This window comes from Rhizobium sp. T1470 (assembly GCF_042140505.1).
GTDB lineage: Bacteria > Pseudomonadota > Alphaproteobacteria > Rhizobiales > Rhizobiaceae > Rhizobium > Rhizobium favelukesii.
Map to the genome: position 1 here is coordinate 229,584 of NZ_CP148091.1, position 47,917 is coordinate 277,500.

General features: G+C 60.3%; 45 protein-coding genes and 1 pseudogene (2 of these 46 only partly in view). 22 read left to right on the forward strand and 24 right to left on the reverse strand.

The window, feature by feature from the left end; genetic code table 11:
* Positions 1 to 100, reverse strand: the beginning of a protein-coding gene (gene istA, locus WGT02_RS01090) for an IS21 family transposase (RefSeq protein WP_208245170.1). Its footprint begins 1,373 nt before the window's first position; the window shows 100 of its 1,473 coding nt (coding positions 1-100); it begins with the start codon at positions 98 to 100; its stop codon lies off the left edge, out of view.
* Positions 101 to 328: 228 nt separating this feature from the next.
* Between istA and WGT02_RS01095 the strand changes: the two are divergent.
* The 12 genes and pseudogenes from WGT02_RS01095 to WGT02_RS01150 all read left to right on the forward strand — a co-directional run.
* Positions 329 to 442: pseudogene (locus WGT02_RS01095) on the forward strand (glutathione S-transferase family protein); the annotation flags it as partial.
* Between the two features lie 95 nt (positions 443 to 537).
* Positions 538 to 1,380: a fumarylacetoacetate hydrolase family protein gene (locus WGT02_RS01100; RefSeq protein ID WP_208249399.1), complete on the forward strand. Its 843-nt coding sequence runs from the start codon at positions 538 to 540 to the stop codon at positions 1,378 to 1,380.
* Between the two features lie 204 nt (positions 1,381 to 1,584).
* A complete protein-coding gene (locus WGT02_RS01105) occupies positions 1,585 to 2,862 on the forward strand; it encodes a polyhydroxyalkanoate depolymerase (protein WP_024313196.1) in 1,278 nt (425 codons plus the stop codon).
* Between the two features lie 145 nt (positions 2,863 to 3,007).
* The gene (locus WGT02_RS01110) at positions 3,008 to 3,442 is read left to right on the forward strand and encodes a DUF2852 domain-containing protein (RefSeq protein ID WP_024313195.1); all 435 of its coding nucleotides are present in this window, start codon (positions 3,008 to 3,010) and stop codon (positions 3,440 to 3,442) included.
* A gap of 94 nt (positions 3,443 to 3,536) precedes the next feature.
* Positions 3,537 to 4,298: a M48 family metallopeptidase gene (locus WGT02_RS01115; protein ID WP_024313194.1), complete on the forward strand. Its 762-nt coding sequence runs from the start codon at positions 3,537 to 3,539 to the stop codon at positions 4,296 to 4,298.
* Between the two features lie 74 nt (positions 4,299 to 4,372).
* Positions 4,373 to 5,041 (forward strand): phosphoribosylanthranilate isomerase, encoded by a 669-nt coding sequence (locus tag WGT02_RS01120; RefSeq protein WP_024313193.1) that lies wholly within the window; start codon positions 4,373 to 4,375, stop codon positions 5,039 to 5,041.
* Between the two features lie 2 nt (positions 5,042 to 5,043).
* Positions 5,044 to 6,264 carry a tryptophan synthase subunit beta gene (gene trpB, locus WGT02_RS01125; protein ID WP_024313192.1) on the forward strand — a complete coding sequence of 407 codons (1,221 nt, stop codon included), beginning with the start codon at positions 5,044 to 5,046 and terminating at the stop codon, positions 6,262 to 6,264.
* A gap of 3 nt (positions 6,265 to 6,267) precedes the next feature.
* Positions 6,268 to 7,107, forward strand: a complete 840-nt coding sequence (gene trpA, locus WGT02_RS01130; protein WP_208249397.1) for a tryptophan synthase subunit alpha — start codon at positions 6,268 to 6,270, stop codon at positions 7,105 to 7,107.
* 39 nt (positions 7,108 to 7,146) lie between these two features.
* Positions 7,147 to 8,052 (forward strand): acetyl-CoA carboxylase, carboxyltransferase subunit beta, encoded by a 906-nt coding sequence (gene accD, locus WGT02_RS01135; protein WP_024313190.1) that lies wholly within the window; start codon positions 7,147 to 7,149, stop codon positions 8,050 to 8,052.
* A gap of 27 nt (positions 8,053 to 8,079) precedes the next feature.
* Positions 8,080 to 9,432 carry a folylpolyglutamate synthase/dihydrofolate synthase family protein gene (locus tag WGT02_RS01140; RefSeq protein ID WP_024313189.1) on the forward strand — a complete coding sequence of 451 codons (1,353 nt, stop codon included), beginning with the start codon at positions 8,080 to 8,082 and terminating at the stop codon, positions 9,430 to 9,432.
* Between the two features lie 66 nt (positions 9,433 to 9,498).
* Positions 9,499 to 10,386, forward strand: a complete 888-nt coding sequence (locus tag WGT02_RS01145) for an IS4 family transposase (RefSeq protein ID WP_208249394.1) — start codon at positions 9,499 to 9,501, stop codon at positions 10,384 to 10,386.
* 8 nt (positions 10,387 to 10,394) lie between these two features.
* Positions 10,395 to 10,838, forward strand: coding sequence for a transposase (locus tag WGT02_RS01150; RefSeq protein WP_208249392.1), 444 nt, complete (start codon positions 10,395 to 10,397; stop codon positions 10,836 to 10,838).
* A 49-nt stretch (positions 10,839 to 10,887) separates the two neighbouring features.
* On the opposite strand, the gene trxA is transcribed toward WGT02_RS01150, so the two are convergent.
* From trxA to WGT02_RS01210, 12 genes are all read right to left on the reverse strand, one after another.
* A complete protein-coding gene (trxA, locus tag WGT02_RS01155; protein WP_024313188.1) occupies positions 10,888 to 11,208 on the reverse strand; it encodes a thioredoxin in 321 nt (106 codons plus the stop codon).
* Between the two features lie 72 nt (positions 11,209 to 11,280).
* Complete coding sequence (gene addA, locus WGT02_RS01160; RefSeq protein WP_208249391.1) at positions 11,281 to 14,832, reverse strand: double-strand break repair helicase AddA; 3,552 nt, start codon at positions 14,830 to 14,832, stop codon at positions 11,281 to 11,283.
* Positions 14,825 to 18,019: a double-strand break repair protein AddB gene (gene addB, locus WGT02_RS01165; protein ID WP_024313186.1), complete on the reverse strand. Its 3,195-nt coding sequence runs from the start codon at positions 18,017 to 18,019 to the stop codon at positions 14,825 to 14,827. Before addB ends, addA begins: the two co-directional genes overlap by 8 nt.
* A gap of 3 nt (positions 18,020 to 18,022) precedes the next feature.
* Complete coding sequence (locus WGT02_RS01170) at positions 18,023 to 18,754, reverse strand: nucleotidyltransferase family protein (RefSeq protein ID WP_208249390.1); 732 nt, start codon at positions 18,752 to 18,754, stop codon at positions 18,023 to 18,025.
* 13 nt (positions 18,755 to 18,767) lie between these two features.
* Positions 18,768 to 20,282 (reverse strand): tRNA (adenosine(37)-N6)-threonylcarbamoyltransferase complex ATPase subunit type 1 TsaE, encoded by a 1,515-nt coding sequence (tsaE, locus tag WGT02_RS01175; RefSeq protein ID WP_208249389.1) that lies wholly within the window; start codon positions 20,280 to 20,282, stop codon positions 18,768 to 18,770.
* Positions 20,282 to 22,861: a PAS domain-containing sensor histidine kinase gene (locus tag WGT02_RS01180; RefSeq protein WP_208249385.1), complete on the reverse strand. Its 2,580-nt coding sequence runs from the start codon at positions 22,859 to 22,861 to the stop codon at positions 20,282 to 20,284. Before WGT02_RS01180 ends, tsaE begins: the two co-directional genes overlap by 1 nt.
* A 203-nt stretch (positions 22,862 to 23,064) precedes the next feature.
* Positions 23,065 to 24,465, reverse strand: coding sequence for an adenosylhomocysteinase (gene ahcY, locus WGT02_RS01185; RefSeq protein ID WP_208249384.1), 1,401 nt, complete (start codon positions 24,463 to 24,465; stop codon positions 23,065 to 23,067).
* Between the two features lie 167 nt (positions 24,466 to 24,632).
* A complete protein-coding gene (locus WGT02_RS01190) occupies positions 24,633 to 24,908 on the reverse strand; it encodes an HPr family phosphocarrier protein (RefSeq protein ID WP_007798031.1) in 276 nt (91 codons plus the stop codon).
* A 16-nt stretch (positions 24,909 to 24,924) separates the two neighbouring features.
* Entirely contained in the window at positions 24,925 to 25,326 is a 402-nt protein-coding gene (locus WGT02_RS01195) for a PTS sugar transporter subunit IIA (RefSeq protein ID WP_007528763.1), read from the reverse strand.
* A gap of 152 nt (positions 25,327 to 25,478) precedes the next feature.
* Positions 25,479 to 25,931 carry an HPr kinase/phosphorylase gene (locus tag WGT02_RS01200; protein ID WP_208249382.1) on the reverse strand — a complete coding sequence of 151 codons (453 nt, stop codon included), beginning with the start codon at positions 25,929 to 25,931 and terminating at the stop codon, positions 25,479 to 25,481.
* Complete coding sequence (locus WGT02_RS01205; protein ID WP_208249381.1) at positions 25,928 to 27,718, reverse strand: HAMP domain-containing sensor histidine kinase; 1,791 nt, start codon at positions 27,716 to 27,718, stop codon at positions 25,928 to 25,930. Before WGT02_RS01205 ends, WGT02_RS01200 begins: the two co-directional genes overlap by 4 nt.
* Positions 27,719 to 27,797: 79 nt before the next feature.
* Positions 27,798 to 28,529: a response regulator transcription factor gene (locus WGT02_RS01210; protein WP_197901953.1), complete on the reverse strand. Its 732-nt coding sequence runs from the start codon at positions 28,527 to 28,529 to the stop codon at positions 27,798 to 27,800.
* 340 nt (positions 28,530 to 28,869) lie between these two features.
* On the opposite strand from WGT02_RS01210, the gene WGT02_RS01215 reads away from it, so the two are divergent.
* The 3 genes from WGT02_RS01215 (at position 28,870) to WGT02_RS01225 (ending at position 31,624) form a co-directional block, all read left to right on the forward strand.
* Positions 28,870 to 30,480 (forward strand): phosphoenolpyruvate carboxykinase, encoded by a 1,611-nt coding sequence (locus tag WGT02_RS01215; protein WP_024313178.1) that lies wholly within the window; start codon positions 28,870 to 28,872, stop codon positions 30,478 to 30,480.
* Positions 30,481 to 30,576: 96 nt separating this feature from the next.
* Entirely contained in the window at positions 30,577 to 31,011 is a 435-nt protein-coding gene (gene arfB, locus WGT02_RS01220; protein WP_024313177.1) for an alternative ribosome rescue aminoacyl-tRNA hydrolase ArfB, read from the forward strand.
* A 1-nt stretch (position 31,012) separates the two neighbouring features.
* Positions 31,013 to 31,624, forward strand: coding sequence for an alpha-ketoglutarate-dependent dioxygenase AlkB (locus WGT02_RS01225; RefSeq protein WP_024313176.1), 612 nt, complete (start codon positions 31,013 to 31,015; stop codon positions 31,622 to 31,624).
* On the opposite strand, the gene coaA is transcribed toward WGT02_RS01225, so the two are convergent.
* Genes coaA through hisB form a run of 7 tightly spaced genes read right to left on the reverse strand, consistent with a single transcriptional unit; the run spans position 31,621 to position 36,280 of the window.
* Positions 31,621 to 32,616 carry a type I pantothenate kinase gene (coaA, locus tag WGT02_RS01230; protein ID WP_375678914.1) on the reverse strand — a complete coding sequence of 332 codons (996 nt, stop codon included), beginning with the start codon at positions 32,614 to 32,616 and terminating at the stop codon, positions 31,621 to 31,623. The genes WGT02_RS01225 and coaA overlap by 4 nt on opposite strands.
* Complete coding sequence (locus tag WGT02_RS01235; protein WP_024313174.1) at positions 32,613 to 32,936, reverse strand: phosphoribosyl-ATP diphosphatase; 324 nt, start codon at positions 32,934 to 32,936, stop codon at positions 32,613 to 32,615. Before WGT02_RS01235 ends, coaA begins: the two co-directional genes overlap by 4 nt.
* A 15-nt stretch (positions 32,937 to 32,951) precedes the next feature.
* On the reverse strand, positions 32,952 to 33,740 hold the full coding sequence (gene hisF / locus WGT02_RS01240) for an imidazole glycerol phosphate synthase subunit HisF (protein WP_024313173.1): 789 nt from the start codon (positions 33,738 to 33,740) through the stop codon (positions 32,952 to 32,954).
* The gene (gene hisA, locus WGT02_RS01245; RefSeq protein WP_024313172.1) at positions 33,737 to 34,486 is read right to left on the reverse strand and encodes a 1-(5-phosphoribosyl)-5-[(5-phosphoribosylamino)methylideneamino]imidazole-4-carboxamide isomerase; all 750 of its coding nucleotides are present in this window, start codon (positions 34,484 to 34,486) and stop codon (positions 33,737 to 33,739) included. Before hisA ends, hisF begins: the two co-directional genes overlap by 4 nt.
* A gap of 26 nt (positions 34,487 to 34,512) precedes the next feature.
* Positions 34,513 to 35,163, reverse strand: coding sequence for an imidazole glycerol phosphate synthase subunit HisH (gene hisH, locus WGT02_RS01250; RefSeq protein ID WP_024313171.1), 651 nt, complete (start codon positions 35,161 to 35,163; stop codon positions 34,513 to 34,515).
* Complete coding sequence (locus WGT02_RS01255) at positions 35,163 to 35,648, reverse strand: DUF2628 domain-containing protein (protein WP_024313170.1); 486 nt, start codon at positions 35,646 to 35,648, stop codon at positions 35,163 to 35,165. Before WGT02_RS01255 ends, hisH begins: the two co-directional genes overlap by 1 nt.
* Positions 35,649 to 35,671: 23 nt before the next feature.
* Positions 35,672 to 36,280 (reverse strand): imidazoleglycerol-phosphate dehydratase HisB, encoded by a 609-nt coding sequence (hisB, locus tag WGT02_RS01260; protein WP_024313169.1) that lies wholly within the window; start codon positions 36,278 to 36,280, stop codon positions 35,672 to 35,674.
* Between the two features lie 178 nt (positions 36,281 to 36,458).
* On the opposite strand from hisB, the gene hslV reads away from it, so the two are divergent.
* From hslV to WGT02_RS01290, 6 genes are all read left to right on the forward strand, one after another.
* The gene (gene hslV / locus WGT02_RS01265; protein ID WP_208249380.1) at positions 36,459 to 36,986 is read left to right on the forward strand and encodes an ATP-dependent protease subunit HslV; all 528 of its coding nucleotides are present in this window, start codon (positions 36,459 to 36,461) and stop codon (positions 36,984 to 36,986) included.
* Positions 36,973 to 37,494, forward strand: coding sequence for a GNAT family N-acetyltransferase (locus WGT02_RS01270; protein WP_024313167.1), 522 nt, complete (start codon positions 36,973 to 36,975; stop codon positions 37,492 to 37,494). Before hslV ends, WGT02_RS01270 begins: the two co-directional genes overlap by 14 nt.
* Complete coding sequence (gene hslU, locus WGT02_RS01275) at positions 37,491 to 38,798, forward strand: ATP-dependent protease ATPase subunit HslU (protein ID WP_024313166.1); 1,308 nt, start codon at positions 37,491 to 37,493, stop codon at positions 38,796 to 38,798. Before WGT02_RS01270 ends, hslU begins: the two co-directional genes overlap by 4 nt.
* A gap of 189 nt (positions 38,799 to 38,987) precedes the next feature.
* On the forward strand, positions 38,988 to 39,938 hold the full coding sequence (locus WGT02_RS01280; protein ID WP_024313165.1) for a DUF1402 family protein: 951 nt from the start codon (positions 38,988 to 38,990) through the stop codon (positions 39,936 to 39,938).
* Between the two features lie 52 nt (positions 39,939 to 39,990).
* Positions 39,991 to 41,403 (forward strand): cytochrome P450, encoded by a 1,413-nt coding sequence (locus tag WGT02_RS01285; protein ID WP_208249379.1) that lies wholly within the window; start codon positions 39,991 to 39,993, stop codon positions 41,401 to 41,403.
* 90 nt (positions 41,404 to 41,493) lie between these two features.
* On the forward strand, positions 41,494 to 43,665 hold the full coding sequence (locus WGT02_RS01290) for a malate synthase G (protein ID WP_208249378.1): 2,172 nt from the start codon (positions 41,494 to 41,496) through the stop codon (positions 43,663 to 43,665).
* Between the two features lie 75 nt (positions 43,666 to 43,740).
* Here WGT02_RS01290 and WGT02_RS01295 read toward each other — a convergent pair whose 3' ends face one another.
* Positions 43,741 to 44,427 (reverse strand): L,D-transpeptidase, encoded by a 687-nt coding sequence (locus WGT02_RS01295; RefSeq protein WP_208249377.1) that lies wholly within the window; start codon positions 44,425 to 44,427, stop codon positions 43,741 to 43,743.
* 180 nt (positions 44,428 to 44,607) lie between these two features.
* On the opposite strand from WGT02_RS01295, the gene WGT02_RS01300 reads away from it, so the two are divergent.
* Positions 44,608 to 45,102, forward strand: coding sequence for an MmcB family DNA repair protein (locus WGT02_RS01300; RefSeq protein ID WP_024313161.1), 495 nt, complete (start codon positions 44,608 to 44,610; stop codon positions 45,100 to 45,102).
* Between the two features lie 2 nt (positions 45,103 to 45,104).
* Here WGT02_RS01300 and WGT02_RS01305 read toward each other — a convergent pair whose 3' ends face one another.
* The 3 genes from WGT02_RS01305 to hrpB form a co-directional block, all read right to left on the reverse strand.
* Positions 45,105 to 45,680, reverse strand: a complete 576-nt coding sequence (locus WGT02_RS01305) for an ActR/PrrA/RegA family redox response regulator transcription factor (RefSeq protein ID WP_007797961.1) — start codon at positions 45,678 to 45,680, stop codon at positions 45,105 to 45,107.
* A gap of 69 nt (positions 45,681 to 45,749) precedes the next feature.
* On the reverse strand, positions 45,750 to 47,060 hold the full coding sequence (locus tag WGT02_RS01310; RefSeq protein ID WP_208249375.1) for an ActS/PrrB/RegB family redox-sensitive histidine kinase: 1,311 nt from the start codon (positions 47,058 to 47,060) through the stop codon (positions 45,750 to 45,752).
* Between the two features lie 27 nt (positions 47,061 to 47,087).
* A protein-coding gene (hrpB, locus tag WGT02_RS01315; RefSeq protein WP_208249373.1) for an ATP-dependent helicase HrpB crosses the window boundary here: on the reverse strand, positions 47,088 to 47,917 show its end. Its footprint extends 1,636 nt past the window's final position; only the last 830 of its 2,466 coding nucleotides appear in the window; the start codon falls outside the window, past its right edge — the gene reads right to left on this strand; the stop codon is at positions 47,088 to 47,090.

Sequence of the window (47,917 nt, forward strand, 5' to 3'; positions counted from 1 at the left end):
ATGGAAGACGCGCATCCTTCTCGATGCGGTAAGCCGTCGCCCGGCTGATCGACGCCTTGGCGGCAGCGACCTCAATGGGGTTGTTTTGTCGGTACTTCATAAAAAGCCTCGTCTGATGATCGGTTACATGGCGACCCGGCACAAAGGTGATTCTCCATTCTCAGAAAATCACCGACGCTACCGGGCCAACCGCGATCATGAGACGCCGAAAAATTGCGCCGCGGCGGGGGTGTAACTCCAGTCGGGCTACGCCCTCCCTTCGTCACACCCCCGCCGCCGAGTCTCATCCTGATTGACGCTGAGTCTCACCTTGTTTGTCGCCGCGCAGGGTGTCGCTGAAACGGTCAATTTCGATCATATCAAGCGCGGTTATTACTCGATCGAACGCCTGAACCCGTCGAGGATCGTGCCCGCGGGGCCTAATCTGGCGGAAATTTTCTGAAGCAGCGTACCGCTTCGGCAAAAAGCCATAATGACACCGGTGAATATCTCGTTCATAGGTGATCAAAACGTCGAACTTGCTGAGGAGGAAATGTTATGAAGCTTATGCGTGTTGGAGAGCTTGGTCACGAGAAGCCAGCCTTGCTCGATTCCGATGGCAAGATCCGCGATCTTTCGGCGCACGCCTCGGACATTGGCGGTGACGCGATTTCGCCCGAAGGCCTGTCGAAACTCAAGGCTCTCGATCCGAGGAGCCTCCCGGAAGTCGCGTCCGGCCGGATTGGCGCCTGCGTTGCAGGCACCGGAAAGTTTATCTGCATCGGCCTCAATTTCTCCGATCACGCTGCTGAAACCGGCGCGACCGTCCCGCCGGAGCCTGTCATTTTCATGAAGGCGACCTCCGCAATTGCTGGGCCGAACGACAATGTCCTGATCCCGCGCGGTTCCGAAAAGACTGATTGGGAAGTGGAACTCGGCGTCGTCATCGGCAAGACGGCGAAGTATGTCAGCGAAGCCGATGCGCTTGATTATGTTGCCGGCTATTGTGTTTCCCACGACGTCTCGGAGCGCGCCTTCCAGACCGAGCGCGCGGGCCAGTGGACGAAGGGCAAGTCTTGCGACACGTTCGGTCCGATTGGCCCCTGGCTGGTCACCAAAGACGAAATAGCCGACCCGCAAAACCTCGGCATGTGGTTGAAGGTGAACGGCGAAACCATGCAGAATGGCTCGTCGAAGACGATGGTCTATGGCGTCGCCTTTATCGTGTCCTATCTCAGCCAGTTCATGTCGCTGCATCCGGGCGACGTGATTTCGACCGGTACGCCTCCGGGGGTTGGAATGGGCATGAAGCCACCGCGGTTCCTCAAGGCTGGCGACGTGGTGGAGCTCGGTATCGAAGGTTTGGGGACGCAGAAGCAGACCTTCCTGGCGGATCGTTGACATCCATTCTGCGATCTTTAAGGATTCGAGGGCACCATCATGCCGGGGATAAAACCTCGGCATTTCTTTTTGCGGTGCGGATGGCAATGATGCTGCGCAACAAAAACCTGTTAATCTGCGCTGAGGTGCCAGCACGTCGTTGGAAAGAATCCGATGCCTTTCAATCGGCGTCGTCTTCCAGATTAGAGAAAGGTGGCGCATCTCATGTTTTACCAGCTTTATGAATTGAACCATGCCGCATTGGCGCCTTATCGTGCTTTCGCCGATATCATGCGCATGGTCTATGCCAATCCGCTCAATCCGATTTCCCAGACGCCCTGGGGGCGCACGATGGCGGCAAGTCTCGAAATGTTCGAGCGCACGACCCGCCGTTACGGCAAGCCGTCGTTTGATCTGAACGACACCGTCATCGGCGACCGAAAGGTTGCCGTGCGGGAAGAGATCGTGTGGTCACGCGCCTTCTGCAATCTACTCCATTTCGCGCGCAATGTTCCAAGCGGCCATGCGACCGACCCGCGCATTCTCATCGTTGCGCCGATGTCCGGTCACTATGCGACGCTGCTGCGCGGTACAGTCGAAGCGCTGTTGCCTAGCGCCGACATCTACATCACGGACTGGATAGATGCGCGCATGGTGCCGATGACGGAAGGCACCTTCGATTTCGACGATTACGTCGACTATGTCATCGAGATGCTCCGCTTCCTCGGTCCGGATACACATGTCATTGCCGTCTGTCAGCCCTCCGTGCCGGTCCTGGCCGCCGCTGCCGTCATGGAGGCGGAAAACGACCCGTTCTCGCCCTCGTCGATGACGCTGATGGGTGGGCCGATCGACACGCGCATCAACCCGACGGCCGTAAACCAGCTCGCCAAGGAACGGTCGCTGGAGTGGTTTGCCGATAATGTGATCATGAATGTGCCGTGGCCGCAGCCGGGCTTCATGCGTCCGGTCTATCCCGGGTTCCTGCAGTTATCCGGCTTCATGTCGATGAACCTCGATCGGCACGTGATCGCCCACAAGGAATTCTTCATGCATCTGGTGAAGAACGACGGCGAGCCGGCCGAGAAACACCGCGACTTCTACGACGAATATCTCGCGGTCATGGATCTGACCGCCGAATTCTATTTGCAGACGGTCGATCAAGTCTTCATCAAGCACGCGCTGCCGAAGGGTGAGCTGTTCCACCGTGGTAAGCTTGTCGACCCCGCTGCGATCCGCAATGTGGCACTTCTCACTGTGGAAGGGGAGAACGACGATATCTCCGGCGTCGGCCAGACAAAGGCCGCTCAGACGATCTGCGTCAACATTCCCGAGAACATGCGCATGCATTACCTGCAGCCCGATGTCGGCCACTATGGCGTCTTCAACGGATCGCGCTTCCGTCGCGAAATCGCGCCGCGCATCGTCAACTTCGTGAGGGAACATGCGCGGACGGGAAAGCCTGTGGTAAAGAGGGTTATCAAGGGCGGAAAGTCCGGCTGATTTAGGCGCGTCTGAATTAGCGATTTCATTTCAAGGTGTTGTCCGATTTGGGCGCAGACTGCCTTGAAGCAGGCTGGGGGTGTAACCACATCGATTCCAGCGTTCGGCATCTCGCCGGGCGCGGAAAATGCGAGGACACCGCACGATGAACCAGTCAGCATTGCTTCGGCCGGATTGGACTCCGGCTACCATTGCCCTGATGATCCTCGGCTTCGTGGTTTTCTGGCCTCTGGGTCTCGCCATGCTCGCCTACATCATCTTTGGGGAGCGTTTGCGCGGTTTCAAGCGTGACGCAAACAGCACCGCCGATGGATTCTTTGCCGGCTGCCGACGTTCGCATGGCCGTTATCGCCCTCATTTCCCGACGGGCAATGTCGCCTTCGACGATTGGCGGAAGGCCGAGCTCGACCGGCTGGAAGAAGAGCGTCGCAAGCTTGATGAGATGCGCGAGGAATTCGATTCCTACGTACGCGAACTGCGCCGCGCTAAGGATCAGGAAGAGTTCGACCGCTTCATGCGCGATCGCAAGAACGCCAAGCGCGACGACAACGGTCCGGTAGCAGAATACCAGACTCCGTGATCCCCAGGACTGTTCAGCACTGGAACTTGAACCGGCATCCTCGATGCCGGCTTTTCTTTGCAAAGAATTCCGGCGAATCATATAGAAAATACCCATGTTCCCGCTCCTCGCAAATTCACGCCGTAGCGTTCGAAAACCGGCTCCGCCCGAGACGCGAACGCTTGATGTGGCGGGGCGCCTGATGCCGCTTACGATTAAGCAGCACGAGCGAGCGACCCGCATCACCCTGCGGATTGAACCAGGCGGCCGGGGCCTGAAAATGACGATCCCGAGTGGGTTGGCGCAACGTGAAGTGAACGCCTTCCTCGACCGCCATCAGGGCTGGCTGCTCACCAAACTTGCCAAATTCTCGAGCGACAGTGGCCTGCGGGACGGTGGCACCATACTATTTCGTGGCGCATCTCATCGCATTCACCACACCGGCAGCCTTCGCGGGCTGACGGAAGCGATCGTTGTTGATGGCAAGCCGGTGTTGAAGGTCAGCGGCATGCCTGAGCATCTCGGACGCCGGATTGCCACGTTCCTGAAGAAGGAAGCGCGAGCCGATCTCGAGAAAGTGGCAACACTGCATGCTCGCTCGATCAGTGCACCGATCAGGTCGATCGCCATGAAGGATACCCGCAGTCGATGGGGTTCCTGCTCGTCTGAGGGAAACCTGAGCTTTTCTTGGCGCATCGTGATGGCGCCACCGTCCGTCGTCGACTATCTTGCGGCACATGAAGTCGCGCATCTCAAGGAGATGAACCACGGACCACGCTTCTGGGCGCTCTGCAAGAAGCTCTGCCCTCACATGGAAGAGGCGAAGGCCTGGTTGAAGCGCCACGGCAGCCAGCTGCACGCCATCGATTTCGAGTGATCGAAGCCGCGCAAAATTCGGCTTTTGTCGCGATTTGCCTCGACTCCAAGCGCATTTCGTGTCACTTCGCTGCCATGAAACCGGATATCAAAATCTGCGGGCTGAAGACGGCTGAAACAATCGATCGCGCCCTGGCGCGGGGTGCCACGCATATCGGCTTCATCTTCTTTGAGAAGAGCCCTCGCTACGTCGAGCCCGACATTGCCGGCAAGCTTGCGGAGCCGGCCCGCGGCAAGGCAAAGATCGTTGCCGTCGTCGTCAACCCGACCAACGACGATCTCGATGAGATCGTGGCGCTGTTGAAGCCCGATATCTTGCAGTTGCATGGCGACGAAAGCCCGGAGCGCGTTTTGACCATAAAGGCGGTCTACGGGCTACCTGTGATGAAGGCGTTTTCTGTGCGGACGGCCGATGATCTGAAGCCGGTCGAGGCCTATATCGGCGTCGCCGATCGCTTCCTCTTCGATGCGAGGCCGCCGAAAGGATCGGATTTGCCCGGTGGCAACGGCGTTTCCTTCGATTGGAGCCTGCTCACTTGGCTTGACGACAATGTGGATTACATGCTTTCCGGTGGCTTGAACAAAGGTAACATTGCCGAGGCGCTTGCCATTACGAAGGCGCCGGGGATCGATGCGTCCTCCGGTGTCGAAAGCGCACCCGGCGTCAAGAACGTCGCAATGATCGATGAGTTTTTCGATGCGGTCGAGAGGGCCAATCAACCCGAAACGGCCTCAGGGAGTTGAGAGTGAACCAGACGCCAAAACCGAATTCCTTCCGCTCCGGCCCTGATGAAGACGGCCGTTTCGGTATCTACGGCGGCCGTTTCGTCGCCGAGACGCTGATGCCTTTGATCCTCGACCTACAGGACGAGTGGAACAAGGCGAAGAATGATCCGGAATTTCAGGCTGAACTGAAGCATCTCGGCGCTCACTATATCGGCCGCCCGAGCCCGCTCTATTTCGCCGAGCGCCTGACGGCTGAGCTCGGTGGCGCGAAGATCTACTTCAAGCGCGAGGAGCTGAACCATACCGGTTCGCACAAGATCAACAATTGCATCGGCCAGATCCTGCTTGCCAAGCGCATGGGCAAGACCCGGATCATCGCTGAAACCGGTGCCGGCCAGCATGGCGTTGCATCTGCGACGGTCGCTGCCCGTTTCGGTCTTCCCTGCGTCGTTTACATGGGCGCAACCGATGTCGAGCGCCAGGCGCCGAACGTGTTCCGCATGAAGCTGCTCGGTGCCGAAGTGAAGCCCGTGACTGCCGGCCACGGCACGCTCAAGGACGCCATGAACGAGGCGCTACGCGACTGGGTCACGAACGTCGACGACACTTACTACTTGATCGGCACGGCCGCCGGCCCGCATCCCTACCCGGAAATGGTCCGCGACTTCCAGGCCGTCATCGGCACCGAAGCCCGTGAGCAAATCTTGGAAGCCGAAGGGCGCCTGCCGGATCTCATCATCGCTGCCGTCGGCGGCGGTTCAAACGCGATCGGCATTTTCCATCCGTTCCTCGATGACGCGGGCGTCGAGATCGTCGGGGTCGAAGCCGGCGGCAAGGGCCTCAATGGCGACGAGCACTGCGCCTCGATCACGGCAGGCTCGCCTGGTGTCCTGCATGGCAATCGCACTTACCTGTTGCAGGATGGCGACGGCCAGATCAAGGAGGGCCATTCGATTTCCGCGGGTCTCGACTATCCCGGCATCGGCCCCGAGCATTCCTACCTGAACGACATCGGCCGCGTCGAATACGTGCCGATCATGGACCATGAGGCACTCGAAGCCTTCCAGACGCTCACCCGCCTTGAAGGCATCATTCCGGCGCTGGAGCCGTCGCACGCTCTGGCCGAAGTCATCAAGCGGGCCCCGAAGATGGGCAAGGACGAGATCATCCTGATGAACCTCTCCGGCCGCGGCGACAAGGACATCTTCACTGTCGGCAAGATTCTGGGAATGGGTGAGTAAGTCATGACCGCACGTATGGATAAACGCTTCGCCGATCTGAAGGCGGAAGGCCGACCGGCACTCGTCACCTATTTCATGGGCGGTGATCCGGACTACGAAACCTCGCTCGGCATCATGAAGGCTCTGCCGGAGGCCGGTTCCGACGTTATCGAACTCGGCATGCCGTTCTCCGATCCGATGGCCGACGGTCCAGCGATCCAGATGGCAGGCCAGCGTGCTCTCAAGGGCGGCCAGACGCTGAAGAAGACGCTGCAGCTTGCCGCCGATTTCCGTAAGACCGACGACGCCACGCCGATCGTGATGATGGGGTACTACAACCCGATCTACATCTACGGCGTGGACAAGTTCCTGGACGACGCGCTGGCGGCCGGCATCGACGGGCTCATTGTGGTCGACCTTCCGCCGGAAATGGATGACGAACTTTGCATCCCAGCCCTCAAGAAGGGGATCAATTTCATTCGTCTGGCGACCCCGACGACCGACGAAAAGCGTCTGCCGACCGTTCTGCGGAACACCTCCGGCTTCGTCTATTACGTCTCGATGAATGGCATCACCGGCTCGGCCCTGCCCGACCCCTCTCTCGTGTCGGGTGCCGTCAAGCGCATCAAGGAGCACACCAAGCTGCCCGTCTGCGTCGGTTTCGGGGTCAAGACCGCCGACCACGCAAAGGTCATCGGCCGCTCGGCCGATGGTGTTGTTGTCGGTACTGCAATCGTCAATCAGGTGGCAACGAGCCTCACCAAGGACGGGAAGGCAACCGCCGATACCGTTCAGGCCGTCGCCACGCTCGTTCGTGGACTGTCAACGGGCACACGTTCGGCGCGCCTTGTTGCTGCCGAATAGTTTCCCCACATTGACAACAGTCAATCAGGAGTTTTCGACTTGAACTGGATCACCAACTACGTCCGCCCCCGCATCAATTCCATGCTGGGCCGCCGCGAAGTGCCGGAGAACCTCTGGATCAAGTGCCCGGAAACGGGCGAGATGGTCTTCCATAAGGATCTGGAAGACAACAAGTGGGTCATCCCGGCCTCGGGCTATCACATGAAGATGCCCGCGAAGGCACGACTTGCCGATCTTTTCGATGACGGCGCTTATGAAGCGCTCGTACAGCCGAAGGTCGCGCAGGACCCGTTGAGGTTTCGCGATTCCAAGAAGTATACGGATCGCCTTCGCGACAGCCGCATCAAGACCGACCAGGAAGACACGATCGTGGCCGGTGTCGGCAAGGTTCGCGGTCTGAAGCTCGTCGCTGTCGTACATGAGTTCAACTTCATGGGCGGTTCGCTCGGCATTGCCGCCGGCGAGGCGATTGTCAAGGCATTCGAGCGCGCCATCGCCGAGAAGTGCCCGCTGGTCATGTTCCCGGCTTCGGGTGGCGCTCGCATGCAGGAAGGCATCCTGTCGCTCATGCAGCTGCCGCGCACGACCGTTGCCGTCGACATGCTGAAGGAGGCGGGGCAGCCTTACATCGTTGTGCTGACAAACCCGACCACTGGCGGTGTCACGGCATCCTACGCGATGCTCGGCGACCTGCATCTGGCCGAGCCCGGCGCGGAAATCTGCTTTGCCGGCAAGCGCGTCATCGAGCAGACGATCCGCGAAAAGCTGCCGGAAGGCTTCCAGACGTCGGAATACCTGCTGGAGCACGGTATGGTCGATATGGTGGTCAAACGCCACGATATTCCGGATACGCTGGCACGTGTCCTGAAAATCCTGACGAAGAAGCCTGCGGCGTACCTCTCCAAGGAAAACAGCGGGACGCTTGCGATAGCCGCTAGCGCCTGACAGAAACCGTCACAGGCGGGTTGAGCGATGATACCCAGGGGCCAGGCCGCAGTGAGTGAAGCAGCGCAGGAAATCGACAAGCTCATGGGATTGCATCCCAAGGGCTTCGATCTGTCCCTGGATCGCATCACCCGGCTCCTTTCCATCCTCGGCGATCCGCAGAAGAAGCTGCCGCCCGTCATTCATGTGGCGGGCACAAACGGCAAGGGCTCTGTGACAGCCTTTTGCCGGGCCTTGCTGGAGGCTGGCGGTTACAGCGCTCATGTCCATACCTCTCCGCATCTCGTAAATTGGCATGAACGCTACCGAATCGGCGTCAAGGGCGGCCGCGGGCAGCTGGTGGATGATGCCGTTTTCGCCGAGGCGGTGCGTCGCGTCGCGGCCGCCAATGACGGGCAGAAGATCACTGTTTTCGAGATCCTGACGGCTGTCACCTTCATTCTGTTTTCAGAGCATCCCGCCGATGCCGCTATCATCGAGGTTGGCCTCGGCGGACGTTTCGATGCGACGAACGTCATTTCCGATCCCGCCGTCTCGGTCATCATGCCGATCTCTTTGGACCACCAGCCCTATCTCGGGGATCGGGTCGAACTGATCGCGGCCGAAAAGGCCGGCATCATGAAGCGCGGGCACCCCGTTGTCATCGGCAAGCAGGAATATGATGCTGCGCTCGACGTTCTAATGTCGACCGCTGAACGGCTGAACTGCCCGACGGCCGTGTTCGGTCAGGATTATATGGCGCACGAGGAATATGGGCGCCTCGTCTATCAGGACGAGTTCGGTCTCGCCGACCTGCCGTTACCGCGGCTTCCGGGCCGCCACCAATATGCCAATGCCGCAGCGGCGATCCGTGCCGTCAAGGCTGCGGGCTTCACGGTGACCGATACGATGATGGAAAAGGCGCTGCTGTCAGTCGAGTGGCCGGGCCGCCTTCAGCGTCTGAACGACGGGCATCTAATGGCCAATGCGCCGGCCAAGGCGGAAATCTGGGTCGATGGCGGCCATAACCCCGGTGCCGGCGAAGTCATCGCCGAAGCCATGGCGAATTTCGAAGAAAAGCAGCCGCGGCCACTCTTCCTGATTATAGGCATGATCAACACCAAGGATCCGGTTGGCTACTTCAAGGCTTTCAAGGGATTGGCAGAGAAGGTCTATTGCGTACCGATTCGCGGCAGCGACGCGATGATCGACCCAGTCATCCTGGCAAACGCTGCCTATGATGCGGGCCTCGTCGCAGAACCGATGTCGACTGTCAGCGAAGCGTTGGAGGCAATCAAGGAGGGTGCTTTTGAACAGGCCCATCCGCCGCGCATCCTGGTAGGTGGCTCTCTCTATCTCGTCGGCGATGTGCTTGCCGACAATGGCACGCCCCCGAAATGAAAAAAGCCCGGTCAATGCCGTAATGCAGTTCACTTAGTGAGCTGCGGGCAAGTTTGATGGTTCAGGATGGGGATTCGTTTTCCCATCCTGTTTTTGTTTGTGATGTCACGCACCCTTGGACATTCGGCCGAATTATCGGCTCTTTCGCAGGCGATCGACCCGGACTGGATCGCTCAGGCTCTCGCCACGACAGGCAAGGCGAGCATCCGCAAGCGCAAGCTGCCAGCCGAGCAGGTCGTCTGGCTGGTGATTGCGTTGGCCCTTTATCGTCATCAGTCGATCCCGGAGGTGGTGGCCCATCTTGATCTGGTTTTGCCCGATGAGGTCAACGCGGATATTGCCAAGAGCGCGTTGACACAGGCACGGCAGCGCTTGGGTCAGGCACCGTTGGCGCAGTTGTTTGCAATGAGTGCATCATGCTGGGATGAACGCCACCAATCCGGGCGTGCCTGGCGGGGTCTTTGTCGTTATGCCGTGGACGGCAGCACGCTGCGGACGTCCGACAGCCCGGAGAACCGGGCGCATTTTGGAGCGCAGGCCTACGCGTCTGGCGTTGTCGCAAGCTATCCGCAATTGCGGCTGCTGACGCTGACGGCGCTGGCGACGCATCTGGTGCGTGATGCGGTGTTCGGAGCCTATGGCACAAACGAGATGCTCTATGCCAAAAGCCTGCTCGACCGGGTTCCGGACCATTCGCTGACGGTCTTCGACAAGGGCTTCTTCAGTGCCAGCCTTCTCTTGCAATTGCAGACGAAGGGACATGAGCGTCACTGGCTGATTCCGGCCAAAGCCAACAGCACATGGGAACGACTGGATCCGCACCCCACCGATTATCGGGTGCGCATGAAGGTCTCGCCCCAGGCGCGGCAGGCAGAACCGGACTTGCCGGCCTTCTGGGAGGTCAGGGGGCCATCGAGACGACCACCAGCCATGGCAAAAAGCGCATATTGTTGACATCGCTGATGGACAGACAAACTTATCCGGCAAGCGAAATCGTCCATCAGTATGAAGAGCGATGGCGCATCGAGACAAGTTATCGCGAACTCAAGCAGGAGCTTCTCGGTAGCGAACTGACCCTGCGAAGCGGCACGCCGGAGACTGTCTATCAGGAGGTCTGGGGCGCGTTGCTGGCCTACAATCTGGTGCGGCTCGAAATGGCAGAGGTCGCGACCGAAGCCCAAGTCGAGCCAACCCGACTAAGCTTTATCACAGCCCTGCATTACCTGCGTCACGAATGGGGATGGATGGCGATCGAAGCACCCGGCAAAATCCCCGCCCACCTCACCAGATTGAGAAACAGATTGGCAGACTTGCTGCTGACAGAAAAACGGGGGCGATCATGCCCCCGTGTCGTCAAAAAACTGCCTGCCAGATACCCGATAAGAGCCGTAAGCAAACCTAAGTGAACTGCATTACGGTCAATGCCGGGCTTCTTCGTATCTGCTTATGGGTAAATTAAGCGGCGCTTGAGATCCAGCTCGAAAGAGCGGTCTTCGGGGCAGCGCCAACCTTGATGTCAGCAACTTCGCCGGCCTTAAATATGGCAAGTGTCGGGATGGAACGGACGCCAAACTGGGCGGCAAGTTCCGGGTTCTCATCGATATTGAGCTTGGCGACTTTCACCTTGCCCTGAAACTCGACGGCGAGTTCTTCGAGGCTGGGGGCGATCATCTTGCACGGGCCGCACCATTCAGCCCAGAAATCGACGACGACGGGTTCTGCGGATTCCAGAACTTCCGACTGGAAGTTGTTGATATCGACTTTTACGGTAGCCATAGGCTGCTCCTTTACGGATTCCTGTTGAAACACATGTGAGCGTGCGGTGCGGGAATTTCAATGCCCGGTATTTCACTTTGTCTCGAGTTGCGCAAGCGCCGACGCCAATGCGTCCGGCGTCAGCGTGTGAACGAAGCCGCTTTCCGTGTAGACGAGGACGCAATCGACACGCTTGCCGGGGTAGAGCGGCGTCAGGATTTCACGATAGATGGCTAGCTGCGCCTTGTGGGCAAAAGGGATGCCCTCTGCCGTCTGCGGCGGGACACGATTGGTCTTATAGTCGAGTACAACAACGCGATCGTCGAAGACTGCCATTCTATCGACACGGCCCGAAACGGCGTGGTCGACTCCGCCGATCGTCAGCGTGCCCATGACGGAGACTTCCGCCTGTGCATGGGTTGAGAACAGGGATACAAGGCTCGGGTCTCGCAGTAGTCTCAATACCGAATCGATGAGTTGCTGCCGCTCCGCTTCTGGCCAGAACGACGCGGCACGCTTGGCATAGCGCACGGCCGCATCGGCCTGTGCGCCGCGCGCAACATCCGGCAGCGTCTGCAGCATGCGGTGGAGAAGCCGACCCTTTTGCAGCGAGCGATCCGCCTTGTCCCTTTCGGCGAAAAGCGGAGAGGCGACAAGGAGGTCATCTGCGCCGTCATCAACGATCGTTCCGACACCGGATGGGCTAAGCGGGCGAGGTAGCTGCTTGCGCGGCGGCAGCGCCCTGCCGAGGCTGGGTGGGATGGACTCTTGCCTGGAAGTCTGTTCCTTGCGTCCAAGACGCTCAAAACTGTGCTCGATCCGTGGAACCCGCCATTTGATCCCAGTCCAGGTACCGTCCGGCCCGGAAAATGTCGCAGCCGACACATGCGGATGGCTGTCCGTCATCGCAGCGGAAATCATCGCATGCCAGGTGTCGGTGTTCGGCCGGATGCCCCTGTAGCCGCAAACGGTTAGCCGGTCGGCGGCCCGGGTCATCCCGACATAGAGTAACCGCCGATACTCCTGTTCCGCCAGCAACTGGATGCGCGTCGCATCGGCCTGGGTGAGGGAGTTGCTGAGATCGCCGAGCGGAACCCATGCGGGCATGTTTGGTTCGCCGGGCTCCTGCTCAAGCAGCCGAAGCTTCGGCATATGCGAATGCGTGAAGGCCTTGGACCCGCCGTCGACCAGGAACACGATCGGCGCCTCCAGACCCTTTGACGCGTGGACGGTCATGATCCGGACTTCGTTGCGTCCCTTGTCCTGCTCGCGTTTTACCTCCGGTGCTTCGATCTCAAGCGTCGAAATGAACGACTGCAATCCAGGCAGGCCCGAGCTTTCATGGTCGAGCGCGAAAGTCAGGAATTCGTCGAGGATATCGCTGACCTCGGTTCCGAGCCGGCCAAGGAACTGTCGTCGGCCGCCATGGCACCCCAGAACGCGGGCATAGAAGTCGTGAACCGACAGCGTCTTGGATTCGTCCAGGAAGAGCTTGAGGCGTGAGACGGCCGTTTCGAAGCGCACATTGCCGTCTGCGGCGAACTTCTGCAGGTGAGCCCAGGCACTCTCGCCCTCCGTACGAAGGGCGGCAACTGCGAACACGTCGTCTTCACTCAGATCGAGTAGTGGGCTCTTCATGAGCGCAGCCAAGGAGAGGTCATCCTCGGGCAACAGCAGAAAGCGGCCGAGCGCCACCAGGTCCTGCACTGCGATGTGGCTCGTCAGGCGCAGGCGGTCGGCGCCGGCAACCGCTATGTCGCCGCGTCGCTTCAGGGCGCGCGTCAGAGCGTTAACGAAGGCGTCGCGCTTGCGCACAAGCACGAGGATATCGCCGGCTTCGATCAGGCGCTCCTTACCCTTCTCCACGATCGTTTCCTTGCCGACCAGATCGCCGATCGTGTGGGCAATGCGACGCGCGAGAATGGACGCGGGCGCACTCTCCGGCGTGGCGTCAAAAGGTGCGGTCCAGTCTTCGTCCTTTATTATTGCCTCGGGCGCCACCATCTCCCAGAGATCAACGGCTCCGGGATGCCCAATGCGATTGGAACGGTGAACCACGGGCTCGCCTGTCGCGCTCAGTCCACGGGCATTCTCGGCGGGCGTGAAGATATGGTCGACGGCCGCTAGGACATCCGAGGTCGATCGGAACGAGAGTGGTAACCGCACAGTCGAGAAGGCAAGCCCGCTCTGGGCGACGCGCCGGCGCGTCCGCTGGCTTTCTTCCGAAAAGCGTTCGGGACGGGCGCCCTGGAACGAATAGATGGATTGCTTTTCGTCTCCAACGGCAAAAAGGGTCCGCACCGCATTGCGGGCGCTTTCGCCCGAAAAGAAATCCCCAGCCAGCGACTGGATGACACTCCACTGGATCGGGCTCGTATCCTGCGCCTCGTCGACGAGAATATGGTCGATGCCCTGATCGAGTTTGTAGTGGATCCACGGGCCAACGTCGCTCTTGTTCAAGAGTTCGGCAGTTCGCGTTATCAGGTCCTCGAAGTCGAGTTGGCTACGTTGCTTCTTGAGGTCGTCGTAGTCCTTGTTGAGGCGGTCGGCGAGCATCAGTGCGGCGCGGGTGGCCTCGTACATGCGCGCCGTCTTCAGCCGATCTCGGCATAACGCAACATGCGCTCGTGCTGTTGCTACTGCGTCTGGGAGTTCGGGTGTTTCGCTTAGCATCGCCTTCACAAAGAACTGTGAGTCGGCCTTTGGATCCCCCTTCACAGTAAGGAAGATCTTCTCGAGCAGCGACGCACGGCGCGCATGGTCGCGTTCGCGTGCAGCCGACCGTAACCCGGCTGCAATATCATGTGCCTTGGCGCCACCCTTCTGGTCAGCGACGTCTAAATATCGGTCGAGTGCACTGCCACGCAGACCAGGGAGCGGCCAATACTCCGCGGTGATTCCAATTGTGGTGTCATTGACGGAGAGGCGAAGTTTCTTCCGCAACACGGCATCAAGGCCACCCTTGCGTTCCGAATCTTGCGTAAAGGCTCGAATTGCATTGCGATTGGCGATGATTTCTTCCAAAAGATTTTCCAGACCCGCCTCATCGCCAAGATTGAGTACGTAGCCAAAAGCCTCTGCGAGCGTCGGATCATCCTCTGGCGTCGTCGCCGTGAGGAGGGACTGCCGTGCATCCGCCAGAAGCGTCGCGGCGGCGCGATCGTCGAGCACGGAGAAATGCCCCGCGACGTTCGCTTCCAGCGGAAACTGGTGCAGGAGTGCTTCGCAGAAGGCGTGGATCGTCTGGATCTTCAGTCCACCCGGGGTCTCGAGCGCCTTCGCAAAGAGCCGTCTCGCTTTCGCAAGTTTTGACGCATCCGGCGCCCTGCCTTCGATTCGCGCGATGCGCTCTTCCAATTCCGCGTCGGGCAGGACGGCCCACTCGGCCAGCCGCTCGAACACGCGATTCGACATCTCAGAGGCTGCCGCTTTCGTATAAGTCAGGCAGAGGATTGCTGACGGGCGAGCCCCGGCCAGCAGCAGCCGAATGACGCGCTGCGTCAGAACGTGCGTCTTTCCGGAGCCGGCGTTGGCCGAAACCCAGGCCGAGCGTTGCGGATCGGATGCGATCGATTGCTGTATGGTCGTCCAACTCGTCCAGGCGAGGGGATCGTCGCCCTCGGGCAGTGTTGCTTCGTCATTCATCGCCGATTGCCTCATCGCTCTCTGCGGCAGACCATTCGGAAACGCGCGCTAGATGATCGTAGTCGCCGCCGAAGTCAAACTGCTGTGCCGGCACAAGCCGCGAGGTGAAGCCCTTCTCGCCTGATTGCAGAAGAGAGACAAACTTTACCAGTTGATCGATCGAGTCCGCGGCCAGGTCCATGGCTGACTTCGCCTTGTCGTTTCTGGTCGATGTCTCGTCGTTGACGGTGTCGACCTTGAAGCGATCTCCCGGCCGCAGACGTACATAGAGGAGATCCTGCGGAACGAGACTGCCCGCCTCCTGGAAAGCGCCCGCGTGGAGCGCGGCCGCCTCCAGCGCCAGTTGGGGATCGAGGAGGGTGCGCGCCTGAGCCGGAGAAGGATTGTGTCCGGTCTTGTAGTCGATGATGTCGGCGATACCCGTTCCCGTGATGTCGATCCGGTCGGCAACACCGCTCAGCCGGACATTGATGGGCTCTAGCTCGACACCGCCGCGCACCTCTGTCAGCGTTCTTCGAATGCCCGGCTGTCGTTGCGCCTCCCACTCGAGAAACGAACGGGCAACCTCCCGAAAGCGCGGACGCCAGACGGCATCGACGTGCGCCGGAAGTTGCTCCATATCGAAGAGCTCGGTCAGAATGACCTCCATCGCCGCTTCCGCCGCCTGTGTTCCGGCAATGTGGCCTTCACGCACGAAGCGGTCGATAATCTTGTGATAGAGCGTTCCCCGCTCTGCGGCGCCGGGGTCTCGGTTGAAGGGAGCCACCGGATCGAGGCGGAGAACGCGCCGCGCATAGATCGCATAAGGGTCGCGACGCAGACGTCCAACCTCGCTGAACGAGTACGACTTCGGCTGCATTTCCAGCGGCGGCGTTGGACTTGGACGCTGCGCAGGCGCCTGGCGGTCACCTTGGTCGATCAGGTTTGCCCAATGCACAAAGTTGTCGCCGCGGCCCTTGAGTTCGGCCTCGAACTCCTTCCCGCAGAACGCGAGCAGCCGCTGCAGCCAGCGTGATGCAACGGTCGGTGTCGAACCTTGCCGGAGTGCCCGCGAATAGATGAGGTGACGCGTGCCGTTGGCCATTTCGAAATCGTGAGCCAGCTGGCCGATTCGCCGCTCCGGTGGCTCCAGCCCAATCTCCGTCTTCATTGTGCGAGAAACGAAAGGGTTGTTGGATGTTTGCCCCGGCCATGATCCTTCGTTCAGCCCTCCCAAGACGAGAGTGTCTACGCTCTGGAGGCGCGCTTCCAACGTGCCGAAGATGAACAGTCTTGGATGGCTGAGCGCCCGTGGTTTTGCCGCCTGGCCGGCCAACAGCGCTGCGATGATATCGATCCACTGTGGACCGTCGGCATCGATCTGTCCTTCGGTTTCGATGACTTCGCCGAGCATTGACGCCAGAGTGTCGCCTGCCTCCCCCGACCAGAGCCCGGCAAGGTCACCACGCTCGTCGCCTGCCACTGCCTCCAGTGCGTGCCCCGTGCGCCTGGCCCAGTCGGAAAGTGCTAAGCTGGTCGTCAGTCCTCGCTCCTCGGATAGGTTTCGGACAAGCACGGATGCAAGCGGTTCAGTGGCTCCGGCAACGCGGCGGGCAAGATCCCGCGCGCGATCGACTGCATCGGCGGGGAGCGCCTTGCGCCATTGCGGCGCGTGACGATCCAGGGCCTGCTCCGACAATTGTTGTTCAAGGAGCGGTTCTAGCGCGGCGATGTCGACGTCGGCGACGCCACCCCGCAGCGCCAGCAGCTCGAGTGCCGCGACTGCCGCGACAAGCACGCTGCGCTCCAGGCCGAAGCGCGCCAGGGGATGCTTGAGCAAGCCGACGATCGCGACGGGATCACCCGGGCGAAGCGTTGCTTCGAGCAGCAGTTGCAGCAATGTTCCCTGTGGCGTCGCGGAAAGCGGCGTGCCTGCGGAGTCATCAGCGACGATGCCGAAACGCGATAATTCCGTGGTCACGCGGCGCGCTAGATTTCGATCAGGCGTTATCAGCGCCGCCCGGCTCTCACCGTCCTTGCCGGGCCGCTCAAGAGCCAAGCGCAGGGCGATTGCGATGGCCGTGGCTTCCTCTCGCTCATTGCCCGCCTCGATCAGCGACACATCTGCGAATGCCGATGAAATGGCCACATCGGATAGCCTTGCCTTCCACGCGCCCCAATCGCTGGTGGCTTCGGCTGGCGACTGCGCATGCGAGAGGATTTGGCTGCGCTGCTGCAACCCCTCGGCTGGCTCTGCCAGCGGCACGACGTCCTCGCGGGTGAGGTTCAGTCGCCTCAGCAGCTGAGCGAGGCCGTATTGCGAGTGGCTGCGGCTCGCCGGATCTGCAGGCTGATCTTTCCGATCGCCCGGCGCTACCATTCGCCAATGCTCATCCGGCATGCCGAGGTCGAGGCCCGGCAGAATGATGACGCCTTCCCGAAGGTTGGCGACTGCCGCGATCAGGTCGGCTGTCGCCGGCACCGAGCCCGTCGATCCTGCAATGATGATGGGTCCCATCGGTGGGACTGTCGCGAGACGATTTGCTTCGGCACGAAGGATGGCGTTGCGGTGCCTTGCTGGCGACGATTTGCCAAGCTCATTCAGTCGCTCCGGCCAGAAGGCGCTGGCGATCTGCAGGAATTCGGCCGTCAGCTGCCACCAGAGCGCATAGTCTTTCGCGTTCAGGCGGGACAGTTCGCTCCAGTCTCGATCCTCAGTCTCGATGGCGTCGATCAATTCCGCGAGGTTGCGGGCAAGCCAAATGGCGTCGGCGGGGCTTGCGGGTGCGACGAGCGGCGAATCGGAGTGGATGCTGCGCACGATCTCCGGCAGCCTGTTTCGCCAGGCAAGGATAAGGCGCGCGAGTTCCAACAGGCGGGCGGTGTTTGAGAGCGGCTGCGCAAGATCCAATGTCGCTGGCAGGGCTTCGTCGAAATACCCGCTGTCGTCGTCGGTTTCACCAAGCGGGCGGATGACCGGCAAGATTGCTGATCGCCCACCAAGAAGGTCGACGAATTCGGAGCGGAGCACGCGTGCGGCACGCCTTGTCGGCAGATAGATCGTGACTTTTGAAAGCGATAGGGGATCGCCGGGGTCATACCGGAAATGCGGTGTCAGCCTGCCGGCACAGAGGCTTTCGGCAAGGGTCTTCAGGAAGGGAAGCCCTGCGGGGATGGTCCAGACCCTCGGCCAGTGCTGCTCGGCCATCCGTCATGCAAACGTCCGGTAGCGCCGGATCGTTTCCTCAGCTTCACCGATAGCCTCGGGCGTGCCGATTGTAAGCCAGTGTCCTTCGAGCACCGTGCCGTACAACCGCCCGCGGGCGATTGCCTTGTCGAAATAGAGATTGAGGTTGAACGGATCGGCCGGAGCGTCATCCAGGAACGACGTGTCCATGGCAATGGCGCCGGCGTAGACGACGGGGCTCGGCCCGGAATCGGCAAAGCGCGTCAACCTGAAATCCTTTGCCATATTGAAATCGTTCTTGCCGTTGTGCCCGGTAGTATCTTCCAATTTCACACAGAGCATGGCCATATCCATCCTTTCCGGTCGGAAGAATCCGGCTAAGCGTGTCAGGTTGGTCGGAACACCTGGACGTTCTCCGATCCAGAAAAGGTCGGCATTCGTGACAAAAACCTTGCCGGGAGCAAGAAGCTTCAGACCCTTTGCAAGGCCACCGCCGTTGTTCATCAGCTTTTCGCGTTCGTCGGAGATAATAATCTCGAGCTCTTTGTATGAAGCCAAATGGGCGAGCATCTGGTCGGCGTGGTGATGAACATTCACCACCACCCTTTCCACACCGGCTTCTACAAGTGAATCCAGCGCGTAATCGATCATCGCCTTGCCGCCGATCGTCACGAGCGGTTTCGGGATGGTGTCGGTGATCGGCCGCATGCGGGTTCCAAGACCCGCAGCGAGTATCATGGCTTGCTTGATGCTCATCTGATCCGAAAAATTATGATTCGCTTGTCACTATTCCAGCCCTTACGCACCAGTCGCGCAAGGGGGCAAGCGTTTCGTGTTGCAGCGCCACGGAAAGATAGGACAGCGTGCGGGGCATATGCTTCATGTAGCCGGGCTTTCCGTCTCGTTGCAGCAGGCGAACCCAGAGGCCGGAAAGCTTGCAATTGCGCTGTGCCGACATGATCGCCCAACTCTTCAGGAAGCGCGCCTCATCGAAGTCGCGTTCCGCTCTGCGCAGCGACAGATAGTCGTCCATCAGTTGCTGAAATAGTTCGGGGGCGATTGTGACGCGCGCATCCTGTACGATCGAAGCCAGATCATAGGCCGTAGGACCGATCATCGCATCCTGGAAATCGATCAATCCGACGCGCGCGATACCGGTCTCGCTCTGGCGCCAAATGATGTTCGGCGAGTGGAAATCGCGAAGGAGAAGGTTCTTCTCGGAGGCCTCCATTTCGTCGATCAGGCTGTCCCAAATGGCGAGGTATTCGTTGCGCTCGGCATCGCTGGCAGCGACGCCCCCACGCTTCCAGGGCAGATGCCAGTCTAGAACGAGGCGCACTTCCATCTTCATTGCCGTCCGGTCGAAATCCGGGATGTGATGGACATGGCTATCCGTGACGCGGATGTCCTGCGGGATCGCGTGCTTGTGGAGATGCGCCAAGCAAGCGACGCTCGCCCGGTAACGCTCGGCGATGGCCTGACCTTGCGCGTCCAGAACGCCGTCGGTGCCAAGGTCCTCCAGAAGCATAATGCCTCGGTCGTAGTCGACCTGGTAGACCTCAGGGGCAGCAAAGCCCTCCTGTCGGAGCACATTCGCAATGGCGACGAAGGGATAGGCATTCTCCGCGATATGCGCGACCTTCGGATATGGCTTGCCGTCCAGGACCGGCGGCCCTTCCGGCAGCGGCGGCCAATCCATCAGGATCCGTCGTTTCTCGTCATCGGCATAGACGGCCTCGTAGGCGCGAAGAGATGCATCTCCTGTCAGGAAACGACGTTTCGCCCGGGGATACCCTGCATCGTCAAGAAAAGCCCGAATGGCAAGGACGCGGCGGATTCGGGCCGCCTGTTTTTCCGGCGCCGCAATGGTCACACGTCGACCCGCGTCCTCTTGCTCCAACTTGAGGGCGATCCGGTCTGCCGGCAGTTCGTCGAGGGCCACCTCGGGCCATTCCACGAGGCAGATGCCGTCCTCGAGCGCTTCGTCGAAGCCGAGTTCGGTCAGTTCGGCCGGATCGCCGAGACGGTAAAGGTCGAAATGCGCGACCGGTATGCGCAGGTCATAGGCTTGCACCAGGGTGAAGGTGGGACTTGGCACCTCGAGCTCGTCGTCATCCGCCATCGCGCGCAGGAATGCGCGGGCAAGTGACGATTTCCCGGCACCGAGGTCGCCCGACAGGGCAAGGCAGTCGCCTCGCTTCAGCGCCAGCGCCAGATCTTCACCAAAGCGGATTGTTTCCGCCTCGTCCTTCAGGAAGAGAGAAATGACAGGAGTGCCCGTCATCATTCGGCTGCGACGGACGTCGGGAGATCGACCGAAGGAATCCGGCAGGTCACGATCGTGCCCTTGCCTGGCTGACTGTCAATGGTGACCGTCCCGTGGTGAAGACTGACGAAGCTGTCGACGATCGAGAGCCCGAGTCCGGCGCCGCCCCTCTTCCCACTCTTTGCACCGGTGGCGAATCGGTCGAACACGTTGGCGATCATGTCCTGCGAAATACCCGGGCCGCGATCGCTGACGGAGAAGACGAAATCCGTCCCTTCGCGCCGGCATTCGAGCGAGACTGACGAGCCTTCCGGTGAAAAGTTGGCTGCGTTGGAAAGCAACTTCACCAGTATCTGTTTCAGTCTTTGCGGGTCGGCAACAATCGAGCCCAGATGCGCCGGCGCGGTAATCTCCAGCGTCACGCCGCTTTCCTGTAGCCTGTCTGCAATCTGCATCGATACGTCGTCGAGCAAGTCGCCAAGATCGATCGGCGAGTAATTGAGCCGCATGATGCCGGCGTCGACCGTGGCAAGATCGAGGATATCGTTGACCAGCGTCAGCAGTACCGAAGAGGAGGTCGAGATGTGATCGATGTATTCCGCCTGCCGGTCGTTCAGCGGTCCGAGTCCCGGCGTGCGCAGCAGATCGGTAAAGCCGATGATGTTGGTCAGCGGCGAGCGCAGCTCATATGAAACATGCTGGACGAAGTCATTCTTGAGCTCGTCCGCCTTGCGCAGCGCTTCGTTCTTTTCCGTCAAGGCGCGCTCAGCACGGACGCTATCCGTCATGTTGACGAAGGTCAGCATCGTCTGTGCATTCGGCAACGGAATGACGGCATAGTCGAGCACGAGACCTGAGAACAGCTCGAGCGTTCCCTGGCTGGAACGTCGCTCGTCGTCGAAGCTCGTGATCAACTCGGCGAAGGTCTTCCATCCGTCCGCACGGTCATAGGACTGAGAGCATGCCTCGCCAAGGGCGCGGATATGCGTGCTGGGCTTCGCCTCGGCCTCAGTGATTCCCCAGAGTGCGCGAAATGCAGGATTCGAGAGGCGAATACGCCCGTCGGGGCCAAAGACGGCAACACCCTCCGACAGATGGTCAATCGTCTCGCCCTGAACCTTGAGAAGCGTATTGTAGCGTGTCTCAAGGTCGACCTGCTCGGTCAGGTTCTCGAACACCCACGTGGCGCCGCCTTGCGGATGCGCTGTTGCGAAGACCCGCAGCGTCTGGCCGTTTGGCAAATGCCAGAGGTCCGACTGGGTATCGAGCGCCCGATAGACCGAAAGTGCGGTTTCCTTCCAGGATTTCCAGTTCAGCTGATCGGGCAGCTTCTTGGCAGCGCGCAGGCGCTCCAACAGTTCAGCATTGTCGGGCCGGCTTTCGAGGAAGGCGATATCGAGTTTCCAGAGAGAAACGAAGGCCTGATTGTAGAACTGCAGGCGCCGGTCGCCATCGAAGATCGCGACCGGCGTCGCGAGATGATCGAGTGTCTCGGCGTGGCTCTTCAGCGTCCGCTCGAGCTCTGCGCGAACAGCTTCGATGCCTGAAACATCGACGGCTATTCCGGCGGAGCCGCCTGGGACTTTCACATCGACAACGTCAAAGAAGGTGCGGTTGCCGCGCACTACGGTCGAAATCTTGTCGTGGAAAGGCGACTCGGTGGTGGCCGTGGCGCGGATGCGTTCGCGGGCAACTGTCGTCAGGAATTCCCGCCCCTCGTCGATGGCTTGCTCCGGCGTGGTGGCCTCGACAGCTTCGCCGTAGGCGTGGTTGGCCCAGGTCAGCCGACCTTCGGTATCACGCTGCCAGGCTGGGAGATCGATTGCATCGAGCATGCTCTGAAACGCCGAGATTGAGGACAACAGTCTGTCGCGCTCGATCTTAAGCTCGGCAAGCTCGGCTCGAAGATTGTTCAGCGCCACAAAGCGGACGAATGCACGGCCGCCGGAAACCCTGCCCTGCGCTTCAAGGATTTCCTCGCGGTGGGTTTCAACGACCATGTCGAAGCTATGAGCTGACCCACGCAGGCGGTCGATTGCGCGCTCAAGTTCGGACGCAGAGCGCGGCTTCAGCCACAGCCCGAAGGCAAGGAACTCGCTATCCTGCGGCGCTCCGGTTTCCGCCGGCAGCTGACCGATCAGCTCAGGGCGCTCATTTCCATCCCAGATGACGATCCGGCGATTCTTGTCCGCAATCAGCGCCTGATATTGCGAAATGCGCTGTTGCGCGTCGGAGAGAGCCGAGCGGATCTCGCGGCTTTCGCTTTCAAGATTGCCGCGCTGGCGCACGACCCAAAGGGTCGAAAGTAACGCGGCCGAGATCACACCGATAACAACGGAGAGGCCGACAACCTGCGATGACGTGAAAAGGTGCGCGGACGCGATAGCGTCGGCTTCGACCTGAGCGAACACCGGAGGCGCAATCGATGCCATTGCGGTGCCGGCGGCAAAGACCCGCGCCACGCGAGCGAGCATCCCCGGCTTCTCGGCGGTGGCCTTTGAGCCGACGGGTTTCCGTTCACCTGAGTAGAGCGGGCAGGAGTCAGCGTGAGTGCCGCCCTCTGCCTGTTCGCCCAGGCTGTGCATCATTTTCGACATGCGCGGTATGTCTCCGTCCTTTAATGTGCCGCATCACGACAAGACATCCCATTTTCGAAGCAAACGGACACGTCCGTGGCCACGAATCGAGTGTTAAAACAATACTTCGGAAGGGAATCGGCGGGAAGGTGTGTGCCAAAAAATAAGGGCGCCGCATTTGTCAATGTGGCGCCCTCTAGATGTTGTGGATATTGATCTAGCGATTAATATCTGTAGTGGTCAGCCTTGAACGGACCTTGCGGCGTGACGCCGATGTAGGCCGCCTGTTCTTCAGAAAGCTGCGTCAGCTTCACGCCCAGCTTGTCGAGATGCAGGCGCGCAACCTTCTCGTCGAGGTGCTTCGGCAGGATGTAGACCTGGTTCTGGTACTGGCCGGGCTTGGTGAAGAGCTCGATCTGCGCCAGCGTCTGGTTGGTGAACGAAGCCGACATGACAAAAGACGGATGGCCTGTAGCATTGCCAAGGTTGAGCAGACGACCTTCGGAGAGAAGGATGATGCGGTTGCCCTTCGGGAATTCGATCAGGTCGACCTGCGGCTTGATGTTGGTCCACTTCAGGTTACGCAACGCCGCAACTTCGATTTCGTTGTCGAAATGGCCGATGTTACCGACGATCGCCATGTCCTTCATCTGACGCATGTGGTCGATGCGGATGACATCCTTGTTGCCGGTCGTGGTGATGAAGATGTCTGCGGAAGACACGACGTCTTCAAGCGTGACGACTTCAAAACCGTCCATGGCAGCCTGAAGTGCGCAGATCGGGTCGACTTCCGTCACCTTAACGCGGGCGCCAGCTCCCTGAAGCGAAGCGGCCGAGCCCTTGCCAACGTCACCGTATCCGCAGACAACGGCGACCTTGCCGGCCATCATCACGTCCGTGCCACGGCGGATGCCGTCGACCAGAGATTCCTTGCAGCCGTACTTGTTGTCGAACTTCGACTTGGTGACGGAATCGTTGACGTTGATCGCCGGGAAGGGCAGGAGGCCTTTCTGGCTGAGCTGGTAGAGGCGGTTGACGCCTGTCGTGGTTTCTTCCGTCACGCCCTTGATGGCGTCGCGCTGCTTTGTGAACCAGCCCGGCGATGCGGCCAGACGCTTCTTGATCTGTGCGAAGAGGATTTCTTCCTCTTCAGAATGCGGGTTTGACAGCACGTTCTCGCCGGCTTCAGCACGCGCACCCAGCAGGATGTACATCGTGGCGTCGCCGCCATCATCGAGGATCATGTTGGAAAGGCCGCCGTCAGCCCACTGGAAGATCTTGTCGGTGTAAACCCAGTAATCTTCCAACGACTCGCCCTTGATGGCGAAAACCGGAACGCCGGTGGCAGCGATTGCGGCTGCGGCATGATCCTGCGTCGAGAAGATGTTGCACGACGCCCAGCGGACTTCGGCGCCGAGCGCGACCAGCGTTTCGATGAGAACGGCCGTCTGGATCGTCATGTGCAGCGAACCGGTGATGCGCGCGCCCTTGAGCGGCTTTGCTTCGCCGAATTCGGCGCGGCAGGACATCAGGCCCGGCATCTCGGTTTCTGCGATCGTGATTTCCTTGCGGCCGAAATCCGCGAGGCCGATGTCGGCGACGACATAATCTTTTTCAGTGCTCATTGGGTTCTCCAGGCTGAAAAGCGGCTCAAAATTCGAAGGCGCAAGTGCATGCGCCAGATAGTGTCCACGCGGCATGCGCGGCTATGGTGGCCGTTTAGCAGGCTTCCATGACGAAGGCAATAATGATATAAAGAAGTCTTTATATGTTTATATGAGCCGCGAGAGACTCACATTTCCTCGCCGAACCGGTTCTGGATCAGCTCGTCGAGCGCATCGAGCGCCTGTGCTGCCTGGTTGCCGCTGGCAGAAACAAGGACGCTTGAACCGGGACTCGCCGCCAGCATCATCAAGCCCATGATCGAAGTCCCGCCGACCGTCATCCCGTCTTTCGATACGGTAATCGCTGCATCGAAATTCTCGACCAATTGAACGAATTTGGCCGAAGCGCGCGCGTGCAGTCCGCGCTTGTTGATGATCAGAATTTCTCGGGAGAGTGCCGTCATGGGCGCGATGTGCTCACTATTTGCCACTGAGGACGCGGCTCGCGACGTTGATGTATTTCCGTCCGGCCTCGGAGGCTTCGACGAGAGCCTTTTCCATATTGTTCTCACCGCGTACGCCGGCAAGCTTGATCAGCATCGGCAGGTTCATGCCAGCAATGACCTCCGTGTGGCCACTGCTCATGACGGATATTGCTAGGTTGGAGGGGGTGCCGCCGAACATGTCGGTCAGGATGACGACTCCATGGCCGTCGTCGGCGCGGGACACTGCTTCCAGAATATCTTGTCGTCTCTGATCCATGTCGTCTTCGGGACCGATACAGACCGTTTCGATGAATTTCTGAGGACCGACGACGTGTTCGACCGCATGACGAAACTCTTCAGCCAGCTTGCCATGAGTGACAAGCACAAGTCCGATCATGATATTACTGCTCCTAGTGGCGTATGCAAACGGTGGGCCAATATCGCAATGCAGCAATCGCGTCCACCGTGGGGGCACATCTTGGCGATGAAAAGCCGAAGTGCAAGACAAAAATACGACTTTTAGGGCGGGATTTGCCGATTTCGCAGGCATTACTGTCCGATATCGGCTGCTTTTGCCATCAACACCGCCAGCGGCAACGGCGTGTTTGCCAGCAACCGAATGACCGGCAGATCCATACCGTTGGCAATCGTCATTCGCTCACCCTCGGGCGGCAGCCGCTTCTCTCCGGACACGCTTCCAGGAAGGACAGCATAATGCATCGCCGCCCTTGCGATGTATGGCACTCGGACGATGCCGGTGCCGCGCAATTCGATCAAACCGGCAATCGAGGCAGGGCAGGTGGCAATCACGGCTCCATCTTGTTTGGAGATCATCACTTGATCGTCGGCAACCAGTATCGCCGACATGCCGATGTGCTGTGCTTGGGAGATGCAGGCAAAGGCGAGCATCGACTTTCCCCATCCCGAAGGCCCCATGAAAAGAAGACCGGTGCTGCCGACGACGATAGCGGTTGCCTGGATGTTCGAAGGCGTGTCCGTCATGCGGTGGTATTGGCTGGAAGGGCGAGGATGAAGCGCGCTCCGAGCAGCCTTTCGCTCTCCGGATCGATGATATTCTCCGCACGCAGCGAACCGCCATGCGCCTCGGCGATCTGGCGGCTGATCGACAGACCGAGGCCCGAATTCTGCCCGAAGCCCTCTGATTCCGGTCTGTCGGTATAGAAGCGCTCAAAGATACGATCGATATTTTCGGCCTGGATGCCCGGCCCGTTGTCCTCGACGTAAACGATGCAGCGGGAGCGCGTTCTAACCAGTCGCACGGTGATCCTGCCGTCGTGCTCCGGTACGAAGGAGCGCGCGTTCTCTATCAGATTCGTAACGATCTGGCCGATGCGCAGGTCGTGGCCGTTCACCACGAAGCGCGTCTTGACGCCCGGCTTGCGCTCGATGGCGAACTCTATCTGCACTTCTTTCTTGCGACTGCGGATTTGCCGAGACACGTCGATGAGGTCGCGAAGCAGGATTTCCAGATCGACCGAACCTGCATCGACCCGCGCCAACTCGGCATCGAGACGGGAGGCGTCGGAAATATCGCTGATCAGGCGGTCGAGGCGGCGAACGTCATGTTGAATGACATCAAGCAGCCGCTTCTTGGAATCGTCCGTTTTGGCGAGCGGCAGTGTCTCGACGGCGCTGCGCAGCGATGTCAGCGGATTCTTCAGTTCGTGGCTGACGTCGGCCGCAAAGCTTTCGATCGCAGCGATACGGTCGTAGAGTGCCGTCGTCATCTCGCGCAGCGCAATGGAAAGGTTGCCGATCTCGTCCTGACGTGCGGAAAAGTCCGGAATTTCCTCGCGTTCCTTTGCGCCGCGGCGAACACGGATGGCGGCGGCGGATAGACGCCGCAATGGGTTGGCGATTGTCGACGAGAGAACGAGAGACAGCAGAACGTTGACAAGCGTCGCGACGCCGAACACGCGCATGATGCCGAGGCGCTCGGCGTGGACGATATTATCGATATCGCCCGCTTGCGTGGACAACAGCAGCACACCGAGAACAGCGCGGAAGCGCTGGATCGGAACGGCGACCGAAACGATCAGCTCGCCCTTCTCGGTGGTGCGAACCACGGCGCCGCGCACGCCGGTCAGCGCGTTCATCACCTCGGGGTAGATGGAGCCATCGCCGCCCGGCGCTTCCTTGTACAGCGGCAGGTTTCCAGGCTGCAGTACCTTGTTGAAGATCGTCGTGAACCACTGGCTCCAGGTCTGCTCCTCGTCATCGACCGGCGGTAGATCAAAACGCAGGACCTGGCCGCGCGAATAGAGGTGGCGAGAGTCGAGTAGCAGGTTGGCGTCGGCATCGAAAATGCGCGCACGGATTCTCGTCGGTGAAATCAAGCGGCGCAAGACCGGCGCGACCTTTTCCGGGTCGATCGGGAACTCGAGGTCCTCGTCGTTCGGCACCGGGGTAATGCTCTGGCCAGCCTGCAGTTCGAGCAGCTTTTCCGGGTCGATCGTGATCGAGTTCGTGTCGACCGAAGCGGAAGCCGAGACGGCGCCCGCGATAATTTCCCCCTGCGTCAGAAGGCTTTCGACGCGGGCGTCGATCAGCCCTTCGCGGAACTGATTGAGGTAGAGAATGCCGCCGACGAGAACGACAAGCGCCGCGAGATTGAAGAAGAGGATGCGGCGTGTCAGGCTCGAAAAGACGGCATTGCCGAAGATGCGGCGGATGATCGTGAAGGGATGCGACCAGCGTCGTCCGCTGACGCGGCGACTGCTTACGCCTTCCGCCTCATCCAGATCCCTTTCCTGCACCAACTGTGCCAACGACAGGCCCTTTCGGAGAGCGGACCGCTTTCGCGATCACCAGCTCTCGACAATTCTCAGATGCCGCGCCGCTTCGGCGTCAGGCTGCTTCGCGGAAGCGGTACCCCACTCCGTAGAGCGTTTCAATCATATCAAAGTCGGTATCGACCATCTTGAATTTCTTGCGGAGCCGCTTGATGTGGCTGTCGATGGTGCGATCGTCGACATAGACCTGCTCGTCATAAGCCGCATCCATCAATGCGTCGCGGCTTTTGACGACGCCCGGACGCTGGGCCAGCGAATGCAGAATGAGGAATTCGGTCACCGTCAGCGTCACCGGCTCACCTTTCCAGGTGCAGGTGTGGCGTTCCTGGTCCATGACCAGCTGGCCGCGCTCCAGCGAGCGAGCAAGCTGCTGTGCAGTGCCCGGTTTTGGAGCAGCACCGCCGGCCGCGGCGGCAGCCTCGCGGCTCGATGCGCGGCGCAGGACGGCGCGCACGCGCTCGACCAGCAGACGCTGCGAGAACGGCTTGGTAATAAAGTCGTCGGCGCCCATCTTCAGGCCAAACAGCTCATCGATTTCCTCATCCTTGGAGGTGAGGAAGATAACCGGGATGTCGGATTTCTGTCGCAGGCGGCGCAGGAGTTCCATGCCGTCCATGCGCGGCATCTTGATGTCGAAGATGGCAAGATGCGGCGGGCGGGCGAGGAGACCGTCGAGGGCGGAGGCGCCATCGGTATAGGTCTCGACCTTATATCCTTCGGCCTCGAGTGCGATCGATACCGAGGTGAGGATATTGCGGTCGTCGTCAACGAGCGCGATTGTCGGCATGGTATTCGTCTCCGTCATCTATGCGCGTCTCCAGGTATTAGAAGGTCCCCAGGCGGCCTTTGTGAACCGGATGCGCTTATGGGGATAAAGGTGGAACAAATTGTGGCAAAGATAAAGGGTGAGATTGTTGTAAAGTTTTGATGGCAACCAAAAGTGGTGTCGATATTTGCTCCGGCCACTTCTGATTCAAACGATTTAAAATATCACGGGAAAATTTAAATCGATTAATAGTTTGATATTACTACGTTTTATCGATTTTCTGCTATTGCGTTTTAAAAAAACCGCCCGTACGGTCACCCTCAGTTCTTAACTGCACGAGCCTCAAGGGAAGGGAAAGACCATGGAGCTGTTCGGAGTCCACAACCCGGCGATAGAGCTGGCGACGATCGGTTTGGGGAGTGCAAACAGCGCTCGCTATAATTTTACGGCCGCCTCCCTCTATGAAGAATCGATTCGCCGGGGTGAGGCTGAACTCACCGCCCATGGTGCATTGCGCGCCTTGACGGGTCAGCACACCGGTCGCTCGCCGAGGGACAAGTTCGTCGTTCGTGATGCCAACACCGATGGTCAGATCTGGTGGGACAACAACAAGCCGATGTCGCCGGAGAACTTCGCGCTCCTGAAGCAGGACATGCTCGCGCACGCCCACGGCAAGGATCTGTTCGTTCAGGATCTCATCGGCGGTGCCGATGAGAACAATGCGCTGCCGACGCGTGTCGTGACCGAGCTGGCCTGGCATTCGCTGTTCATTCGTAACCTGCTGATCCGCCCGGAGCGCTCGACCCTGGAATCTTTCGCTCCGAAGCTGACGATCATCAACCTGCCAACTTTCAAGGCCGACCCCGAGCGCTATGGCTGCCGCACGGAAACCGTCATCGCTTGCGATCTGACAAATGGTGAGGTGCTGATCGCCGGCACCTTTTACGCCGGCGAAATGAAGAAGTCGGTCTTCACTGTGCTGAACTATCTGCTCCCGGCAAAGGGCGTGATGCCGATGCACTGCTCGGCCAATGTCGGCCCGGATGGCGATGCCGCGGTCTTCTTCGGCCTCTCTGGCACCGGCAAGACGACGCTCTCGGCCGATCCAGCCCGTACGCTTATCGGCGACGACGAGCATGGCTGGGGCGAGGACGGCATCTTCAATTTCGAAGGCGGCTGCTACGCCAAAACCATCCGCTTGTCGGCGGAAGCGGAACCGGAAATCTATGCCACGACGCAGCGCTTCGGCACCGTTCTCGAAAACGTCGTTCTGAACGATCAGCGTGAACCTGATTTCAACGATGGATCGCTGACGGAAAACACGCGTTGCGCCTACCCGCTGGATTTCATTCCGAACGCCTCGAAGACCGGTCTTGCCGGTCATCCGAAGACGATCATTATGCTGACCGCGGATGCCTTCGGCGTCATGCCGCCGATCGCCAAATTGACGCCGGATCAGGCCATGTACCACTTCCTGTCGGGCTACACCGCCAAGGTGGCCGGCACCGAGCGGGGCGTGACCGAGCCAGAAGCGACCTTCTCGACCTGCTTCGGCGCGCCGTTCATGCCACGCCATCCGTCAGAATACGGCAATCTCCTGAAAGATCTCATCGGCCGCCACGGGGTCGAATGCTGGCTGGTCAACACCGGCTGGACCGGCGGGGCCTACGGCACCGGGAAGCGCATGCCGATCAAGGCAACGCGCACGCTGCTTGCCGCAGCGCTCTCGGGCGAACTCGGCAAGGCGGATTTCCGCGTTGATCCGAATTTCGGTTTCGCGGTTCCCGTCGCGGTGCCGGGCGTCGAGGCGGCGATCCTCGATCCGCGTTCCACGTGGCAGGATCCGATCGGCTATGACGCACAGGCCGGCAAGCTCGTGACGATGTTCATCGAGAACTTCGCCAAGTTCGAAGGCCATGTCGATGGCGGGGTGCGCGATGCGGCCCCGGGGTTTCGCGCCGCGGCTGAATGACGCGCCAAAACATTGATGATTCACGTGAAACCCGGCGGCGTTCGCCGGGTTTCTTTGTCTGTTCCCAAGCGCCGGCCGATGTGAGATAGAAATCGCATGGCCAGCGACCCGCTTTACATCAACGATCGAATCACCATCGCCGGATGGGAGCTGACGGAGCAGTTCGTCCTGGCGGGTGGCCCCGGCGGGCAGAACGTCAACAAGGTCTCGACATCAGTCCAGTTGTTCTTCAACATTCCCAACTCACCCTCCTTGAACGAGCGCGTGAAGGTGAATGCCGTGAAGCTTGCTGGCAAGCGCCTGTCGAAAGAAGGTGTGCTGATGATCGAGGCAAGCCGCTTCCGCAGCCAAGATCGTAACCGCGAAGACGCGCGTGAGCGGCTGAAAGAGCTGATTCTCGAGGCGGCAAAACCGCCGCCGCCGCCCCGCAAGAAAACCAAGCCGACAAAAGGGTCGATCGAACGCCGGCTGAAGGAGAAATCGGGCCGCGCCGAGGTGAAGAAGATGCGTGGGCGCCCCTTCGGAGATTGATATGCTGAAGCTGCCCACCGGCGTCAGTCACCTTCCGGACTATCTGGACCGACCGCGGCAGCAGGCATTGGTCGATATCATCCGGACGATCGTGGCGGACGCGCCGCTTTTCGTGCCCGTCATGCCCGGCACCGGCAAGCCGATGTCGGTGCGCATGACGAATTGCGGACCGCTCGGCTGGGTCACGGACAAGCAGCGCGGCTATCGCTACCAGCCGACCCACCCTGTCACGGGCAAGCCTTGGCCGGATATGCCCGCGGAACTGCTGGAAATCTGGAACGACCTGTCCGGCTACGGCAAGCCTCCACAGGCCTGTCTCGTCAACTTCTATTCCGACGAGGCGCGCATGGGCCTGCATCAGGACAAGGACGAGCAGGATCTCGCCGCGCCCGTCGTGTCGATATCGCTTGGCAATGGTTGCCTCTTCCGCGTCGGCGGCCTCGCGCGCAACGACCGCACGCTCTCCTTCAAGCTATCGAGTGGCGATGTCGTTGTCTTGGGTGCGGAAGGGCGGCTATGTTTCCACGGCGTCGACAAAATCTATCCGTCGACCTCGACGCTGCTAAAGAATGGCGGTCGTATTAACCTGACGCTTCGTCGGATAACACCTTAGAGCTTCCTCAGGGCCACCTGTTCGATCAGGTGATTGTTGCCCTTGCGCAGGATCAGGTCAGCGCGCGGACGCGTCGGCAGGATGTTCTCCCGCAGATTCTTGAGGTTGATGTTTTCCCAGAGGCCTTCGGCGATCGACAGCGCTTCCTCCTCGCTGATCGAGGCGTAGCGGTGGAAGAAGGAATGAGGATCGCGAAACGCCGTTTCGCGGAGCCGCATGAAGCGCGTCACGTACCAGTCGTGAATCCGGCTTTCCTCCGCATCTATGTAGATCGAGAAGTCGAAGAAGTCGGAGACCATCGGCACGATCTTGCCGCCGGCCGGCAGGTCGCGTGACTGCAGGACGTTGATGCCCTCGAAGATCAGGATGTCCGGCCGATCGACGATCTTGTATTCATTTGGCAGGACGTCATAGACCAGATGCGAGTAGGACGGCGCCTTGACGTTCGGCTGCCCGGCCTTGATCGCCGCCAGGAAGCGCAGGATCGCTCCGGTGTCGTAGCTCTCGGGGAAGCCCTTGCGCTGCATCAGGTTTTCACGCTGCAGCACGGCGTTCGGATGCAGAAAGCCATCGGTGGTCACCAGATCCACTTTCGGGCTGGAAGGCCAGCGCGTCAGCAGCTCTTTCAGGATACGGGCGGTCGTCGACTTGCCGACGGCCACCGAGCCGGCGATGCCGATGACAAACGGCGTTTTCGCGACATTCGAGAGACTGAGAAAGCGGTTGCGTTGCTCAAAAAGCAGTTGCGACGATTCCACGTGGGCTGAGAGAAGGCGCGAAAGCGAAAGATAGATCCGCCGCACTTCATCAAGGTCGATCGGGTCGCCCATGGAGCGTAGCCGCTTGACCTCGTCCCCCTTCAGAGTCAGGGGCGTATCGGCGCGGAAGCGCGCCCATTCCTCGGAAGAAAAGAAGGGATAGGGCGAATAGGCATTCGCCTGAAAATGATCGAGCGCCTCGGGCGCTCCGATGAGCTGTCTTGCGATACTCATGAACTTTGCCGGCTCGCCTTTTCTGTCAGGCCGGATTGAGCGGTACGCCGCTCAAGCTCCGCCATGACACTGTGTAACGGAATGCCCGCCACCTTCAATACGACCAATAGGTGATAGAGCAGGTCGGCGGCTTCATAGGTGAGGTTCTCACGGTCGTCGGCAATTGCTGCCATCACGGCTTCGATTGCCTCTTCGCCGAGTTTCTTGGCAGCTTTGGGCTGGCCTGCGGAAACGAGTTTTGCCGTCCAGGATTCATCTGGCGAGGCTTTCGATCGCGCATCGACGATCTTTTCCAGGTCGGCAAGGGTGAATTCGCTCATGATTCTGCTTTCTAATCAGTCCAGACGCATGTCGATGCCGCAGGACGACATATAGCGCTTCGCCTCTTCGACGGAATAGGTGCCGAAGTGGAAGATCGATGCGGCCAAAACGGCATTGGCATGCCCCTGCTTGACGCCGGCCACGAGATCGTCGAGGTCGCCGACGCCGCCCGAGGCGATGACCGGCACCCGAACCGAATCCGCAATGGCGCGTGTCAACTCGAGATCGTAGCCGACTTTCGTTCCGTCTCGGTCCATCGACGTGACGAGCAGTTCGCCGGCCCCGCGCTCGACCATTTTCCGTGCGAAATCCACGGCGTCGATGCCGGTCGCATTGCGGCCGCCATGTGTGTAGATCTCCCAGGCGCTCAGATTGTCCTGGCCGACCGCCTGCGTGCGCCGGCGCTTGGCATCGATGGAGACGACGATGCACTGGTCGCCGAACTTGTCAGCCGCTTCCGCAACGAAGTCAGGATTGTTGACTGCCGCCGAATTGATCGAAACCTTGTCGGCGCCGCAGAGCAGCAACTTGCGAATATCAGTGATGGTGCGCACGCCTCCGCCGACGGTGACAGGCATGAAGCACTGTTCGGCCGTGCGTGCGACGACGTCGAAGATCGTTTCACGATTGTCCGACGAAGCGGTGATGTCGAGGAAGCAGAGCTCGTCGGCGCCGGCAGCATCGTAGGCCTTGGCCGCCTCGACCGGGTCGCCGGCGTCCACCAGGTTGACGAAATTGACGCCCTTGACGACGCGGCCGTCCTTGACGTCGAGGCAGGGAATGACACGGGCCTTCAGGGTCACTGCGCAATCTCCTTTGCGCGTGCGGCCGCAATCAGCGCCAGCGCTTCCTTGGGATCAAGGCGTCCATCATACAACGCGCGGCCCGAGATCGCACCCTCGAGCGTGCGTGCGTCGGGCTCGAGCATCCGTTTCACATCCTCGATCGAAGCCAAGCCGCCGGACGCGATCACCGGGATCGACACCGCCTTGGCAAGTTCGAGTGTTGACGCCCAATTGATGCCTGCGAGGATGCCGTCGCGGTCGATGTCGGTATAGATGATTGCGGCAACGCCTGCGCCCTCGAATTTCCTCGCCAGCTCGATGACGCCGAGCTCGGAGGCCTCGGCCCAGCCCTCGACGGCGACTTTGCCGCCCTTGGCATCGATGCCGACAGCCACGCGGCCGGGAAACGTCTTGCAGGCTTCGATCACCAGTGCCGGATTGCGCACGGCGATCGTGCCAAGAATGACGCGGGCGAGGCCGCGCGACAGCCAGCTCTCGATATGGTCGAGTGTGCGAATACCGCCGCCAAGCTGGACGGGGTTCTTCGTCGCCTTCAGGATTGCGTCGACGGCCGCGCCATTGACGCTTTCGCCCGCGAAGGCGCCGTTCAGATCAACGACATGCAGCCACTCGAACCCTTGATCTTCAAACGCCTTCGCCTGCGCGGCAGGGTCGGGATTGTAGACGGTCGCCTGGTCCATGTCGCCGAGCTTGAGGCGAACACACTGGCCATCCTTGAGGTCGATTGCGGGAAATAGGATCATTCTGTCTGTCCTTGCAATGCGCGAGCTTAAGGCTTCCAGCGCAGGAAATTGGCAATTAGGGCCAGGCCGAGCTTCTGGCTCTTTTCGGGATGGAACTGGGCTCCGGCCATGTTGTCGCGGCCGACGAAAGCAGTGATCGGCCCGCCGTAGTCGGCCGTCGCAATCACGTCGCCAGAGTTCTTCGCCGCCAGATGATAGGAATGCACAAAATAGGCATGCAGCCCGTTCGGCCCCGTGGGAATACCCTCAAACAGCGGGTGAGGGGATCTTAAGTTCAGTGTATTCCAGCCGATTTGCGGGATCTTTAGATTGGCATCACCGGGCGTCATTTCAACGACGTCTCCGGGGATCCAGCTGAAACCATCAGTGACCGTCTTCTCGAGACCGCGTGACGACATCAGCTGCATGCCGACGCAAATGCCGAGGAAAGGTCGGGCCTTTTTCTCGACCGCATCGATCAGCGCTTCCGACATGCCGGGAACGGCATCGAGCCCGCGCCGGCAGTCGGCATAGGCACCGACACCTGGCAGCACAACGCGATCGGCGGCCGCGACGGTCTCGGCATTGTCAGTCAGGTCGATCACGGCATCGATGCCGGCTTCCCGCGCGGCTCGTTCGAAGGCCTTCGTCGCCGAACGCAGATTGCCGGAACCGTAGTCGATAATTGCGACGCGCATCAGCGTCCTCCATCAAAACCAAAGAGACCGAGCGAGGTGGCATTGCCGTGACGCGGCGCATGGGCTGTGGGGTCCCATTGCGGCGAGGGCGCCGGACGGCTGTCGCCGGTGTCGGTCTGAACATTCGAAAAGTAGATTTCTTCAGCGGTCTGAAGCGAATCGGCAGAGACGAGGTCGGCCTCGTCCCAGCCCTTCGCGACCAGATTGCGGATACGAAGATTCTGGCCCTCGAGTGCCACCAACAGACTGGTGCCGAAGGTAATCGCGACGCCGACTGGCCACAGGTCCGCCCGGTCAGCCAGAGCACCGCCAAGGCTTTGCAGGAGGAATGCCGCGATGGCGTGGAGCCACAGCCGATGGAAGGCCAGCCATATCCAGGGGAAGAGAAACCCGAGAATGGTAAAGCCGTCGCGAATGAAGCGCGTCTTCTCGTGGTTGGAGTCCGTTCCGCCAGGCGCAGTTAGAACCAAGTAGCTGGAAGTCATATCGTCAAGCTCCCTTAGGGGGCTCAGACGAGCGTGCCCTTCGTCGAGGGAACACGGCCCGCCTGTCTCGGATCGATCTCTGTTGCCGTACGCAGCGCGCGGGCAACGGCCTTGAAACATGTCTCTGCAATATGGTGGTTGTTGGCCCCATAATGGTTGAGAATATGCAAGGTGATGCCGGCGTTCTGGGCAAGCGCCTGGAAGAATTCGCGCACGAGCTCCGTGTCGAACGTGCCGATCTTCGGCGCGCTGAAGGCGACGTTCCAGGCGAGGAAGGGACGACCGGAAAGGTCGACGGCTGCCTTCGTCATCGTCTCGTCCATGGCGAGATCGATCGATGCGTAGCGGGCGATGCCGCGGCGATCGCCGAGCGCCTTGGCAATCGCCTGGCCGATCGCGATGCCGGTGTCTTCCACCGTGTGGTGATCGTCGATGTGCAGGTCGCCCTTGGTCTCGATCTCCATGTCGATGAGCGAATGTCGTGACAGCTGGTCAAGCATATGGTCGAAGAAGCCGACGCCCGTCGAAATCTTCGATTTTCCGGTACCGTCGAGATTGACGGAAACGGAAACCGTAGTCTCGTTCGTCTTGCGGGATACGGTGCCCGTGCGGCTTGCTGCGGTCTCGGCCATATGGCTGCTCCATCGGGAAGTACGGGGGTTCCTTATCAGGCAAGCCGTGAAATATCCAGAACCGCGGCAGCAGAAAACGACGCCATTTGCAATCGGCATTCACGCACTTACATAGGGCTCGACAGGGCCGGCGTTCGGCCCGACGTAACGAGCCCGGCAGACGGGCAAAGGTGAATAGATGACAACAATTGTTACAGTTCGAAAGGGCGGCAAGGTCATCATGGCCGGCGACGGTCAGGTGAGCCTCGGCCAGACCGTGATGAAAGGCAATGCCCGCAAGGTCCGGCGCATCGGCAAGGGGGAAGTGATTGCCGGTTTCGCAGGCGCCACCGCGGATGCCTTCACCCTCCTCGAACGTCTTGAAAAGAAGCTCGAACAATATCCGGGCCAGCTGATGCGCGCAGCCGTCGAGCTCGCCAAGGATTGGCGCACGGACAAGTATCTCCGCAACCTCGAAGCCATGATGCTCGTCGCCGACAAGCAGGTGACACTGGCGATAACAGGCAACGGTGACGTTCTAGAGCCGGAGCATGGCGCCATGGCGATCGGTTCGGGCGGCAATTTTGCACTCGCTGCGGCCCTCGCCCTGATGGATACGGACAAATCAGCCGAAGAGGTGGCGCGGCGCGCGCTGGATATTGCCGCCGATATCTGTGTCTACACGAACCATAATATGGTGGTGGAAACCCTGGATGCCGAAAGCTGAGCACGCCCCGAAATACCGTTTCCGCGACATCAGCCGCGAGGATTTTGGCCTCGTGGCAAAGTGGCTGGCAGAACCGCATGTCGCGAAATGGTGGGGCGCGCCCGAGACAGAGCTTGCGTCGATCGAAGAGGCGATGAACAGTATCGAGACAAGGCCGATGATCGTGGAGCTGGACGGGCATCCGATAGGTTACCTCCAAAGCTATGATCCTCATTTGGAAGACGGTCATCCCTATCAGGACCAGCCGAAAGGCACGCTGGGCGTCGATATCTCGATCGGTGTTGCTGAGCTGATAGGCAAGGGTCACGGTACTGCGATCATCCGTCAGCTCGCGGCCGAACTCTTCGCGAACGGTGCGAGGCGCATCGTGATCGATCCGGATCCCGAAAACCGCCAGGCGATTAGGGCTTACGAAAAAGCAGGCTTCCACTACGTCGATACAAGAACTTCCATTTACGGTCCGGCGCATTTCATGGCGTTGGACGCACCCGGAGTAACGGACACATGACCACTTTTTCCCCCCGCGAGATCGTTTCCGAACTCGATCGCTATATTATCGGTCAGCATGAGGCCAAGCGCGCGGTGGCAATCGCGTTGCGCAACCGCTGGCGTCGCCACCAGCTCGATCCGGATCTGCGCGACGAAGTCATGCCCAAGAACATCCTGATGATCGGTCCGACCGGTGTTGGCAAGACGGAAATCTCTCGCCGTCTCGCCAAACTGGCGGGTGCGCCATTCATCAAGGTCGAAGCCACGAAGTTCACCGAAGTCGGCTATGTCGGCCGCGACGTCGAGCAGATTATCCGCGATCTCGTCGAGGTCGGCATCGGGCTCGCCCGCGAGAAGAAGCGGAGCGAAGTGCAGGCCAAGGCGCATATGAGCGCGGAAGAGCGCGTTCTCGATGCGCTCGTCGGCTCCACGGCCTCGCCGGCGACGCGCGACAGCTTCCGCAAGAAGCTGCGTGGCGGCGAACTTGACGACAAGGAGATCGATATCGAGATCGCCGACACCGCCACCGGCATGGGCGGCTTCGATATTCCTGGCATGCCGGGCGCCAATATCGGTGTGCTCAACCTTTCCGAAATGTTCGGCAAGGCGATGGGCGGCCGCACCAAGAAGGTCCGCACGACGGTTAAGGCATCCTACACGGATCTGATCCGCGACGAGTCCGACAAGCTGATCGACAACGAAGTCATCCAGCGCGAGGCGGTCCGCGCGGTCGAGAATGACGGCATCGTCTTCCTCGACGAGATCGACAAGATCGCCGCTCGCGACGGCGGTATGGGTGCAGGGGTTTCGCGTGAGGGCGTGCAGCGCGACCTACTTCCGCTGGTGGAAGGCACGACGGTGTCGACAAAGTACGGCCCGGTGAAGACCGACCACGTGCTGTTCATCGCCTCGGGTGCCTTCCATGTCTCCAAGCCCTCGGACCTCCTGCCGGAATTGCAGGGCCGCCTGCCGATCCGCGTCGAGCTGCGTCCGCTGACCAAGGAAGACTTCCGCCGCATCCTGACGGAAACCGAGGCTAGCCTTATCAGGCAGTACAAGGCGCTGATGGAGACCGAAGGTCTGAGCCTCGAATTCACCGACGACGGCATCGATGCTCTGGCCGATGTCGCGGTTCACCTGAACTCGTCGGTTGAAAACATCGGTGCCCGCCGCCTGCAGACGGTGATGGAGCGCGTATTGGACGAGATCTCGTTCAACGCACCGGATCGCGGCGGCACGGCTGTGACCATCGATGCCGAGTATGTACGCAAGCATGTCGGCGACCTGGCGCAGAACACGGATCTGTCCCGCTTCATCCTGTGATGAACAAGCATCCGGTCATGTCTTGACTGATGTAATGACGCGATTTTGACAGCTTGAACTCTCGACAGCGGGCCTTTTACTTTTTAGTGAAAGGCCCGTTTTGTTGTCAGCGCCAGCATCATTCGGCCAAGATTGTGGTCCAGTCAGCGCGCTTCGCGACAATGCCATGAACCGATGAGAACGCTGATCGTGCGACGCCTTCTGACAAGCCTCTTGATTGCCGCTGCCGTGCTGACCTCGGCTCCCGCTTTTGCCATGCAGGTGGTGCCGCCAGGAAACCGTCATGCCGAGCAACCGGATGTTCCAGGCGCCTCGGTCCGCCGCACGAAAGGCACGAAGACCTCGTTCGATCGCAAGTACGAGAAAGTTCATGATCTCCTCGCCTCGGATCACGAGCTGATGGCCAAGATCAAGAAGGTTTCGGCCGCTTACGGCATCGATCCGATTCATGTGATCGGCGCGATCGTCGGCGAGCATACGTATAATGTCGACGCTTACGACCGTCTGCAGTCCTATTATGTGAAGGCTGCATCCTATGCCGGCGAGAGCTTCCGCTTCGCCTATGGTGGCGAGGACGTGGACGACTTCATCAAGCGGCCGCAGTTTTCCGAATGCAACGGCAAGGGCGGCGATGCCTACACGCTTTGGAGCTGCCGCGAGGATATCTGGGAAAGCGATTTCCGCGGCAAGACCGTGGACGGCAAGACCTTCCCGAACAATCGCTTCAGCGCGGTTTTCTTCCAGCCCTTCTATGCCGGTCAGACCTTCGGCCTTGGCCAGATCAACCCGCTGACGGCGCTGATGCTCTCGGATCTCGTCTCCAAGGTGTCGGGCTATGAGAAGCTGAACGAGAAGGACGCTGGTTCCGTCTACAAGGCGATCATGCAGCCCGATATCTCGCTCGCTTTCGTCGCCGCCTCGATCCGCCGGTCGATCGACGATTACAAGGAGATCGCCGACATGGATATCTCCAGGAATCCAGGCCTGACCGCCACGCTTTATAATGTCGGCAATTCGCGCCAGCGCGCGGCCGCTCTTGCTGCCAAGAACCGTGCTTCGGGCGAAACTGTCTGGCCGGAAGAGAACTATTACGGTTGGCTGGTCAACGATAAGCTGGACGAGCTGGAGCGTCTGCTCTAGTTTTTGCCTTGCCGGGAAGAGCTTGAGATCTTCCGCGAAAGGCTGAATTCTCATGGACATGCGTCCGCATCCCTTTGAGCCCCCAGCGCCGCTGCCGCGAACGGTGCCGCCGGGACGCCTTGAGATCATCCGAACGATCCTACGCAACCCGCTGGAACTCTGGGGAGAGCCTTCCTATACGCTGCCGTGGATTCACACGCGGTTCTTTCGGGAAAGAACCCTGATCGTCAACGACCCCGGCCTGATCCGCCATGTTCTCGTCGACAATGCCGCAAACTACCGCATGTCGGACATTCGCCAGCTCATTCTGCGCCCCATCCTGCGCGACGGATTGCTGACGGCGGAAGGAGAAGTCTGGAAGCGATCCCGCAAGGCAGTCGCGCCGGTTTTCACACCGCGCCATGCAAACGGCTTTGCCGGCCAGATGCTTCGCCAGTCCGAGGACTATGCGAGAAAATACCAGGCCGCCGGCAACGAGGGCAAGGTCTTCGAGATCGCCGCCGACATGACGGAGCTGACCTTCGCCATTCTCGCCGATACGCTGTTCTCGGGTGAGATCGTCACGTCCTCCGACAGCTTTGCCGATGACGTCAACGCGCTCTTGCATCGTATGGGGCGCGTCGATCCGATGGACCTTCTGCGCGCGCCGTCCTGGGTTCCGCGCCTGACCCGCATCGGTGGCCAGAAGGTGCTCGACAAGTTTCGCAACATCGTACGCCAGACCATGAATGCCCGGCTTGCGCGCATGCAGGCCAATCGCGCCGCCGCGCCGGACGACTTCCTGACCTTGCTCCTCGATCAGGCCGCGAGCGGCGGGCTGACGAATGACGAAATCGAAGACAATATCCTTACCTTCATCGGTGCCGGCCACGAGACGACGGCGCGTGCACTCGCGTGGACGCTCTACTGCGTCGCGAACACACAGCATATCCGCGAGGCGATGGAGGAGGAGATTGATCGCGTCCTGGCGCGGGATGTCGAGCCGGTCAAGTGGCTCGATCTGATGCCTTACACCCGCGCGGCCTTCGAGGAGGCGCTGCGGCTCTATCCGCCGGCGCCGTCGATCAATCGCGCCGCAATCGCCGCCGATCGGTGGACCGATGCGAAGGGTGAAACGGTCGAGATCGAGGCCGGCGTCACCGTTCTCATCATGCCGTGGACGCTGCATCGCCACGAACTCTATTGGGACAAGCCGCGCGCCTACCTGCCGGAACGGTTCCTGCCGGAGAATCGCGGTAAGATCGGTCGCTTTCAGTTCCTGCCGTTCGGCGCGGGCCCGCGTGTCTGCATCGGCGCAACCTTTGCCCTGCAGGAGGCAGTGATCGCTCTGGCGGTGCTGATGCACCGTTTCCGCTTCGATCTGACGGATCAGACGAAGCCCTGGCCGGTGCAAAAGCTGACGACGCAGCCGCAAAACGGGCTACCGATGTGCGTCACGCCGCGGTCTTTGCCTAAATCGGCATAAATCTTTCGAACTATTGCATAATTGACTATGAATGAAAGCCGGGCAAAGTGGCAGCATGCGAAAAACCGCGTGGGTCCTAGGAGACATTGAATGAGCCGCATCGATAAAAACGGTCTTGCCGTTGAAGCCGTCCTTCATGAGTTTCTCGTCAAGGAAGCGCTGCCCGGGCTGAAGATCGATGCCGACAAGTTCTTTGCCGATTTCTCGGCCATCGTTCACGATCTGGCGCCGCGCAATCGCGAGCTGCTCGCCAAGCGCGATGCGCTCCAGCTTCGTATCGATGATTGGTACCGCCAACACGGTGCGCCGACCGATATGGAAGCCTATCAGGCGTTTCTTCGGGACATCGGCTATATCCTGCCGGAGGGCTCCGACTTCCAGGTGACGACCACGAACGTCGATCCGGAGATCGCTTCGATAGCGGGCCCACAGCTTGTCGTTCCCGTCATGAACGCTCGCTACGCGCTGAATGCCGCCAACGCCCGCTGGGGCTCGTTCTACGATGCGCTTTACGGAACGGACGCGATTCCCGAGAGCGACGGTGCCGAGAAGGGCAAAGGCTACAATCCGAAGCGCGGCGAGAAGGTGATTGCCTGGGCGCGCGATTTCCTCGACACCGCCGCTCCGCTCGACGGCTGGCGCTGGAAGGATGTTGCGACGTTTGCTGTCCGGGATGGTGCTCTGGCCGTCACCTCAACCGATGGCGAGCATGTTTCGCTGACCGATGCGGCGCACTTTGCCGGCTATCAAGGCGATGCCGCGGCGCCGACTCACATCCTGCTGAAGAACAACGGCATCCATATCGACATCGCCATCGATGCCTCAACCGCGATTGGCAAGAGCGATCCGGCGCATATCTCCGACGTCCGGCTGGAATCGGCGATCACGACGATCATGGACTGTGAGGATTCGGTTGCAGCCGTCGACGCTGAAGACAAGGTCGTCATCTACCGCAATTGGCTTGGCCTCATGAAGGGCGACCTTCAGGAAGAGGTATCGAAGGGCGGTTCGAGCCTCATCCGAAAGCTCAATCCGGATTTGGAATACAACGGTCCGACAGGTGCGCCCTTCGAAGTGCATCGCCGATCGCTGATGCTGGTGCGCAACGTCGGCCACCTCATGACCAATGCCGCCATCCTTGAACGTGACGGCAATGAAGTGCCGGAGGGCATCATGGATGCGATGATCACGGGCATGATTGCGCTCCACGACGTCGGCCCGAACGGCCGCCGCAAGAATTCGCGCACTGGTTCGGTCTATGTCGTCAAGCCGAAGATGCATGGCCCCGAGGAAGTCGCGTTCGCCGCCGAGATCTTCTCGCGCGTCGAGGATGCCCTCGGCATGGCGCGCAATACCATCAAGATGGGCATCATGGACGAGGAGCGGCGGACGACCGTCAATCTCAAGGAATGCATCCGTGCCGCTCGCGAGCGCGTGGTCTTCATCAATACCGGCTTCCTGGATCGTACGGGCGATGAAATCCACACCTCGATGGAGGCCGGGCCGATGATCCGCAAGGGCGACATGAAGCAGGCCGCCTGGATCGCAGCCTACGAAAACTGGAACGTCGATATCGGCCTCGAATGCGGCCTATCCGGCCACGCGCAGATCGGCAAGGGCATGTGGGCCATGCCGGATCTGATGGCGGCGATGCTGGAGCAGAAGATCGCGCACCCGAAGGCTGGCGCCAATACCGCCTGGGTTCCGTCGCCGACGGCCGCGACATTGCACGCCACGCATTACCACCGCGTCAACGTCGCCCGCGTCCAGCAGGGCCTCAAGGATCGCGCCCGTGCCAAGCTCTCCGATATCCTTTCGGTCCCCGTCGCGGTCCGCCCGAATTGGACGCCGGAGGAAATCCAGCGGGAACTCGACAACAACGCCCAGGGCATCCTCGGCTATGTTGTCCGCTGGGTCGATCAGGGCGTCGGCTGCTCCAAGGTGCCCGACATCAACAATGTCGGCCTCATGGAGGACCGGGCGACGCTGCGTATCTCCGCCCAGCATATGGCGAACTGGCTGCACCACAAGGTCACGACCGAAGCGCAGATCGTCGAGACGATGAAGCGCATGGCCGCCATTGTCGATCAGCAGAATGCGTCCGATCCCGCCTACACTCCGATGGCGCCCGATTTCGACGCTTCAATCGCCTTCGAGGCGGCCCTTGATCTCGTCTTGAAGGGCAGGGCGCAGCCGAACGGCTATACCGAGCCAGTCCTGCATCGCCGCCGCCTCGAACTGAAGGCGGAGCAAGCGGCCTGACGAGGACAAATCAATAGAAAAGGCCGCCGAAACAACGTTCCGGCGGCCTTTTAAATACCCGATTTCAGCGGCAGCTTACTGGATAACGATGACCTTCGAGGTCGTCTTGCCCGGACGCACGCGGCTGTAGAGGTCGATAACGTCCTGGTTCATAAGGCGAATGCAGCCGGACGAGGCGGCCGTTCCGATCGAAGCCCATTCCGGCGTGCCGTGCAGGCGGAAGAGGGTGTCCTGGCCCTTTTCGTTGAAGAGGTACATGGCGCGCGCACCAAGGGGGTTGCTGAGGCCGGGACCCATGCCCTCCTCGACGTACTTGGCGACTTCCGGCTTGCGCTCGGCCATTTCCTTCGGCGGGTGCCAGGTCGGCCATTCCTGCTTCCAGGCGACATAGGCCGTGCCGGCCCAGGCGAAGCCCTGCTTGCCGACGCCGATGCCGTAACGCATCGCGTTGCCGCCCGGCAGGATGTAGTAGAGGAAGCGCTCGCGCGTGTTGACGATGATCGTGCCCGGGCGTTCGGTGGTTTCGTAAGAGACGATCTGCCGGCGGAACTGCGGCTTCACCTTCTGGATGGGGATGGCCGGAAGCGAATATCCCGCATCCGTCGTCACGCCGTAGGCGTCGTCGAAGATTTGCGCGGTCTGAACGGTCGGCCCCGGGGTGCCCTTGTCGTCGACGGAGGCGCTTTCGGTAGTCGAGGAGCAACCGGCCAGAGCGAGCGTCGCCATCAGGCCGAATACAGGAAATGCATTGCGGATGCGCATGGATGTCTCTTAGGAAATGGGCAAGGAGGAACGGTCTTTTGAACCATCTTTGATTATGGTTTATTTTCGATTAACTTTGCCTTTGCAAGCTGTTGCAGTGCGGCAAAACCAATACGCAGCGGCAAATTAGAAGCGCATGGTTTTTTTGCAACAACGCGCGCACTGCGCCTACGGTTATCCATGACGATTTTGAATGTTTACAATAACAATCCGTTAATAGATGGCCGCCAATCGGACAGAGCTATGCTCGTGCGCCGCGGGACTCAGATTTTACTTCATGAAATGCGTCACGCGGTCTTGCCGGAGCTGTCGCTTGCCAGCGGGCGGCGGGCCGACCTGATCACGATTTCGGAGAAGGGCGAAATCTGGATCATCGAGATCAAGACGTCGATCGAGGACTTTCGCGTCGACCGCAAGTGGCCGGAGTATCGCCTGCATTGCGATCGACTGTTCTTCGCCACCCACAAGGACGTTCCGCTCGAGATTTTCCCCGAGGACTGCGGCCTGTTCCTATCCGATGGCTACGGTGCGCATATGATCCGGGAAGCGCCCGAGCATCGCCTGGCGCCCGCCACGCGCAAATCCGTCACGCTGAATTTTTCCCGCGCAGCCGCCCAGCGCCTGCTGATGGCCGAATGGGCAAACGGCAAGCCGTTTGATGTCGACGATATCTGAGCTTACTTCGGCGCGCGCTTGGCGAGGATTCGCTGCAGCGTACGGCGATGCATGTTGAGCCGCCGTGCCGTTTCCGAAACATTGCGCTCGCACATCTCGTAAACCCGCTGGATATGCTCCCACCGCACCCGGTCAGCCGACATCGGGTTTTCCGGCAGCTCCGCCTTCTCGCCGGCTCGCTGCGTCAGCGCTGCATAGACATCGTCGGCATCGGCAGGCTTTGCCAGGTAATCGACAGCGCCGAGCTTCACCGCCGTGACGGCGGTTGCAATATTGCCGTAGCCGGTCAAAACGATGATCCGCGTGTCGTCCCGACGCTGCCGGATTGCCTCGATCACATCCAACCCGTTGCCGTCGCCAAGCCGCAGGTCGACGACAGCGTATTTCGGCGGATGGATCTTCGACTTGGCAACACCCTCCGCGACGGACTCGGCAGTTTCGACCTTGAAGCCGCGCGTCTCCATGGCGCGTGCCAGGCGGCGCAGGAACGGCCCGTCATCATCGACGATCAGCAGGCTAGCGTCCGGACCGATATGATCCGCATCTGCAAGAGAGGATTCGTGGTCAAGCTCGTTCATATTCGTCAATCCCGGCAACCGCCTGCCTGATATAAGTCAAGTATCCCGCTTTTCATTATGCCGATAGCGTCATTTTGTCGAATTTGCATCGATCAGCATGCGCGGCCATTCGACACGGACGCGTGCTCCGGCAGTCTCCGGCATGCGGTTCTCGAACACAAGCGACGCGCCGGATCGCTCCAGAAGCGTCTTGGCGATGAAGAGGCCAAGGCCCAGCCCACCGGCGCGGTCCTCTCGCTGTCTCTTTGTGACGTAGGGTTCGCCGATCCGGGTCAGAATATCGGAAGAGTAGCCTTCGCCGTCGTCCTCGACCGTGATGCGGACTTTTCTTGGATCGTGTTCGACCGTCACCGTTACCCTATCACGCGCGTAGTCGACGGCGTTCTCGATCAGGTTGCCGAGCCCATACATGATGCCGGCATTGCGGTCGGTGACCGGCTCGCCCTTGCGCGGGCTTTTCTCGATGAGTTCGAGTTTGATCCCGAATTCCCTGTGCGGTGCCACGATCTCTTCCATCATGGATGACAGCGGCAGGCGTCGAAGATGTGCCTCGCCTTCCGCCGAGAGCGTCGCCAGGCGCCGCAGGATGTCGCGGCACCGCTCGCTCTGGCTGCGCAGCAGCTGCACATCCTCGCGAAAGCGATCGTCATCCTTCAATTCCCGTTCCATTTCCTTGGCAACGACGCTGATCGTGGCGAGCGGAGTTCCGAGTTCGTGCGCGGCAGCGGCGGCAAGACCGTCCAACTGCGAAAGGTGCTTCTCCCGCTGCAGCACAAGTTCGGTTGCCGCCAGGGCATCGGCCAGCTGGCTCGCCTCCATCGAGACCCGATATGCGTAGAAGGCGGCGAAAGCCATGGTCGATGCGATCGAGCACCAGACGCCAAACTGCATCACAGTATGCACATTGATCTCGACCCCGTCGAACCACGGTAAGGGAAAGGGCGAAAAGGCGAGGATGGTGATGCAGACCATCGCGACCAGGATGAGCACCGTGCTGAAGCGGATCGGCTGCGACGCGAAGGAGATGATGACAGGAACGCAGACGAGGGCAGCGAAGGGATTGGCAAGGCCGCCGGTGATGAACAGCAGTGCGCAAAGCTGCAGAAGATCAAAGCCCAGCAGCGAGAAGGCCGCGCCCGGGTAGAGGCGGTGCGTCGGCGGGTAGCGGATCATCAGGTAGAAATTGACAGCCGCCAGCGCCGCGATCAGCACCGCGCATGCCGCCAGCGGAAGGGGGAATTTCAACCAGAAGGCAACGATGAACACTGTGACTGCCTGGCCGCCGACGGCAAGCCATCTCAGCCGAACCAGCGTCTGCAATCTCAGGCGTCTGCTGCTGTGCCTGTCCTCTTCGGGCGAACTCTCGACATTATCAACCATCTGGCATCCCTTGAACCGTGCTGGGGCTCATGTACCACGAGGTTTTACCCTTGTCGTCGGCATGGCGTCGTCCGGCCGCTCAGGCCAGGGGTGTTTGGGATAGCGGCCGCGCATGTCGGCGCGCACATCCTTCCACGAGCCGGCCCAGAAGCCGGGCAGGTCGCGGGTGGTCTGAATCGGCCGATGTGCCGGCGATGTCAGCTCGAGAAGCAGCGGCAGTCGGCCGTCACCGATCGCCGGATGGTGCTTGAGGCCGAAGAGTTCCTGCACACGGATCGTCAAAGTCGGCTCTTCGCCGTGATACTGGATCGGATGGCGCTGTCCCGTCGGCGCTTCGAAATGCGTCGGCGCGAGGCGCGAAAGATCGCGCTGCAGCCCGTGCGGTATCAATGCCATCAAACCGTTCGAAAGGCCGGATGGGGAGATATCGGAAATCCCCCGAGCATCCATCTGATAGGGAACGAACCACTCGTCCAGCCGCGAAAGCAGCGCTTCGTCGCTGAGGTCAGGCCACGGGTCGCCGATACTGCGGTGAAGAAAGCCCATGCGTTCGCGAAGCTGTATGGCCTCCTTGGAAAAGGGAAGCTGTTCCAACCCCAGCTCGCGCACGCCTTCCGCCAGAGCGCGGCTGACGGCCTCACCGGTCGGACGGGGCAGCGGCGTCTCGTCGAAGACGATGGCGCCGAGCCGCGTCGCCCGTCTGGCCCTGACCTGCCGGTTTTGCCGGTCGAAGAAGGTTTGGTCGCCAGTCGAAATGGCATCGGGCAGCTCTTCCTCGATGTCGGCGCGCGAAACCTCTGCTGCCGCCAGGATGCGCCCCCGCGCTGCGCGGCCCGTCAGGTCGGCGATGACGAGCA

Excerpts from the sequence above, each read along its gene's own strand:
- WGT02_RS01100 (WP_208249399.1), top strand. The coding sequence starts at position 538 with ATGAAGCTTATGCGTGTTGGAGAGCTTGGTCACGAGAAGCCAGCCTTG.
- WGT02_RS01105 (WP_024313196.1), top strand. The coding sequence starts at position 1,585 with ATGTTTTACCAGCTTTATGAATTGAACCATGCCGCATTGGCGCCTTAT.
- WGT02_RS01110 (WP_024313195.1), top strand. The coding sequence starts at position 3,008 with ATGAACCAGTCAGCATTGCTTCGGCCGGATTGGACTCCGGCTACCATT.
- WGT02_RS01115 (WP_024313194.1), top strand. The coding sequence starts at position 3,537 with ATGTTCCCGCTCCTCGCAAATTCACGCCGTAGCGTTCGAAAACCGGCT.
- WGT02_RS01120 (WP_024313193.1), top strand. The coding sequence starts at position 4,373 with ATGAAACCGGATATCAAAATCTGCGGGCTGAAGACGGCTGAAACAATC.
- trpA (WP_208249397.1), top strand. The coding sequence starts at position 6,268 with ATGACCGCACGTATGGATAAACGCTTCGCCGATCTGAAGGCGGAAGGC.
- WGT02_RS01140 (WP_024313189.1), top strand. The coding sequence starts at position 8,080 with ATGATACCCAGGGGCCAGGCCGCAGTGAGTGAAGCAGCGCAGGAAATC.
- WGT02_RS01145 (WP_208249394.1), top strand. The coding sequence starts at position 9,499 with ATGGGGATTCGTTTTCCCATCCTGTTTTTGTTTGTGATGTCACGCACC.
- WGT02_RS01150 (WP_208249392.1), top strand. The coding sequence starts at position 10,395 with ATGGACAGACAAACTTATCCGGCAAGCGAAATCGTCCATCAGTATGAA.
- trxA (WP_024313188.1), bottom strand. The coding sequence starts at position 11,208 with ATGGCTACCGTAAAAGTCGATATCAACAACTTCCAGTCGGAAGTTCTG.
- addA (WP_208249391.1), bottom strand. The coding sequence starts at position 14,832 with ATGAATGACGAAGCAACACTGCCCGAGGGCGACGATCCCCTCGCCTGG.
- addB (WP_024313186.1), bottom strand. The coding sequence starts at position 18,019 with ATGGCCGAGCAGCACTGGCCGAGGGTCTGGACCATCCCCGCAGGGCTT.
- WGT02_RS01170 (WP_208249390.1), bottom strand. The coding sequence starts at position 18,754 with ATGAGCATCAAGCAAGCCATGATACTCGCTGCGGGTCTTGGAACCCGC.
- tsaE (WP_208249389.1), bottom strand. The coding sequence starts at position 20,282 with ATGACGGGCACTCCTGTCATTTCTCTCTTCCTGAAGGACGAGGCGGAA.
- WGT02_RS01180 (WP_208249385.1), bottom strand. The coding sequence starts at position 22,861 with ATGTCGAAAATGATGCACAGCCTGGGCGAACAGGCAGAGGGCGGCACT.
- ahcY (WP_208249384.1), bottom strand. The coding sequence starts at position 24,465 with ATGAGCACTGAAAAAGATTATGTCGTCGCCGACATCGGCCTCGCGGAT.
- WGT02_RS01190 (WP_007798031.1), bottom strand. The coding sequence starts at position 24,908 with ATGACGGCACTCTCCCGAGAAATTCTGATCATCAACAAGCGCGGACTG.
- WGT02_RS01195 (WP_007528763.1), bottom strand. The coding sequence starts at position 25,326 with ATGATCGGACTTGTGCTTGTCACTCATGGCAAGCTGGCTGAAGAGTTT.
- WGT02_RS01200 (WP_208249382.1), bottom strand. The coding sequence starts at position 25,931 with ATGACGGACACGCCTTCGAACATCCAGGCAACCGCTATCGTCGTCGGC.
- WGT02_RS01210 (WP_197901953.1), bottom strand. The coding sequence starts at position 28,529 with ATGCCGACAATCGCGCTCGTTGACGACGACCGCAATATCCTCACCTCG.
- WGT02_RS01215 (WP_024313178.1), top strand. The coding sequence starts at position 28,870 with ATGGAGCTGTTCGGAGTCCACAACCCGGCGATAGAGCTGGCGACGATC.
- arfB (WP_024313177.1), top strand. The coding sequence starts at position 30,577 with ATGGCCAGCGACCCGCTTTACATCAACGATCGAATCACCATCGCCGGA.
- WGT02_RS01225 (WP_024313176.1), top strand. The coding sequence starts at position 31,013 with ATGCTGAAGCTGCCCACCGGCGTCAGTCACCTTCCGGACTATCTGGAC.
- coaA (WP_375678914.1), bottom strand. The coding sequence starts at position 32,616 with ATGAGTATCGCAAGACAGCTCATCGGAGCGCCCGAGGCGCTCGATCAT.
- WGT02_RS01235 (WP_024313174.1), bottom strand. The coding sequence starts at position 32,936 with ATGAGCGAATTCACCCTTGCCGACCTGGAAAAGATCGTCGATGCGCGA.
- hisA (WP_024313172.1), bottom strand. The coding sequence starts at position 34,486 with ATGATCCTATTTCCCGCAATCGACCTCAAGGATGGCCAGTGTGTTCGC.
- hisH (WP_024313171.1), bottom strand. The coding sequence starts at position 35,163 with ATGCGCGTCGCAATTATCGACTACGGTTCCGGCAATCTGCGTTCGGCG.
- WGT02_RS01255 (WP_024313170.1), bottom strand. The coding sequence starts at position 35,648 with ATGACTTCCAGCTACTTGGTTCTAACTGCGCCTGGCGGAACGGACTCC.
- hisB (WP_024313169.1), bottom strand. The coding sequence starts at position 36,280 with ATGGCCGAGACCGCAGCAAGCCGCACGGGCACCGTATCCCGCAAGACG.
- hslV (WP_208249380.1), top strand. The coding sequence starts at position 36,459 with ATGACAACAATTGTTACAGTTCGAAAGGGCGGCAAGGTCATCATGGCC.
- WGT02_RS01270 (WP_024313167.1), top strand. The coding sequence starts at position 36,973 with ATGCCGAAAGCTGAGCACGCCCCGAAATACCGTTTCCGCGACATCAGC.
- hslU (WP_024313166.1), top strand. The coding sequence starts at position 37,491 with ATGACCACTTTTTCCCCCCGCGAGATCGTTTCCGAACTCGATCGCTAT.
- WGT02_RS01285 (WP_208249379.1), top strand. The coding sequence starts at position 39,991 with ATGGACATGCGTCCGCATCCCTTTGAGCCCCCAGCGCCGCTGCCGCGA.
- WGT02_RS01290 (WP_208249378.1), top strand. The coding sequence starts at position 41,494 with ATGAGCCGCATCGATAAAAACGGTCTTGCCGTTGAAGCCGTCCTTCAT.
- WGT02_RS01295 (WP_208249377.1), bottom strand. The coding sequence starts at position 44,427 with ATGCGCATCCGCAATGCATTTCCTGTATTCGGCCTGATGGCGACGCTC.
- WGT02_RS01300 (WP_024313161.1), top strand. The coding sequence starts at position 44,608 with ATGACGATTTTGAATGTTTACAATAACAATCCGTTAATAGATGGCCGC.
- WGT02_RS01305 (WP_007797961.1), bottom strand. The coding sequence starts at position 45,680 with ATGAACGAGCTTGACCACGAATCCTCTCTTGCAGATGCGGATCATATC.
- WGT02_RS01310 (WP_208249375.1), bottom strand. The coding sequence starts at position 47,060 with ATGGTTGATAATGTCGAGAGTTCGCCCGAAGAGGACAGGCACAGCAGC.